Origin of the sequence: Methylobacterium guangdongense, from assembly GCF_038442355.1 — a bacterium.
GTDB classification, from domain to species: Bacteria; Pseudomonadota; Alphaproteobacteria; order Rhizobiales; family Beijerinckiaceae; genus Methylobacterium; species Methylobacterium guangdongense.
In genome coordinates this window covers 1-57,042 of the sequence record NZ_JBBXMX010000012.1, presented here as the reverse complement: position 1 = coordinate 57,042, position 57,042 = coordinate 1, and the positions used below count along the sequence as shown (strand labels likewise).

At 67.8% G+C, this 57,042-nt stretch carries 51 protein-coding genes and 2 pseudogenes (1 of these 53 only partly in view); 25 read left to right on the top strand and 28 right to left on the bottom strand.

The window, feature by feature from the left end:
* Positions 1-200, top strand: the 3' portion of a protein-coding gene (locus AAHG09_RS20980; RefSeq protein WP_342109436.1) for an EAL domain-containing protein. The gene continues 2,674 nt to the left of window position 1, outside the view; the window shows 200 of its 2,874 coding nt (coding positions 2,675-2,874); its start codon lies beyond the left edge, outside the window; its stop codon occupies positions 198-200.
* Between the two features lie 317 nt (positions 201-517).
* On the opposite strand, the gene AAHG09_RS20975 is transcribed toward AAHG09_RS20980, so the two are convergent.
* From AAHG09_RS20975 to AAHG09_RS20945, 7 genes are all read right to left on the bottom strand, one after another.
* On the bottom strand, positions 518-1,900 hold the full coding sequence (locus AAHG09_RS20975) for a class II 3-deoxy-7-phosphoheptulonate synthase (RefSeq protein ID WP_342109435.1): 1,383 nt from the start codon (positions 1,898-1,900) through the stop codon (positions 518-520).
* Between the two features lie 116 nt (positions 1,901-2,016).
* Positions 2,017-2,334, bottom strand: a complete 318-nt coding sequence (locus tag AAHG09_RS20970) for an RNA polymerase sigma factor region1.1 domain-containing protein (protein WP_342109434.1) — start codon at positions 2,332-2,334, stop codon at positions 2,017-2,019.
* A gap of 55 nt (positions 2,335-2,389) precedes the next feature.
* Entirely contained in the window at positions 2,390-3,772 is a 1,383-nt protein-coding gene (gene gor, locus AAHG09_RS20965) for a glutathione-disulfide reductase (protein ID WP_342109433.1), read from the bottom strand.
* Complete coding sequence (locus AAHG09_RS20960; protein WP_342109530.1) at positions 3,769-4,938, bottom strand: O-antigen ligase family protein; 1,170 nt, start codon at positions 4,936-4,938, stop codon at positions 3,769-3,771. Before AAHG09_RS20960 ends, gor begins: the two co-directional genes overlap by 4 nt.
* Before the next feature lie 369 nt (positions 4,939-5,307).
* Positions 5,308-5,877 (bottom strand): DUF2059 domain-containing protein, encoded by a 570-nt coding sequence (locus AAHG09_RS20955; protein WP_342109432.1) that lies wholly within the window; start codon positions 5,875-5,877, stop codon positions 5,308-5,310.
* A gap of 43 nt (positions 5,878-5,920) precedes the next feature.
* Positions 5,921-6,634 (bottom strand): ribose-5-phosphate isomerase RpiA, encoded by a 714-nt coding sequence (gene rpiA / locus AAHG09_RS20950; protein WP_342109431.1) that lies wholly within the window; start codon positions 6,632-6,634, stop codon positions 5,921-5,923.
* Between the two features lie 130 nt (positions 6,635-6,764).
* Positions 6,765-7,229, bottom strand: a complete 465-nt coding sequence (locus tag AAHG09_RS20945; RefSeq protein WP_342109430.1) for a hypothetical protein — start codon at positions 7,227-7,229, stop codon at positions 6,765-6,767.
* 174 nt (positions 7,230-7,403) lie between these two features.
* Here AAHG09_RS20945 and gph point away from each other — a divergent pair, with 174 nt between their 5' ends.
* On the top strand, positions 7,404-8,102 hold the full coding sequence (gene gph / locus AAHG09_RS20940; protein ID WP_342109429.1) for a phosphoglycolate phosphatase: 699 nt from the start codon (positions 7,404-7,406) through the stop codon (positions 8,100-8,102).
* 4 nt (positions 8,103-8,106) lie between these two features.
* Here gph and AAHG09_RS20935 read toward each other — a convergent pair whose 3' ends face one another.
* Positions 8,107-9,261: an aminotransferase class I/II-fold pyridoxal phosphate-dependent enzyme gene (locus AAHG09_RS20935; protein WP_342109428.1), complete on the bottom strand. Its 1,155-nt coding sequence runs from the start codon at positions 9,259-9,261 to the stop codon at positions 8,107-8,109.
* Positions 9,262-9,471: 210 nt separating this feature from the next.
* Between AAHG09_RS20935 and AAHG09_RS20930 the strand changes: the two genes are divergently transcribed.
* From AAHG09_RS20930 to aat, 4 genes are all read left to right on the top strand, one after another.
* Positions 9,472-10,257, top strand: a complete 786-nt coding sequence (locus AAHG09_RS20930) for a DsbA family protein (RefSeq protein WP_342109427.1) — start codon at positions 9,472-9,474, stop codon at positions 10,255-10,257.
* A 148-nt stretch (positions 10,258-10,405) separates the two neighbouring features.
* Complete coding sequence (gene accB / locus AAHG09_RS20925) at positions 10,406-10,876, top strand: acetyl-CoA carboxylase biotin carboxyl carrier protein (RefSeq protein WP_342109426.1); 471 nt, start codon at positions 10,406-10,408, stop codon at positions 10,874-10,876.
* Positions 10,877-10,962: 86 nt separating this feature from the next.
* Positions 10,963-12,315, top strand: a complete 1,353-nt coding sequence (gene accC / locus AAHG09_RS20920) for an acetyl-CoA carboxylase biotin carboxylase subunit (RefSeq protein ID WP_342109425.1) — start codon at positions 10,963-10,965, stop codon at positions 12,313-12,315.
* Positions 12,316-12,385: 70 nt separating this feature from the next.
* Positions 12,386-13,069, top strand: coding sequence for a leucyl/phenylalanyl-tRNA--protein transferase (aat, locus tag AAHG09_RS20915; RefSeq protein ID WP_342109424.1), 684 nt, complete (start codon positions 12,386-12,388; stop codon positions 13,067-13,069).
* Positions 13,070-13,076: 7 nt separating this feature from the next.
* On the opposite strand, the gene AAHG09_RS20910 is transcribed toward aat, so the two are convergent.
* Both AAHG09_RS20910 and AAHG09_RS20905 read right to left on the bottom strand, forming a co-directional pair.
* Entirely contained in the window at positions 13,077-13,736 is a 660-nt protein-coding gene (locus AAHG09_RS20910; RefSeq protein WP_342109423.1) for a DUF2155 domain-containing protein, read from the bottom strand.
* A gap of 126 nt (positions 13,737-13,862) precedes the next feature.
* Positions 13,863-14,279 carry an NADH:ubiquinone oxidoreductase subunit NDUFA12 gene (locus AAHG09_RS20905; protein ID WP_342109422.1) on the bottom strand — a complete coding sequence of 139 codons (417 nt, stop codon included), beginning with the start codon at positions 14,277-14,279 and terminating at the stop codon, positions 13,863-13,865.
* 512 nt (positions 14,280-14,791) lie between these two features.
* On the opposite strand from AAHG09_RS20905, the gene AAHG09_RS20900 reads away from it, so the two are divergent.
* The 6 genes from AAHG09_RS20900 to AAHG09_RS20875 all read left to right on the top strand — a co-directional run bounded on the left by AAHG09_RS20900 (position 14,792) and on the right by AAHG09_RS20875 (position 25,303).
* Positions 14,792-18,523 (top strand): vitamin B12-dependent ribonucleotide reductase, encoded by a 3,732-nt coding sequence (locus AAHG09_RS20900; protein ID WP_342109421.1) that lies wholly within the window; start codon positions 14,792-14,794, stop codon positions 18,521-18,523.
* 646 nt (positions 18,524-19,169) lie between these two features.
* Entirely contained in the window at positions 19,170-20,315 is a 1,146-nt protein-coding gene (locus AAHG09_RS20895) for a patatin-like phospholipase family protein (protein WP_342109420.1), read from the top strand.
* Positions 20,312-21,349 carry a cyclic GMP-AMP synthase DncV-like nucleotidyltransferase gene (locus AAHG09_RS20890; RefSeq protein ID WP_342109419.1) on the top strand — a complete coding sequence of 346 codons (1,038 nt, stop codon included), beginning with the start codon at positions 20,312-20,314 and terminating at the stop codon, positions 21,347-21,349. Before AAHG09_RS20895 ends, AAHG09_RS20890 begins: the two co-directional genes overlap by 4 nt.
* Positions 21,346-23,049 carry a ThiF family adenylyltransferase gene (locus tag AAHG09_RS20885; RefSeq protein WP_342109418.1) on the top strand — a complete coding sequence of 568 codons (1,704 nt, stop codon included), beginning with the start codon at positions 21,346-21,348 and terminating at the stop codon, positions 23,047-23,049. Before AAHG09_RS20890 ends, AAHG09_RS20885 begins: the two co-directional genes overlap by 4 nt.
* Positions 23,034-23,513, top strand: a complete 480-nt coding sequence (locus AAHG09_RS20880) for a Mov34/MPN/PAD-1 family protein (protein WP_342109417.1) — start codon at positions 23,034-23,036, stop codon at positions 23,511-23,513. The genes AAHG09_RS20885 and AAHG09_RS20880 overlap by 16 nt, the downstream gene beginning before the upstream one ends.
* A gap of 542 nt (positions 23,514-24,055) precedes the next feature.
* Entirely contained in the window at positions 24,056-25,303 is a 1,248-nt protein-coding gene (locus tag AAHG09_RS20875) for a winged helix-turn-helix domain-containing protein (protein WP_412760065.1), read from the top strand.
* An 89-nt stretch (positions 25,304-25,392) separates the two neighbouring features.
* Here AAHG09_RS20875 and AAHG09_RS20870 read toward each other — a convergent pair whose 3' ends face one another.
* A complete protein-coding gene (locus AAHG09_RS20870; protein ID WP_342109415.1) occupies positions 25,393-26,880 on the bottom strand; it encodes an aminotransferase class I/II-fold pyridoxal phosphate-dependent enzyme in 1,488 nt (495 codons plus the stop codon).
* Complete coding sequence (gene gntA, locus AAHG09_RS20865; protein WP_342109414.1) at positions 26,877-27,662, bottom strand: guanitoxin biosynthesis heme-dependent pre-guanitoxin N-hydroxylase GntA; 786 nt, start codon at positions 27,660-27,662, stop codon at positions 26,877-26,879. The genes AAHG09_RS20870 and gntA overlap by 4 nt, the downstream gene beginning before the upstream one ends.
* Positions 27,663-28,079: 417 nt before the next feature.
* Here gntA and AAHG09_RS20860 point away from each other — a divergent pair, with 417 nt between their 5' ends.
* From AAHG09_RS20860 to AAHG09_RS20845, 4 genes are all read left to right on the top strand, one after another.
* The gene (locus AAHG09_RS20860; protein ID WP_342109413.1) at positions 28,080-28,985 is read left to right on the top strand and encodes an SDR family oxidoreductase; all 906 of its coding nucleotides are present in this window, start codon (positions 28,080-28,082) and stop codon (positions 28,983-28,985) included.
* A gap of 603 nt (positions 28,986-29,588) precedes the next feature.
* Positions 29,589-30,107: a cobalamin B12-binding domain-containing protein gene (locus AAHG09_RS20855; protein WP_342109412.1), complete on the top strand. Its 519-nt coding sequence runs from the start codon at positions 29,589-29,591 to the stop codon at positions 30,105-30,107.
* 75 nt (positions 30,108-30,182) lie between these two features.
* Positions 30,183-30,428 (top strand): DUF6894 family protein, encoded by a 246-nt coding sequence (locus AAHG09_RS20850; RefSeq protein WP_342109411.1) that lies wholly within the window; start codon positions 30,183-30,185, stop codon positions 30,426-30,428.
* A 2-nt stretch (positions 30,429-30,430) separates the two neighbouring features.
* Positions 30,431-31,195 carry a Crp/Fnr family transcriptional regulator gene (locus AAHG09_RS20845; protein WP_342109410.1) on the top strand — a complete coding sequence of 255 codons (765 nt, stop codon included), beginning with the start codon at positions 30,431-30,433 and terminating at the stop codon, positions 31,193-31,195.
* Between the two features lie 4 nt (positions 31,196-31,199).
* Here the strand turns inward: AAHG09_RS20845 and AAHG09_RS20840 are convergent, their stop codons facing one another.
* The 6 genes from AAHG09_RS20840 to pufL form a co-directional block, all read right to left on the bottom strand.
* Complete coding sequence (locus AAHG09_RS20840; RefSeq protein WP_342109409.1) at positions 31,200-31,685, bottom strand: HPP family protein; 486 nt, start codon at positions 31,683-31,685, stop codon at positions 31,200-31,202.
* Between the two features lie 11 nt (positions 31,686-31,696).
* Entirely contained in the window at positions 31,697-32,353 is a 657-nt protein-coding gene (puhB, locus tag AAHG09_RS20835) for a photosynthetic complex putative assembly protein PuhB (RefSeq protein ID WP_342109408.1), read from the bottom strand.
* Positions 32,350-33,273, bottom strand: coding sequence for a photosynthetic reaction center subunit H (puhA, locus tag AAHG09_RS20830; protein ID WP_342109407.1), 924 nt, complete (start codon positions 33,271-33,273; stop codon positions 32,350-32,352). The genes puhB and puhA overlap by 4 nt, the downstream gene beginning before the upstream one ends.
* Positions 33,270-34,364, bottom strand: coding sequence for a photosynthetic reaction center cytochrome PufC (pufC, locus tag AAHG09_RS20825; RefSeq protein ID WP_342109406.1), 1,095 nt, complete (start codon positions 34,362-34,364; stop codon positions 33,270-33,272). The genes puhA and pufC overlap by 4 nt, the downstream gene beginning before the upstream one ends.
* Positions 34,361-35,362, bottom strand: coding sequence for a photosynthetic reaction center subunit M (gene pufM / locus AAHG09_RS20820; RefSeq protein ID WP_100252568.1), 1,002 nt, complete (start codon positions 35,360-35,362; stop codon positions 34,361-34,363). The genes pufC and pufM overlap by 4 nt, the downstream gene beginning before the upstream one ends.
* Positions 35,363-35,423: 61 nt before the next feature.
* Entirely contained in the window at positions 35,424-36,263 is an 840-nt protein-coding gene (gene pufL, locus AAHG09_RS20815) for a photosynthetic reaction center subunit L (protein ID WP_342109405.1), read from the bottom strand.
* A gap of 145 nt (positions 36,264-36,408) precedes the next feature.
* On the opposite strand from pufL, the gene AAHG09_RS20810 reads away from it, so the two are divergent.
* Positions 36,409-36,768 (top strand): SH3 domain-containing protein, encoded by a 360-nt coding sequence (locus AAHG09_RS20810; RefSeq protein ID WP_342109404.1) that lies wholly within the window; start codon positions 36,409-36,411, stop codon positions 36,766-36,768.
* 139 nt (positions 36,769-36,907) lie between these two features.
* Positions 36,908-37,936 carry an SDR family oxidoreductase gene (locus AAHG09_RS20805; protein ID WP_342109403.1) on the top strand — a complete coding sequence of 343 codons (1,029 nt, stop codon included), beginning with the start codon at positions 36,908-36,910 and terminating at the stop codon, positions 37,934-37,936.
* A 24-nt stretch (positions 37,937-37,960) separates the two neighbouring features.
* Here the strand turns inward: AAHG09_RS20805 and AAHG09_RS20800 are convergent, their stop codons facing one another.
* The 7 genes from AAHG09_RS20800 to AAHG09_RS20770 form a co-directional block, all read right to left on the bottom strand.
* The gene (locus AAHG09_RS20800) at positions 37,961-38,401 is read right to left on the bottom strand and encodes a cytochrome o ubiquinol oxidase subunit IV (protein ID WP_342109402.1); all 441 of its coding nucleotides are present in this window, start codon (positions 38,399-38,401) and stop codon (positions 37,961-37,963) included.
* Positions 38,398-39,024 (bottom strand): cytochrome c oxidase subunit 3, encoded by a 627-nt coding sequence (locus AAHG09_RS20795; RefSeq protein WP_342109401.1) that lies wholly within the window; start codon positions 39,022-39,024, stop codon positions 38,398-38,400. Before AAHG09_RS20795 ends, AAHG09_RS20800 begins: the two co-directional genes overlap by 4 nt.
* Positions 39,021-41,123 (bottom strand): cbb3-type cytochrome c oxidase subunit I, encoded by a 2,103-nt coding sequence (locus AAHG09_RS20790; RefSeq protein WP_342109400.1) that lies wholly within the window; start codon positions 41,121-41,123, stop codon positions 39,021-39,023. Before AAHG09_RS20790 ends, AAHG09_RS20795 begins: the two co-directional genes overlap by 4 nt.
* A complete protein-coding gene (locus AAHG09_RS20785) occupies positions 41,120-42,058 on the bottom strand; it encodes a COX aromatic rich motif-containing protein (RefSeq protein ID WP_342109399.1) in 939 nt (312 codons plus the stop codon). The genes AAHG09_RS20790 and AAHG09_RS20785 overlap by 4 nt, the downstream gene beginning before the upstream one ends.
* Positions 42,051-42,182: a hypothetical protein gene (locus tag AAHG09_RS20780; RefSeq protein WP_342109398.1), complete on the bottom strand. Its 132-nt coding sequence runs from the start codon at positions 42,180-42,182 to the stop codon at positions 42,051-42,053. Before AAHG09_RS20780 ends, AAHG09_RS20785 begins: the two co-directional genes overlap by 8 nt.
* A 278-nt stretch (positions 42,183-42,460) precedes the next feature.
* Positions 42,461-44,227 carry a glycoside hydrolase family 15 protein gene (locus tag AAHG09_RS20775; RefSeq protein ID WP_342109397.1) on the bottom strand — a complete coding sequence of 589 codons (1,767 nt, stop codon included), beginning with the start codon at positions 44,225-44,227 and terminating at the stop codon, positions 42,461-42,463.
* A gap of 77 nt (positions 44,228-44,304) precedes the next feature.
* Entirely contained in the window at positions 44,305-45,981 is a 1,677-nt protein-coding gene (locus tag AAHG09_RS20770) for a GMC family oxidoreductase (RefSeq protein ID WP_342109396.1), read from the bottom strand.
* A 144-nt stretch (positions 45,982-46,125) separates the two neighbouring features.
* Between AAHG09_RS20770 and AAHG09_RS20765 the strand changes: the two genes are divergently transcribed.
* The 4 genes and pseudogenes from AAHG09_RS20765 (at position 46,126) to AAHG09_RS20750 (ending at position 49,953) form a co-directional block, all read left to right on the top strand.
* The gene (locus tag AAHG09_RS20765; RefSeq protein WP_342109395.1) at positions 46,126-46,578 is read left to right on the top strand and encodes a DoxX family protein; all 453 of its coding nucleotides are present in this window, start codon (positions 46,126-46,128) and stop codon (positions 46,576-46,578) included.
* A gap of 559 nt (positions 46,579-47,137) precedes the next feature.
* Positions 47,138-47,977, top strand: a pseudogene (locus tag AAHG09_RS20760) (aldo/keto reductase).
* A gap of 270 nt (positions 47,978-48,247) precedes the next feature.
* Positions 48,248-49,330: pseudogene (locus AAHG09_RS20755) on the top strand (catalase family protein).
* 53 nt (positions 49,331-49,383) lie between these two features.
* Positions 49,384-49,953, top strand: a complete 570-nt coding sequence (locus tag AAHG09_RS20750; protein WP_342109394.1) for a type 1 glutamine amidotransferase domain-containing protein — start codon at positions 49,384-49,386, stop codon at positions 49,951-49,953.
* Between the two features lie 110 nt (positions 49,954-50,063).
* Here AAHG09_RS20750 and AAHG09_RS20745 read toward each other — a convergent pair whose 3' ends face one another.
* The 3 genes from AAHG09_RS20745 to AAHG09_RS20735 form a co-directional block, all read right to left on the bottom strand.
* Entirely contained in the window at positions 50,064-50,477 is a 414-nt protein-coding gene (locus AAHG09_RS20745) for an ester cyclase (RefSeq protein WP_012322179.1), read from the bottom strand.
* A gap of 425 nt (positions 50,478-50,902) precedes the next feature.
* A complete protein-coding gene (locus AAHG09_RS20740) occupies positions 50,903-52,015 on the bottom strand; it encodes an alkene reductase (protein WP_342109393.1) in 1,113 nt (370 codons plus the stop codon).
* Positions 52,016-52,061: 46 nt separating this feature from the next.
* Positions 52,062-52,883, bottom strand: a complete 822-nt coding sequence (locus AAHG09_RS20735) for an alpha/beta fold hydrolase (protein ID WP_342109392.1) — start codon at positions 52,881-52,883, stop codon at positions 52,062-52,064.
* Between the two features lie 972 nt (positions 52,884-53,855).
* Between AAHG09_RS20735 and AAHG09_RS20730 the strand changes: the two genes are divergently transcribed.
* The 3 genes from AAHG09_RS20730 (at position 53,856) to AAHG09_RS20720 (ending at position 56,919) form a co-directional block, all read left to right on the top strand.
* Positions 53,856-54,740, top strand: coding sequence for an SDR family NAD(P)-dependent oxidoreductase (locus AAHG09_RS20730; protein ID WP_342106160.1), 885 nt, complete (start codon positions 53,856-53,858; stop codon positions 54,738-54,740).
* Positions 54,741-54,867: 127 nt separating this feature from the next.
* Positions 54,868-55,674, top strand: coding sequence for an SDR family NAD(P)-dependent oxidoreductase (locus AAHG09_RS20725; protein WP_342109391.1), 807 nt, complete (start codon positions 54,868-54,870; stop codon positions 55,672-55,674).
* A gap of 690 nt (positions 55,675-56,364) precedes the next feature.
* Complete coding sequence (locus tag AAHG09_RS20720) at positions 56,365-56,919, top strand: class I SAM-dependent DNA methyltransferase (protein ID WP_342109390.1); 555 nt, start codon at positions 56,365-56,367, stop codon at positions 56,917-56,919.
* Positions 56,920-57,042: the final 123 nt, after the last annotated feature.

Here is a 57,042-nt window from a genome sequence, read left to right as displayed (position 1 = left end):
TGCGCGCGGTGATCGGCCTCGGCGCCAGCCTCGGCATGACCACAACGGCGGAAGGCGTCGAAACCGAGGCGCAGCTCGCCCAGCTCCGGGCCGAAGGCTGTGACGAGGTGCAGGGCTACCTGTTCAGCCGCCCCGTGCCCGTCTCGGATGTCGCCGCGGTGATCAACCGCTGGAACGGAGCCAGCCGGGCGATCGCGTGAGCGGCACTGCCACACGCATTCTCCGCCCGCAAACAGGCCTGAAGATCTCTACTCGTTACGCTGCGCCGGCGAGCGCGGCAGTCAACCCCTCGCCCCCTTTGCGGGGGGGTCTCCGGCGACCCTGTTGTCGCTGGAGCGAGGCGGCAGCCGAAGGTCAGGGGGCGAATTTGAACGAGTCACTTCCGGAATCGCCCCCTCACCGTCGCTCAGGCTTCGCCTCCGCTCCCCTCACGGACGACGCGGTCCGTGCGGGCCTCACCTCTGACGGGCAAAGTTTCTAGCGCACAGGGAGAGGGAGTGGCCCTGCGCCCCCTGCCCTACTCCGCCGCGTCGAGGCGCGGGCGCTCCACGTGGCTGCGCTCGGCCTTCACCAGCTCGGCCGTGCGGAACGCCACCTCCAGCGCCTGCTCCGCGTTGAGGCGCGGGTCGCAGTAGGTGTGGTAGCGGTCCTGCAGGTCGTCGGCCGTGAGCGCGCGGGCGCCGCCCGTGCACTCGGTCACGTCCTTGCCGGTCATCTCCAGGTGGATGCCGCCCGCGATGGTGCCCTCGGCCCGGTGGACGCCGAAGAAGCCCTCGATCTCCTGCATCACCCGCTCGAACGGTCGCGTCTTGTAGCGGCCGGCCGGGATCGTGTTGCCGTGCATCGGATCGCAGATCCACACGACCTTCCGCCCTTCCCGCTCGACCGCGCGGATCAGCGCCGGCAGATGGTCGCCCACCTTGTCGGCGCCGAACCGGCAGATCAGGCTCAAGCGGCCCGGCTCGTTCTCCGGATTGAGCAGGTCGATCAGCCGGATCAGCCCTTCAGCCTTCATGGACGGGCCGCACTTGAGGCCGATCGGATTCTTGATGCCGCGGGCGTATTCCACGTGCGCATGGTCCGGCTGGCGGGTGCGGTCGCCGATCCACAGCATGTGGCCGGAGGTCGCGTACCAGTCGCCCGTGGTCGAGTCGACGCGGGTCAGCGCCTCCTCGTAGCCGAGCAGCAGGGCCTCGTGGCTGGTGTAGAAGTCGGTGGTCCGCACCTCCGGATGGGTCTCCGGGTTGATGCCGATCGCCCGCATGAAGTCGAGCGCGTCGGTCATCCGGCCCGCCACGTCCTGGTAGCGCGAGGATTGCGGCGAATCCTTCACGAAGCCCAGCATCCAGCGATGCGCGTTCTCGAGGTTCGCGTAACCGCCGGTCGCGAAGGCGCGCAGCAGATTCAGCGTCGCGGCCGATTGCCGGTAGGCTTCGAGCTGACGGCGCGGATCCGGCACCCGCGACTCCTCCGAGAAGCCGATGCCGTTGATGATGTCGCCGCGGTAGCTCGGCAGGCTCACGCCCTCCAGCGTCTCGGTCGGCGAGGAGCGGGGCTTGGCGAACTGCCCGGCGATGCGACCGACCTTCACCACGGGCGAACCGCCCGCGAAGGTCAGCACCATCGCCATCTGCAGGAACACCCGGAAGAAATCGCGGATGTTGTCGGCGGAGTGCTCGTCGAAGCTCTCGGCGCAGTCGCCGCCCTGGAGGAGGAAGGCTTCGCCCGCGGCGACGCGTCCGAGCGCCGCCTTCAGCTTGCGGGCCTCACCGGCAAAAACCAGCGGCGGAAAGCTCGCGATCTGCGACTCGACGGCACCCAGGGCGGTCACGTCCGGATAGGAGGGGACCTGCTCGATCGGCAGATGTCTCCAGCTCTTCGGTGTCCAACGCTCGCCCATGGCCTCTCTCCGCGCACCTCTTCGTGCGACCGCGCATTACGCGCGAAGCGCGGCTTATAGAGAGGTTCCCGCGCGGTTGCGAGTGCCGGATTGTGAGGGGCAGGCGCGCCCGTCGCTCAGGCCTCGCCGTCCTCGACCTCGATCCCGTGCTCGGCCAGGATCCAGAAGATCGCCTCCAGATCCTCCGCCGAGACGTCCCGGGGCGGCAAGGCCTCTTCGAGGTCGTCGTAGGTCAAGCAGCGGCGGCGCTGTGTCTCAGCCTTGGCGAGCAGCTGGTCGATGGCCCGGCGGATGTCGGGCGGCAGCGCATCGTGGCTCGGCGGACGGTGGAAGACCGGGCGGAGCGCGTCCGCCAAAAGGCCGTCGATGATGGCCTGCCGCCGCGCATGCGCGTCGTCGCCCCCTCGTCCGTTGCCTGCGCCCTGCTTGCCCATGCCCCTGATATGGCTCGGTCGGGCTTGGCGTCGAGGTCTGGAGCCTGCGGCGTCCTTATCCGACGCCGACCGGATGCTTCGTCACCTCCGGGACCCGCATGGTCACGAGTTCCTCGGCGGCCGTCGGATGGACCGCGATGGTCCGGTCGAAATCGGCCTTGGTGGCGCCCATGGTCACGGCGATGCCCACCGCCTGGATGACCTCGCCGGCATCGTGGCCGAAGATGTGGACGCCCACCACCCGGTCGGTGGCGCACGCGACGATCACCTTCATCAGGATCCGCTCGTCCCGCCCGGAGAGCGTCGCCTTCATCGGGCGGAAGCGCGCCTTGTAGACGTCGATCTTGCCGCAGACCTCCCGGGCGGCCGCTTCGCTGTGGCCGACGACCCCGATCTCCGGGGTCGAGAACACGGCCGTCGGGATCAGGTGGTGATCGACGCAGGCCGGCTTGCCGCCATAGACCGTGTCGGCGAAGGCATGGCCCTCGCGGATCGCCACGGGGGTCAGGTTCGCGCGGTTGGTCACGTCGCCCACCGCGTAGATCGACGGCACCTTGGTCTGCGAATAGGCGTCCACCGGGATCGCCCCGGCGGCGTCGCATTCGATGCCGACCCGGTCGAGGCCGAGACCCACCACGTTGGGCCGCCGGCCCGTGGCGACGAGCACCTGATCGACGCGGATCTCGCTGCCGTCATCGAGGCGGGCGCAGAGGGCGCCGTCCCGTCGCTCGATGCCCGTCAGGGTGCGGCCGAGCCGCAGGTCCATCCGGTGGGCATAGGCCTCCGCGAGGGCGTCGCGCACCTCGTCGTCGAAGCCGCGCAGCAGCTTGTCACCCCGGTGCAGCAGGGTCGTGGCGCTGCCGAGCGCCGCGAACACGCCGGCGAACTCCACCGCGATGTAGCCGCCGCCGATGACCAGGATCCGTTCGGGCAGGTTCTCCAGCTCGAACACCTCGTTCGAGGTGATCGCGAGTTCGATGCCGGGCACCGCCGGCTCCTTCACCGGATGCGCGCCGACCGCCACGAGAATGCGCTCCGCCCGGACGGTCCGGCCGGACTTGAGCAGGCGCACCGTGTGCGGACCCTCGATCACCGCCCGCTCGGGGACGATCTCGACCCCGGCCCGAATCAGGTTGGCGTCGTAGATGCCTTCAAGCCGGGTCACCTCGGCGTCGCGGCGCTGCTTGAGCTTCGCCCAATCGAAGCGCGGCTTCTCCACCGTCCAGCCGAAGCCGGCAGCGTCCTCGAACTCGTCGGCGAAGCGGCCCGCATAGACCATCAGCTTCTTCGGGACGCAGCCGCGAATCACGCAGGTGCCGCCGACCCGGTATTCCTCGGCCAGCATCACTTTGGCGCCGTAGCCCGCCGCGATTCGCGCCGCGCGCACGCCCCCCGAACCGCCGCCGATGACGAAGAGGTCGACGTCGAAATCGCTCATGCGGGATCGTCCATCCGGGAGGTCGTCTCGGCGCGCGGCCGGGATGCCTCGCGCAACCACGAGATGGCAGCGCCGAGGCCCGCCGTCCACCACGCCGCCCAGCCGTTATGCTCCACGAAGGCGATCGCCGTCGCGCAGGCGACGAGGCCGAGCGCGGTCGCGCGGTCCGGCTGGTCCAGCCGGGCGATGCGGGCGAGCATCAGCATCAGGGTCAGCGCCGCGAGGACCGCACCGGGCAGGCCCAGCTCGGCCCAGACCTGAAGGAAGCTGTTGTGCGGGTGCCCGACGCCGAGGAGCACCCGCATCTCGTCAGGCAGCGCCTGCGCGACGGGCGTCTCGGAAAAGCGCGCGCTGGTGCCGAAGCCGGCGCCGCGCCAGGGATCGGCCGCCACGGCCGCCCCGAAGCTGCGCGCGATGGCGACCCGTGCCCGGGAGGAGGATTGCACGAGGCGCTCATGGGCCGCCTCCGGCATGGTCCGGGCGAGAAGATCGCCCTCGACCGGGGCCAGCGCCACCGCGAGGCCGAGGCCGAGGCCGGCGAGGCCGATGCCGGCGCGTCGGGGCAGCAGGCGGCCGGCTGCGAACATCGCCGCACCGGCGAGCAGGCCCAGTTGCGCGGCGCCGCTGATGGAGCGCAGGACACCGAGCGCCGCGAACACCAGCGCCCCTGCCGCCAAGCCGCGGTCGCGCTGCCGCCAGAGGACCAGCGCGACCGGGCCGGCCACGAGATCGAGGGTCAGCACCGGCCGGTTGTGCACGAAGGCTGCGGCCCGATGCCCCAAGGCCCGCTCCAAAACGAGATCGAGGGCGAGATCCACGGCGATCAGCAGGCCGGCGGCCGCGATCGCGACCGCCCCGAGGCGCGGTGCGAAAGCCGGGATCCGGCCGGGTGCGAGGCACGCCAGCATGTACGCGGCCACGAGTGTCGGCAGGAACTCGCCCCCCACCCGGAGGGACGCGGCCGGGAACGGGCTCCAGGCCAGCGAGAGGAGGCTCCAGGCCAGGAAGGCGAGCGCCGCCCACGCGAGCGGCCTCGTCAACGGTGCAAGGAGCCTCTGGGCCGTACCGGCCCGGTCCTCGACCGTGCGCCCCGCCAGAAAGGCCAGCGCCGCCAGCCCGATGACGAGCGGGCTCGAGCGGTTGGCCAGCACCATCGCCAGCGGCATGACGGCGAGGCAGACCCCACCGGCCGCATAGAGACGGCCGGCGGCCGCCGCGGAGGGGATCACGGTTGCTTTCACGGCTGGCCTTTCACGGCGTGAGCCCGAGCGCCGCGCGGGATCGTAGCCTGCGGTCAGCAAACGCGCGCCCTTGCCCCGGACCGGCGCAGCGAAGCGGAAGCTGATTCGGGATCCAGCACGAGAAGCGCCGCGTCAGCGGCATAGGGTGATCCAAATCGACGCTACGCAAAATTCTGTGCTGGATCCCGGGTCGCATTCCGCTCGCGCTCCGCGCGCCCGGGACAGGGGCGATGCCCAACAGGTCCGCGGCGATGGTTTCGAAGCCGCGGCCGACGCCTGGATGGGGCGGGGCCCTCACTGCATCTGGTGCCCGCGCTTGCCCATCTCGGCGCGGACGCGGACCATGACGTATTCCGACACGTCCTGGGTCCAGTCCTGCATCTCCTGCACCATCTCGTCGAGGAGCTGCGGCTGGGCCTCGACGTAATGCTTGCCGGCGGGCGAGCGGAAGAAGGTGGCGATCTCCTGCAGCTCGGTCTCCGAGAACTTCGACGCGTAGGTGCGCGCCGCGATGTCGATCATGCGCTGCTTCTGCAGCTCCATCTCGGGCTGCAGCGACGCCAGGACCTCGTCGAGGTCCTTGGCGAGTTCCGGCCGGGTGACGGCCTGCTTGCGGATCTGGTCGGCGAAGGCGGGCAGCACCGAATCGAACGAGCGTGCGATGCCGGAGGAGAGCATCACCTCCCGGGCCAGCGCGAGGTGGCTCGGCGTGATGGCCGCCGGCGCCGGGGTGTTCGCCGCGGGGGTGCTGGGCTGGGCCGGCGCGGGCTTGGTCGGCGCAGGCTTGTGAGCCTGGGCGAAGGCGGCGGACGGGAGCGTGAGGCCGAGCGCGAGGCCGAGCGTGGCGATGAGGCGTCGGGACATGCGGGATGATCCTGCGAGGAAGGCGTGCGAGGAGATCGGCGGCTCAGGCGAGGCTGCCGAGAACGGTGATGTCGGCCTGCCCGTCCCGCGCGGCTGCCAGAATCGCGGCATCGGCGATGCCGAGGAACAGGCCGTGCTCCACGACCCCCGGCACGGCCCAGAGTGCGGCGCCGAGCGCGTCCGGATCGGGGATCGCGCCGAGATGGGCATCGAGGATGTGGTGGCCGCCATCCGTGACGAGAGGCGATCCGTCGGGCCGCTGGCGCAGCCGGACCGCCCCGGAGCAGCCGGCCTCCGCGACCGCGCGCTCCACCGCCCGGTGGGTCGCGGCGAGGCCGAAGGGATTGACCTCGATCGGCAGCGGGAAGGCACCGAGCCGGTCGACGCGCTTGGCCGCGTCGGCGATCACCACCATGCGGTGGCTCGCGCAGGCGACGATCTTCTCTCGCAGGAGCGCCGCGCCACCGCCCTTGATCAGGCGCAGCTGATCGTCGACCTCGTCGGCACCGTCGATGGTCAGGTCGAGCTCGGGCTGCTCGTCGAGGGTGGCGAGCCGGATGCCGAGGCCCTCGGCCTGGACCCGCGTCGCCTCCGAGGTCGGCACGCCGAGGATGTCGAGGCCGTCGCGGACCCGCTCGCCCAGGAGCGCCACGAAGGCCGCCGCCGTCGAGCCGGTGCCGAGTCCGAGCCGCATGCCGGGCGTCACGAGGTCGAGGGCGCGCGCCGCCGCGGCCCGGCGCAGATCCGGACCGCTCACCGGAACGACGCCCGGACGGCGGGAAGAATCGAGGGGACGCGCATCATGGTGGGCCGGCCTTTCCGCGACGATCGCGCGGCCCCTAGCACGGCATCGGGCGGACCGGAACGCCCGCGCCGACAGGGCCGCGTCACGGACGTCCGCCCTGTGCGGGGGTCGCGCTGGCCCCGGCCCGGCCGGGGGCCGGTCCGGTCAGCGGCGCGTCGGACGATCCGTCGGCGCCGGGCTTGCCCTGCTGGGTGCAGACGACCTGCTCCTTCTTCACCAGCACGAAGCAGATGCTCATCTCGCCGGTCCGGTAATTCACCCGGAAGACGCCGGCCTCGCGGGTATGGCGGCTCGCGACCAGCCCGTATTCCGAGGGTGTTTGGGGGCCGGCGCCCTCCCCGGCTCCGAAGCAGACCGTCTGGCCGATGCCGCCCGCCGATTCCTGCAGGCCGTACTGGCAGGAGGTGACCTCGCCGGTCACCTTGTCGACCCGGTACATGCGGTTCAGGTCGGTCTGCGGCGCGGGCACGAACTCGTAGGAGGTCGCGGCGGCCGGGAGGGCATGGAATGCCGCGCAGGCGGCCAGGAGGGGCAGGGACGGTTTCATCGCGGGTTCCGGGGCGGTGACGCGCTGCCTTTCGCCGGGCTTTCGGGCGAGTCTGGGGCGCGGAGACGGATGGCGGGCCGACTTTGGCGAGGCGCAGGGGCGCAGGGAAGCCGGCTTGCCCACCAAAGCGCCCGCCGTTAGCGAGGCCCGTACCAGTCAGGAGTGCCCCCGAGAATGTCCGCCGCTTCCACGACCCGCCCGCCCATCGCCGTGTTCGATCTCGACGGCACCCTGGCGGAGACCGCGGGGGACCTGATCGGCACGCTCAACGTGCTGATGCGGCGCGAGGGCCTGGCCGAGCTGCCGCTGTCGCAGGCCCGCGGGCTGATCGGCGCGGGCGCCAAGGCGCTGATCCGCCGGGGCTTCGAGGCCGAGGGGCGCACCCTCTCCCCCGAGGATCACGAGCGGCTGTTCGAGGCGTTCATCGCCCATTACGGCGCGCACCTCGCCGATACGTCGCATCTCTTCCCCGGTGTGGTCGAGGCGCTCGACGTGCTGGAGGCCGAGGGGTTCCGCCTCGCGGTCTGCACCAACAAGTACGAGGGGCAGTCGGTCGAGCTTCTGCGGCTCCTCGGGATCGGCGATCGCTTCGCGGCGATCTGCGGCCGCGATACCTTCCCGTGCTTCAAGCCCGATCCGCGCCATCTCACCGGCACAATCGAACGGGCCGGGGGCGATCCGGCCCGCGCCGTGATGGTGGGCGATTCCCGCACCGACATCGACACAGCCAAGGCGGCCGGCATCCCGGTGGTCGCCGTGACCTTCGGCTACACCGACCTGCCGGTGACCGAACTCGGGCCCGATCGGGTGATCGAGCATTTTTCCGAGCTTCCGGCCGCGATCCGCGCGCTCGTGCCGGCGAAGGCCGCCTGAGCCGTCAGGCCAACCAGCTCCGAAGCCGGCTCACGGCTTCGCGGCACTCCGCTTCGGAGCCCGCGAACGAGAACCGGACATGGTGGCTGCCAAGGTCCGGGTCGAAGTCGAGCCCGGGGGTCGCCGCCACATGCGCCTCGTCGAGCATCCGGCGGCAGAATCCCGCGGCGTCGTTGGTGAGATTCGCCACATCCGCATAGAGGTAGAAGGCGCCGTCGGCCGGATGCACGCGCCCCAGGCCCAAGCCGGGCAGCGCGTCGAGCAGGATGGCGCGGTTGCGGGCGTAGCCATCGCGCACCGCGTCGAGTTCCTCCGTCGCGTCGAACGCCGCGAGCGCCCCGATCTGCGACAGGTAGGGCGCCGAAATGTAGAGATTTTGCGCCAGACGCTCGATCGGACGGACCAGAACCTCCGGGACCACCATCCAGCCGACGCGCCAACCGGTCATGCAGTGATATTTCGAGAACGAGTTGATCACTACTGCGTCGGGATCGAAGCTGAGCGCCGTCACGGTCGGCTGGCCGTAGCTGAGGCCGTGATAGATCTCGTCCGAGATCAGCGGGAGGCCGAGGCTGCGCGTGGCGGCGCAGAGGTCCCGCAGGGCCGCCTCGGTGATGACCGTTCCGGAGGGGTTGGCGGGGCTCATCACCAGCGCGCCGGAGACGGGCGCCCGGGCGTGGGTCTCGCGGAGCAGCGCAGCGGTCGGGGCGAAGCGGTCCTCCGCGCGCAGGACCATCGGCGCCGGCACGAGATCGAGGGCCGCCAGGATGTTGCGGTAGGCCGGATAGCCGGGTTGCGGCACGGCGACCCGCGCGCCGGCATCGAACAGGCTCATGAAGGCCAGCACGAAGCCCGCCGAGGACCCGGTGGTGATCACCACCCGCTCCGGCGCGACCGATACGCCGTACCGCTCCGCGTAGTCCCGGGCGATGCGTTCGCGCAGGGCGGGCAGGCCGAGGGCCTCGGTGTAGGGCACGCGCCCGGTGGACAGAGCTGCCTGTGCGGCGGCGATCACCGGCCGCGGCGCCGGCGCCGAGGGCTGTCCGACCTCCATCCGCACCACGTCGGCGCCGGCCCGCGCCTTGGCGGCGGCGGCGGCCATCACGTCCATGGCGAGGAACGGCTGGACGGCGGCGGCGCGGCGGGAAATCGGGGTCATTGGATCCTTCGGAGAGCCGGGCACGGCCGCGCGGCGGCGGCCGTCCGGTCGGGCCCGGAGGTTAGATCGCCCGACGCGAGGCCTCAACCGCGCCGGCCCGGCCCGAATCGCCGCGCGCGCAACCGATTGACCCGGTGCCGCGAAAACGCCAAACCCAGCGCCTACCGCTCGCGCCCAGCGCGGGCCGGCTTGCCCCGCAAGCGAGGATCCATGCCGTTCATCCGCCCCCTGCCCGCGCTGGCCCTGGCGCTCGGCCTCGTCGCCGTCCCGGCGCTCGCGCAGAACGCCGCAGCGCCCGCCGCCTCACCCTTCACGGACGCGCAGCGCGCCGGGATCGAGGCGATCGTCAAGGATTACCTCATCAAGCATCCCGAGGTGCTGCAGGAGGCGCTGGCCGAGGCCGAGAAGCAGCAGGCCGAGACGCAGCGCCTCGCCCAGGCGGCCGCCCTGAAGGAATCCCGTGACGCCCTCATGAACGGCCCGCACGATGTCGTGGCCGGCAATCCCCAGGGCGACGTCACGATGGTCGAGTTCTTCGACTATAATTGCGGCTACTGCCGCAAGGCGCTCGGCGACGTCCAGGCGCTGATCAAGTCCGATCCGAAGCTGCGGGTGGTGATCAAGGACTTCCCGGTGCTGGGCCCGGAGTCGCTGGAAGCCAGCCAGGTCGCGGTCGCGGTGCGCCAGCAGCTCAAGGGCGACAAGCTGTTCGAGTTTCACCAGAAGCTGCTCGAGACCAAGGGCCGGGTGAACGGCGCCCGGGCGATTCAGGTCGCCAAGGACATGGGCGTCGACACCACGAAGCTGCAGAAGGACATGGCCTCCCCCGAGGTGAAGGCCGCGCTCAGCGAGAACCGCGGCCTCGGCGACCGGCTCGGCCTCTCGGGCACGCCGGCCTTCATCATCGGCGACGAGGTGATCCCCGGCGCCGTCGGTGTCGACCCGATGCGCAAGACCATCGCCGACGTGCGCCAGTGCGGCCACGCGTCCTGCTGAGGGAACGGGCTCTCCGGCGATCCGCCGCAAAGGCGGGTGCGGCCTTGTCGCGCCGCACCGCCTTCGTCTAAGAGCCGCCAGCCGCAGGGCCCGGTCCACCGCCGACTCACTGGGACGGACCGACGCGCCGCGATATGAAGTAGGCCGGATGTCAAAGAACGACGCCATCGATCCCGAGCTCGTGCGCGAGCTCGCCAACCTCGTCACCGAGACCGGCCTCTCCGAGATCGAGGTCGAGAAGGGCGATCTGCGCATCCGCGTCGTGCGACGCCTCGAACCCGTGGGCGTCCAAGTGGCGGCCGCCGCGCCGGTCGCCGCCCTGGCCCCGCCACCGGCTCCGTCTGCCCCATCCGCTTTGGCACCGGCTGAGCCGGCCCGGACGCAGGCCGGAACCGTGCCTTCGCCGATGGTCGGCACCGCCTACCTGCGCCCCTCACCCGACGCCAAGGCCTTCGTGGATGTCGGCTCGAAGGTCGCGGTCGGCGACAAGCTCCTGTTGATCGAAGCGATGAAGACCTTCAACGAGATCGTGGCGCCCCGGGCCGGCACGGTAAGCGCGATCTTCGTCGAGGACGGGCAACCGGTCGAGTTCGGCGAGGCTTTGCTCGTTATCAGCTAGAACGCCCTCCACCGGGTCGACGCCGCTTAACCAGAGGATAGAGCCTCCTGCGCGGTCCGGAACCGTCAGGACGCCTAACGGGTCCGATGTTCGACAAGATCCTGATCGCGAACCGCGGCGAGATCGCCCTGCGCATCCTGCGGGCGGCGAAGGAACTCGGGATCGCCACCGTGGCGGTCCATTCGACCGCCGATGCCGACGCCATGCACGTGCGGCTCGCCGACGAGAGCGTCTGCATCGGCCCGCCGGCGGCGCGCGACAGCTACCTCAACATTCCGTCGATCATCGCGGCCTGCGAGATCACCGGGGCGGACGCGGTCCATCCCGGCTACGGATTCCTGTCGGAGAATGCCCGGTTCGCCGACGTGCTGGCCCACCATCAGATCGGCTTCATCGGCCCCAAGGCGCAGCACATCCGCACCATGGGCGACAAGATCGAGGCGAAGCGCACAGCGCTGAAGCTCGGCATCCCCTGCGTGCCGGGTTCCGAAGGCGGGGTCGAGGATATCGACACCGCCAAGCGGGTCGCCGCCGAGATCGGCTACCCGGTGCTGGTGAAGGCTGCGGCGGGCGGCGGCGGGCGCGGCATGAAGGTGGCGCGCACCGAGGCCGACCTGGAGCAGGCGATCGGCATGGCCAAGTCCGAGGCCAAGGCCGCCTTCGGCGACGACGCGGTCTACCTCGAAAAGTATCTGGAGAAGCCCCGGCACATCGAGGTGCAGGTGTTGGGCGACGGGCGCGGCGGCGCCGTGCACCTCGCCGAGCGCGATTGCTCGCTCCAGCGCCGCCACCAGAAGGTCTGGGAGGAAGGCGGCTCGCCGGCGCTCAACGAGTCGATGCGCGCCGAGATCGGCGGCATCTGCGCTAACGCCATGAAGGAACTCGGCTATCTCGGCGCCGGGACCATCGAGTTCCTGTACGAGGACGGTCGATTCTACTTCATCGAGATGAACACCCGGATCCAGGTCGAGCATCCGGTCACCGAGATGATCACCGGCATCGACCTCGTGATCGAGCAGATCCAGGTCGCCTCGGGCGGTCCGCTCTCGGTCAGCCAGTCCGACATCAAGGTCGAGGGCCACGCCATCGAGTGCCGGATCAATGCCGAGCACCCGGAGACCTTCCGCCCCTCCCCCGGCGAGATCACCCACTACCACACGCCGGGCGGCCTCGGGGTGCGCGTCGATTCCGCGGCCTTCCAGGGCTACCGGATTCCGCCGAACTACGACTCGCTGATCGGCAAGCTGATCGTCCACGGCCGGACCCGCAACGAGTGCCTGATGCGCCTGCGCCGGGCGCTCGACGAGTTCGTCATCGACGGCATCGACACCACGTTGCCCCTGTTCCGGACCCTTGTCCGCAATCCGGACGTGCAGAACGGCCTTTACGACATCCACTGGCTGGAGCATTTCCTCGAAGACGGTGGCATGAAGGCCTGAACCCGAGCTGCGGCGACGCCGGCACGCGGCGCCTCTGGTCTTCGCGCCGCCCGCGCGCGACACTCCGGCCATGCACGACAGCCACCGCGTGGACATCACCCCCGAGATCCTGCTGAAGGCCTACGCGGCGGGTATTTTCCCGATGGCCGAGGACGCGCACGACCCGACCCTCTACTGGGTCGAGCCGAAGGCGCGCGGCGTCCTCCCCCTCGACGCGTTCCGCGTGCCCAAGCGCCTCGCCCGGACGGTGCGGGCCGACCAGTTCGCGGTGCGGTGCGATACCAATTTCGACGGCGTGATCGAGGGCTGCGCGGCCCCCCGCCGCGACAGCGAGCGGACCTGGATCAACGGGCGGATCCGCGATCTCTACGGCGCGCTGTTCGACCTCGGCCATGTCCACACGGTCGAGGTCTATGCGGGCGCGGAGGGCCGGCTGGTCGGCGGCCTGTACGGCGTCTCGCTGGGGGCGGCCTTCTTCGGCGAGAGCATGTTCCACGAGGTGCGCGACGCCTCGAAGGTCGCGCTGGTGCATCTGATGGGCCGCCTGCGCGCCGGGCGCTATCGGCTCGCCGACACGCAGTTCGTGACCGACCATCTCGCGCAGTTCGGCGCGGAGGAGCTGCCCCGGCACGTCTACAAGCGCCGCCTCGCCGAAGCGCTCGATCAGGGCGCCGACTGGAATGTCTGGCCGGGCGACGGCTCGATCACGGGTGCGCAGGTGTTGGAGGCGCTCGGCGCCTCCGCCGACGCGTAGAGCCGCTTTAGCGGAACAGCGCGTCGAACAGGTTCTGCGGCTGCTGCGGCGGAGGCGGCGGGGCCGGCGCCGGCCCCTCGTTCGACGGGAAGAATTTTCGCGATGGCTTCTGGCGGGGCTGGACCGGCACGCCGCGCGGCGCCTCCACATCCACCTGACCGGCGGCGTTGATCTGCTGGGCCGTCTTGGTGGAATCCTTGCCGGCCCGCTTGGTCTTCTCGGGCTTGGCCGCCACCGCGGGAACGTCTTCCTGCTCCTTGGCCTCGGCGATCACGTCGGCGCCGCCCTTACAGTCGACCAGCCACACGTCGTAGATCGGGTGCTCGATCGCGTGCAGCCCGGGGCTCGACGCGAACATCCAGCCGGTGAAGATCCGGCGATACTTGTTGTCGAGGGTGACTTCGTCGACCTCAAGGAAGGCCGTGGTCTTGGCGCTCTCGGTCGGCGGGCGCGTGTAGCAGACCCGCGGTGTGAGCTGCAGAGCGCCGAACTGCACCGTCTCGTCCACCGCGACCTCGAACGACACGATCCGGCCGGTGATCTTGTCGAGGCCGGAGAACACCGCGGTCGGGTTCTTGATCTTGTCGGCGGCGGCCGGGCCGGCCCAGAGGGCGAGCGCGAAGCTCGGGGCGAGCGCCAGGCGTGCGAGGGCGGTGATGCGGCTCAAGGCGCAGATCCCTAGGCGAGGGAGGCCGGCCGCGCCGATGGATGCGCGGCGGACATGTCGTTGGCCCGCCATCAACACCGGAACGGTGGCGGCAAAAGGGCGCCTGCGCTGGGGAGAGGCCCGGTCTTACTCGCCCGGCGTCCAGGACACGTAATCGCCCGTCGCCGCCGGCCGCTGGCCCCAGGAGAGCTGCGAACCCTGCGGACGGTAGGCGTTGGCCGTGCCGGTCTGGTTCTCGATATGTGGCTTCTGCCACGCGCGGGGCTGATAGGTCTCCTCGCTCGGGGCGACGTCGACGTTGTGGCACAGCCAGCCGCGCCAGCCGGGGGGCACCTTCGAGGCGTCGGCATAGCCGTTATAGACCACCCAGCGCCGCTCCGAACCGACCGAGCGGTCGATCATCGCCCCCTCGGCTTTATAGTACTTGTTGCCGTATTCGTCCTCGCCGACGAAGATGCCGGTGCGCGCGGTCTGGAGCGCCAGGGAAACGGTCTGCCCGTTCCACCACGTGAAGACGCGCAGCAGAGTGTCCTTCAGCGCCATCGTCGTTCCCAGAATCGAGCCGCGCCGCCCGGGCGCCGTTGGGCGTCCTTATGGTGACCAGGCGCGCGCGAGTCCAGCGGGTGACACGCTGTGTCGCCCGTCGGCAACGCCCGCCGTCCGGTTCGGGACCGTACAACTTGTCGATCCTGACCGGGCCGATCGGGGGCTGTGAATCGAAAATAATCCCGATCCGATTCCCGGAAGCCGGATGGGCACTTATCGGCGGCCGTCGCGATATCCACAGGATTATGCGAGCCGGCACAAGATCTAGCGTGGAACCGAGTCGGCGCACACCACTTGTTGACGTGAGAGCGTAGGCAGCGGTAATCTCTCGGCATCGGTCGCGCTGCGGAGTGGCGCGTTGGGCAGGGGCGGCCGTTCCACGATTTCATCAGCGTATCCGGGGTTCGCTCAACCTATGGGCGTGGCCGGGTGCGCGTCCCACTATCGGGCATAGACCCCGCGTCGCGCGGGGCCGGGGCATACGTGTCCCGTCGGGAGAGGTGTGTTTCATGCGGTTCGAGCGTCGCTACACCACGGCCGGACAATCGCCTTACGCCAGCATCGCGTTCCGCAAGGCGCTGAGCGAGATCCGCAATCCCGACGGCTCCGTGGTCTTCCGCCTCGACGGCATCGACGTGCCGGAGAGCTGGAGCCAGGTGGCGAGTGACGTGCTCGCGCAGAAGTACTTCCGCAAGGCCGGCGTGCCCGCCCGGTTGCGCAAGATCGAGGAGAACGCCGTCCCGTCCTTCCTCTGGCGCTCGGTGCCGGACGAGGCGGCCCTGGCCGAGCTGCCCGAGGACGAGCGCTTCGTCTCCGAGTCCTCCGCCACGCAGGTCTTCGACCGGCTCGCGGGCTGCTGGACCTACTGGGGCTGGAAGGGCGGCTACTTCACGTCGGAGGAGGATGCCTCGGCGTTCCTGGACGAGCTGCGCTTCATGCTGGCCCGCCAGATGGTGGCGCCGAACTCGCCGCAATGGTTCAACACCGGCCTGCACTGGGCCTACGGCATCGATGGCCCGAGCCAGGGCCACTATTACTGCGACCCGCAGACCGGCGAACTGACCAAGTCGGCCTCGGCCTACGAGCACCCGCAGCCGCATGCCTGCTTCATCCAGTCGGTCCAGGACGACCTCGTGAACGAGGGCGGCATCATGGACCTGTGGGTGCGTGAGGCGCGCCTGTTCAAGTACGGTTCGGGCACCGGCTCCAACTTCTCGATGCTGCGCGGCGAGAACGAGCGGCTCGGCGGCGGCGGCAAGTCATCGGGCCTGATGAGCTTCCTCAAGATCGGCGACCGGGCGGCCGGCGCGATCAAGTCGGGCGGCACCACGCGCCGCGCCGCCAAGATGGTGATCGTCGATATTGACCACCCGGACATCGAATCCTTCATCGATTGGAAGGTGAAGGAGGAGCAGAAGGTCGCCGCCCTGGTGACCGGCTCAAAGGTGGTCTCCAAGCACCTGACGCTGGTGATGAAGGCCTGCACCCAGTGCGAGGCCGAGGGGGATGCCTGCTTCGATCCGGAGCGCAACCCCGCCCTCAAGCGCGAGATCAAGGCCGCCCGCCGGGCCTCGGTGCCGGATGCCTACATCAAGCGCGTCGTGCAGTTCGCCCGGCAGGGCTTCACCAAGATCGACTTCCCCGTCTACGACACCGACTGGGATTCGGAGGCCTACCTCACGGTCGCCGGCCAGAACTCCAACAATTCGGTCTCGCTGACCGACGACTTCCTGCGCGCCGTCGAGGCGGATGCTGATTGGAGGCTCCAGGCCCGCACGACCGGCAAGGTCACCAAGACCCTGAAGGCCCGCGACCTGTGGGAGCGGATCGGCGAGGCGGCTTGGGCCTCGGCGGATCCGGGCCTGCACTTCAACACCACGATGAACGACTGGCACACCTGCCCGGCGGGCGGGCGGATCCGGGCCTCGAACCCGTGCTCCGAGTACATGTTCCTCGACGACACCGCCTGCAACCTCGCCTCGGCGAACCTGCTGACGATGTACGATCGCGAGACCAAGCGCTTCGATGTTGCGGCCTTCGAGCACCTCAACCGCCTCTGGACGGTGGTGCTCGAGATCTCGGTGATGATGGCGCAGTTCCCGTCGAAGGAGATCGCGGAGCTGTCCTACCGGTACCGGACGCTCGGCCTCGGCTACGCCAATATCGGCGGCCTGCTGATGACCATGGGCCTGCCCTACGATTCCGACGCGGGCCGGGCTCTGGCCGGCGCGCTCACCGCGATCATGACCGGCGTGGCCTACGCCACCTCGGCCGAGATGGCCGCGGAGCTCGGCACCTTCCCGGGCTACGACGAGAATGCCGACGCGATGCTGCGGGTCATCCGCAACCACCGTCGGGCCGCCCACGGCGAGGCCGAGGGCTACGAGTTCCTGAACGTCGCGCCGGTCGCCCTCGACCACGCCAACATTCCGCAGGCGGACCTGGGCGACCATGCCCGTGCCGCCTGGGACCGGGCCCTGAAGCTCGGCGAGGAGCACGGCTACCGCAACGCCCAGGCCACCGTGATCGCGCCGACCGGCACGATCGGCCTCGTGATGGATTGCGACACCACCGGCATCGAGCCCGACTTCGCCCTGGTGAAGTTCAAGAAGCTCGCAGGCGGCGGCTACTTCAAGATCATCAACCAGGCCGCCCCGGACGCCCTCCGAGCGCTCGGCTACCGCGAATCCGAGATCGCCGAGATCGAGGCCTACGCGGTCGGCCACGGCTCGATGGGTCAGGCGCCGGGCATCAACCCGACGACGCTCCGTGCCAAGGGGTTCTCGGACGACAAGATCGCCGCGGTGGAGAAGGGCCTCCGTTCAGCCTTCGACATCAAGTTCGTGTTCAACCGCTGGACGCTGGGTGACGACTTCCTCACCCAGACCCTGAAGGTCCCCGCGGAGAAGCTGTCGGACCCGACCTTCGAGCTGCTGCCCTTCCTGGGCTTCTCCAAGAAGGAGATCGAGGCCGCCAACACCCATATCTGCGGGGCGATGACGCTGGAGGGCGCGCCCTTCCTCAAGACCGAGCACTACCCGGTGTTCGACTGCGCCAACCCCTGCGGCCGGATCGGCAAGCGCTACCTCTCGGTCGAGAGCCACATCCGCATGATGGCGGCGGCGCAGCCCTTCATCTCGGGGGCGATCTCCAAGACCATCAACATGCCGAACGACGCCACGGTCGAGGATTGCAAGGCGGCCTATCTGCTGTCCTGGCGCCTCGCCCTCAAGGCGAACGCCCTCTACCGCGACGGGTCGAAGCTGTCGCAGCCGCTCAACTCGGCTCTCATCTCGGATGACGAGGACGAGGCCGACGAGGGGATCGAGGCCCTGATCCAGGCTCCGGCCGCCGCCAAGGCCGCCGCCGTCGCGGAGAAGATCGTCGAGCGGGTGATCGAGCGCGTCGAGCGGATCCGCTCCCGCGAGAAGCTGCCGACCCGCCGGAAGGGTTACACCCAGAAGGCGGTGGTGGGCGGCCACAAGGTCTACCTGCGCACCGGCGAGTACGACGACGGACGCCTCGGCGAGATCTTCATCGACATGCACAAGGAGGGCGCGACCTTCCGGAGCCTGATGAACAACTTCGCCATCGCGATCTCCCTCGGACTCCAGTACGGCGTGCCGCTGGAGGAGTACGTGGAGGCCTTCACCTTCACGCGGTTCGAGCCGGCGGGCTTCGTCCAGGGCAATGACGCGATCAAGAACGCGACCTCGCTCCTCGACTATGTGTTCCGCGAGCTGGCGGTCTCGTATCTCGGCCGCGCCGACCTCGCCCATGTCAGCCCCGCCGAGATCGGCGGCACGGTGATCGGCGGCGGCGAGAGCGGCGACACGACCCGCGAGGGTCCCAAGCCGGCGCCGGCTTCCTCGGTGGTCTCCCGCGGCCTGCTGCGCGGTTCGGCCGACCGGCTCACCCTGATCCAGGGCGGCCCGGCCGGTGGGACGGTCGGCGTCGGCGCGGCGAGCGCCGGACAGACCGCGCCGGCCGGCGGCACGGTCCACGCGATCCGCGGCAGCACGGCGCTGAAGACCGAGCCGGCGGCGGCCGGTCAGGCCGAGACGATCGCCGACACCCTCCCCTTTGCCAAGGCGGAGCGGAGCGTCGCCGACCGGCGCGCCGAGGCGAAGATGAAGGGCTATGTCGGCGAGGCCTGCCCGGAATGCGCGAACTTCACGCTTGTCCGGAACGGCACCTGCCTGAAGTGCGACACCTGCGGCGGCACCACCGGCTGCTCGTAGTCTCCGCGCCCTTGCACTGATGTAGCGAACAGGTGAGTTTGGTTGTGCGAAGGGGATGTTTGGTAGCACGCCATAGGGATGTTTGGTTGCGGCCCCTTTCGGGGCCGCCGACTAAGAGGGATTACCTGCGGCCGTTAACGCGGTTGCTGGTGTGCGTTGGGGATCTGTTCGGACACGGCGACGGCCCTCTGAACTGTGGGCCGCCTTTAAGTTCGGTGTTTTTCGCCGGTTTTGGAGTTCCTAGAGCACCAAAAGTTTGCCTGAGGCGGCGCGCTCTGGGCTAGTCCGAAATGGCCTCTGCTCAAAATGCAAGAGCTGCGGGAGCACAAGACCGAGCCTTAAAATTCAATGGCTCCTGTTGTGTGTAGCGTGAGGCGCAAGATGATCACTTTTGCTTCTCAAAGGCCCGCCGCCGAAAGGCATAACTTGCCAAATTAGCTCGGCCGTCAGCTAGCTCGCTGCGGCTACAGGGCCCCGAACTGCATCAGTCCGCGAGTATCACTGGCGGTCTTAACCGGGAAAACGACTGAGAGACTGATCTAACGAGCACCGACATGGCGGCGGGCGTAGCCCGCCGCCGGATGCTTCAAAGAACAAAACGGGATCAAGCTTAGCTGTAGCACAGAAGGGGTGGAAGGATTCCAAGGTGGATGAAGTAAAGCAGCCCGCCGCTGGTCTACCGAAGACGGCGATGCGACCGTACCGCGTGCTAAGTCTTGACGGTGGCGGGATGCGAGGTGTCTACACTGCCGAGTTCCTGCACCGCTTGACCAGCTACTTTGCGCGTATCAGGGGCGAGGAAGCACTCGATCTCGGCAAGGGCTTCGACCTCATTACGGGTACGAGCACAGGTGCCATCGTCGCCTGCGCCTTAGCCATTGGAAAGCCGTTGGATGAGGTCGTCGAACTCTACAAGGAGAACGGGCGTCACATCTTTCCCCACCGCATCAAAGGCGTTCTGAGCGCGCTTTACCGCGCTCTCCTGCTTGGCGAAACGGTAGTGCGAGCCGGCGACGACGCCTTGCGGGAAGCCCTTGTCGGCGTGCTCGGCGAGCTTCGCGTAATCGATGTCTACGAGCGTCGGGAGATCTCGCTTTCGGTGCCGACCGTGGCGATGAAGACCCATCGTTCCTGGGTTTTCAAGAAGACGCCGAAGAGCGGCCCGCGAGACGATCTCTACCCATTGGTGGACGTCTGCATGGCGTCGAGCGCTGCACCCATCTACCGTTCTCTCGCGGCCATCGACGACCCCATGGCCAAGCACGGGCTCAAGCAGATCTTCGCCGACGGCGGCCTTTGGGCGAACAACCCAATCCTGGTTGGCATGATTGACGCCTTGGCGGTCGCACCGCCAGGACAGCCCATCGAGGTGTTCTCGCTCGGCACCTGCTCCCGCCCCGAGGGCGAGCACCTCACCGAGCGTGAGGTGCACCGCTCGATGCTGAAATGGAAGCTCGGGGCAGACGTGGCCCCCCTCAGCATCACCGCGCAGGAGTTCGCCTTCGACAACATGGCGCGGTTCCTTGCCGGCATTCTAACGCAAGCGGGCAGGCCCGTGCGGACGCTGCGCTTTCCCAAAAAGGATGTGCCGGCAGAGATGATGCCATTCCTTGCCCTCGATGACGCGAGAAAGGCGGCCGTGGATCGCCTGATCCAGCAGGCGAACTCCGATGCCGACGTGACGAAGAGCGCGTGCGACGACCTGAACAACGCCGACGGTCGAATGGTGAGAGCCCTGATGATGGACCTGCCGGCTATGCCAGCGACGGGCGTTGATTGGAGTGCGCTATGACGAGGGACACGAACGAACAGCTTCGCCGTTTTCACGGAGACCGCGTCTGGATGGATGCAATGGGCCGCCGGGACATTTACGGCAAGGCCAAGTCGAACCGCAACCGTTTGCGGAACGGCTTAGCCCGCGATGGAAAACCGACGCCGGTCGGTTCGGCGACGCAGGGATCTTACGCCATGCGGACGATGATCCAGAACGACGATGGAGATTACGACGTCGACGACGGGGTCTACTTCGCCAAAGAGGACCTCGTCAGCCCGAACGGCGGGGTAATTTCTGCGCTCGCCGCACGTCAGATGGTCTGCGACGCCCTTCAAGACAGGCGTTTCAGCGAAAAACCGGAGGTTAGGAACAACTGCGTCCGCATCCAATATGCGAAGCCCAACAGCTACCACGTAGACGTTCCAATCTACCGTCGAAACCGAACGAAGCACCCGTACACGGGTGTAATCACGGACAAATACGAATTGGCAAGCGCCGATTGGAAGGAATCCGATGCGCTGAATGTGACCAAGTGGTTCAAGAAGCGCAACGAGGAAACGAGCGGCGACACGTCTAGGGACGGCGACAAGGGACAGTTCGTTCGCGTCGTCCGTCTCGTGAAGGCCTTCGCGCGCAGCCGTCCCCACTGGAGTGGTAAGATCGCCGGTGGGTTCGCCCTATCGCGGCTCGTATCGGACCACTTCGTCGAGAGCGTGGACCGCGACGATGTCGCACTCCGCAACGTGCTCCGTGCAATCCAAGATCGCCTCGCGTGGAAGGATTGGGTGGCGCACCCGACCCTGAACGAGAACATCTTGCCGGTGGGCAGCGCGAAGGCGAAGTTCCTGCGCAAAAAGCTCGGCGACAAGCTCCCCCTACTCGACGTGCTCGACGCCCCGAACTGCACTCACGAGCTGGCCATGAAGGCCTGGGACAAATTTTTCCTTTCCGACTGGTTCACCAACCAGCCCGATCCCGACGACGAGGACGAGTTGGATTCGAAGACCACCCGCGGGCCCACCATCAAGGTCGGAGGCCAGGGCTACGCATGACCGCCCACGTCCGCCCGCTCCCGGTGGATGCTTTAGCGCTCGCCGACACGTGGTTCACCACGCTCGGCACCTCCTTCCGCGGACGTTTACTTCCGGGCGACCCGCTCGTGCCCGAGGGTGCCGCTGCGTGGGTCGTCTCGACCCTCGGGCGGGAATTGGTGGTGGTCGTTGACGCTGCATTCCCTTATTCGGCGCCCAAAGTTCACCTTCGCGGCGAACGGCGGGCAATGCCACACGTCGAGGGGCGCGGACGATTGTGCCTGCGGAACCCCGCGGTGCCATCCGATCCGCAAGCCGCCGTCGCCGCGGCACTCCGTGAGGCCCGCAGCCTCCTGCGCGCCATAACCGCGGGCTCGGAGGATCGCGATTTTGAAGAGGATTTCAGCCTCTATTGGGAATACGCGGCGGACGGCGGCTACCGCGCGAGCCTGCTTCTTCGTGACGTGGACGCTTCTCGGCCCATCGCATGGACTGCGGCGGATTCCGCTGTCTACGGTTTCGACACCCCGGGCGCCCTGCGGAAGTGGTGGTCGCATCGCTTCGGAACAGACAAGACGAAAGTGCGACAGGGTGCTCTCGTCATCCTTGACGAACTCCCACATCCGGATGGTTACCCTTTCACGGGCTCCGACCTTTGGGAACTCGTCGCCTCCCGGTCGATGGGCGGGACGAAACTCCTTGAAGATCTCCTGGGTCAGATGCCCAAATGGTTGTTGGTGGTCCTGGCTGGCACCGCGCCCTCTGGCCGTCGCCACGCGGTCGGCCTGATGCTCGCGCGTCTCCCGGAAGCTGGCGGCCGCCCGGTGAACCGCCGGCTAATTGAACGGGGTTACGCACGCTGCAGCATGCCCGCCGAGGTGCACTGCACCCGGATGCGGGTCACCCGCCTCGCCACGGACGCACTCGACGCCTCCAAAACGCGCCTGCCGTATGACGAGCACGATCGGCTCGCGGCCGCACGGGTAGCGGTGGTAGGTTGTGGCGCACTCGGCTCGGGCGTGGCGCGGCTCCTCGCGAAGTCTGGAATCGGTCACATTGTGCTCGTGGACCCCGAGACGCTGGGCTGGGAGAACATCCGCCGACATCGGCTCGGGGCGGAGTACGTCGGCATGCCGAAGGCAACGGCGCTCGGCCGGACACTCGCGCGCGAGAACCCAGATATCGGCTCCGTCCGGGCGCTTGATGTCGCGATCGAGGGGTTGCTCGCGCGGGATCCAGGGGCGTTGGCAGGCGTCGACTTGGCGCTCGCCTGCACAGCCGATTGGTCCGCGAATTGCGCACTGGACCAGTTCGTGACACAGGCCGGCGGGATCCCGGTCCTCTATGCGTGGATGGAGGCACACGCACTCGCCGCCCACGCTGTCTTGATCATGCCCGGCCACTCCTACAGGGCTGGCTACGATGAGGCTGGGAACCCCGGGATCACTGCCTCGATCAGCGACAAGCCGATTTCTGCCGAATGCGGAGCGTCCGCTTCACCGTTCGGTGCCGTCGAGCTCGCCCAAGCCGAGATGTTGTCGGCGCGCCTCGCGATCGACTTCCTAAGGGGCCGGTCAGCGGAAACGACTTGGTGGTCTTGGTTGACCGACGCGGCGGCTCTCGCCGACGCCGGCGGGCGCTGGACGGACGATTGGGTCGCCGCGCGAGGGATCCCAGGTCCCTTCGGACAGATGCAGGTCGGGCCGTGGGCGGAACCGTGAAGGGGACGCTTGTCTTCGAAGTGGACGAGATCGAGGTGCAAGTCGAGGCTGGCCCGCTAAAAGTATTCGCCGCTCATCGTCAAACCCGCCTCTTCCATCGGGAGGCCGGTGGCCAACTGTTCGGTCGCTCCGGGGGAAAGCGGTGGAAGGTCACCCATGCGACGGGGCCGAACCGCCGCGACTGGAGGTGCCGCCTTCGCTTCGTGCCGGACCGGGGGCGTGAGCAGCGCGAGATCGCCGCTTTCCACGCGCAGGGGCTCGACTACCTTGGAGACTGGCATACGCACCCTGAGGATACGCCGTCGCCTTCCCCACGGGATCTCGCTAGCATCGAGGATATCGTCAGACGATCGGCGCACGAGATGCCGGGCTTTCTCCTGTGTATTGTGGGCCGGGACGAACCACCTAACGGCCTCTGGCTCTCCCTGCACCGAGGATCCGGTCAGGGCCTCCGTTCGCGTTGAGCAGTCGGAGGAGCCCGCGCCTCGGCGGGCTCACCCCAAACGCGTTTGATACCCCGTTCCGATAGGACAAGAGGCAGAACGGACTTTGCTCATAAATGGGGGCAAACACGGGGCAAGGTCACTGCCCAGCACGACGTCCCGGACCGTGCGATCCCGCATCGCCTGTGCCATGCCTTCGATCGCGGCCCTACCGTGTCCTTCCGCCGGCAACGCCAATAAGGTCGTTTGCACTCTGCCATCGCGACTGCCTCCTGGACGATCTGTGATCAGGCTTAAGACGATGGCCGCTTCGGAAAAGCCGCCGATCGCCATCGAATGGCCGAGATGGGCGCGAAGCTGCCGTCCAAACTTGGCCGTTAGTTGGGCTGCTTTGCGCCCATCTCGGCCACTCAACGGTTTCCTTCAATTCCTTAAAAGCAGACAAACCCCGGGCCGCAGATCGTCAGCGAAATGGCGGTCTGGCAGGTCGAGCGCACGACGCCGGCTCGTTCATCATCGGTCCGAGAATAAGACGATAATCTTAGCCGTCACGAAGACCCGAATTGCCACGAACTGTCCCAGAGCCCTATCGATCGCGACATGCGGATGATCTGGCTCCGCCCTGCCCATCAGCCGCACGGGATCCGGAGGGCATCCTGACAACCGAACTGTCAGATCCCGAGGCACGCCGCATCGCCCTGACCGCGCAGGGTTTCGGTGCGCGGCCGCAATCGTTCGATGTGGACGCCGCACGGATGCGCCGGGCAATCGGCCGGCTCGGCCTTCTGCAGATCGACAGCGTGAACGTCCTGGTCCGTGCCCACTACATGCCGCTGTTTTCGCATCTGGGAGCCTACGATCGCGGCACGCTCGACACTCTGACGACCGCTCGGTCGAAATGCGTCTTCGAATACTGGGGCCACGAGGCGTCCCTGCTGCCGATCGAACTCCAGCCCCTGCTGCGCTGGCGCATGGACCGCGCTCGCGCGGGCCGCGGCGTCTGGAGCCGGCTCGAACCGTTCGCGGGCGCACGGCGCGCGGAGGCCGACGCCCTACTCGCCCGTATTGAACGGGAAGGCCCGTTGGCGGCCTCGGAGATCGCGTCACCGAAGTCTTCCAGGGGCATGTGGGCCTGGAGCGATGCCAAGCACGCGCTCGAATGGCTCTTCTGGGCGGGCTTGGTCGCGTCGACGCATCGGCGGGGTAGCTTTGAGCGCGTGTACGACCTACCCGAACGGGTGCTGCCGCGGTCCGTCCTCGCCCGGCCGACCCCAGATCCCGCGGATGCCCGTCGGGAGCTCGTGGCGCGATCGGCGCAGGCGCTCGGCGTCGGAACCGCGAACGACCTGCGCGACTACTACCGGCTCTCGCCAGCTGACGCGCGTCTCTCCATCGAGCAACTCGTCGAGGAGGGCGTCCTCATTCCCACGAGCGTTCGCGGGTGGCAGTCGCAGGCCCATCTGCACCTGGATGCGCGGTCCGGCCGCCGGCACCGCGGGGCGGTTCTCCTGTCGCCGTTCGACCCGCTCTTCTGGCACCGCCCGCGGACCAAGCGGCTGTTCGGGTTCCGGTACCGCCTCGAGATTTACACGCCCGCCCATAATTGCGAGCACGGATACTACGTTTTGCCGTTCCTCATGGACGGCGCGCTCGTCGCCCGCGTCGACCTGAAGGCGGATCGCAGGGCCGGCGCCCTGATCGTCCTGCGCACGCACTTTGAGCCCGGGGCGCCGGCGGAGACGAGGGAACGGTTGTCCGAGGAACTGAACTCGATGGCGATGTGGCTCGGGCTGTCCGATGTCTTGATCTGAGCGGCCGCCGACCCCGAAGTGTTTCGACTTGGTTGGCGCAAATCGGGGGCCGCGAAGGCACACGCCCTTTCCCTTCTCCCGCTGGCAGGTCAGTTTTCGCGCACGACGCGGACCAAGCCGTCGCCATGCTCGTCCGGGTCGAGGATGAACGCTCCGGCCCCCAGGTTCGCCCGGAGAAAGGCGACATGCGCGGCGGTGATCATCTGCCCCGGGAGCAGGCGGGGAATGGCCGGTGGCACGACCGCGACCGACTGCCCGGCGATCCTTCCGACGGCCTGCTCGTAGGGCACGCGATCGAACTTCGCCGCTGCGGCCTGCGGGGGTGGAAGTGCGGGCGCCGTCGGAATTGCTGGCGCGAGCGAGGCGTAGTCCGGTGCGTCGTCCGGGATCGCGTGGAAGCAGGCATCTCCCCTCTTGGCCGCAGCGGCCAAGTCGCGGACGCCCTGGACGAGACGCTCGGCGTCCGCATCGGTCGTGCCGAGCGAGAAGCTGAAACCAATATGGCGCAGGTCGCCCAGCACCGCACTCACCTTACGTTCGGCCTGGAGCCACTCGTCGGCCTCGTAGCCGGACATCCCGAGCCCGCGCACATCGAGGATCAGGAAAGTCGGATCGAGGTCGTGCGCGCCGGGACCGCCGATCATCTCCCGCCCGTAAATCGCGATCCCGTCAACGGACGCGAGACGATCCCGGACCGAGTCGGCGAGGTCGACCACACGCTGCCAGAGTCGCTGGCCCTCGGCGACGTGGACACGGCGCGTCGCGTCCAGCGACGCCAGGATCGGCACCGAGGGGCTCGTGCACTGGAGCATCTCGAACGCCCAGACGAACCGTTCGCGGTCGATCAGGTCGCCGGAAACCAGCATGAACGAGCCCTGCGCGAGCGCGCCCATCGTCTTGTGCACGCTCACCACCATCACGTCCGCGCCGAGCGCCATCGGGTTGTCCGGCAGGCGGTCGCAGAACGGGTAGGCCGCGCCCCAGGCGGCGTCGACGATCAGGGGAACGCCGCGGGCGTGGCAGACCTCCGCAAGGGCACGGATGTCGCTCGTGACACCGAAGAAGGTCGGGCTGATCACGAGCGCGGCCTTCGCATTCGGATGGAGATCCAGAAGCCGGGCGAGCGCCGCGGGATCGGTGCCGTGCTCGACGTCCCGCTCCCGGTCGATCACCGGCGGGATCGCGACGAGGTTCACGCCCGCGTACACCGCGGTGCTGAAGGCCGCCTTGTGCTCGTTGGCGGCGATCAGCACCGTGTCGCCGGGGCCCGCGACCGCTGCGACGGCGGTTTGGATACTCTGCGTCGAGCCACCGGTCGAGAACCGGCAGAGTTCCGCGCCCCAGGCCTCGGCCGCAAGGCGATAGGCCTGTTGCATCACCCCGAAGGACTCCGTGCGGTCGTCGAGCCCCTTGGGCGTCAGCACGTCGGCCTGGAAGGCCCGTTTGCCGAGGAGGGCGACAATGTCGGGCGAGGCCGCCCGTCCTTCGTCGTGACCGGGACCGCCGAAGCCCGCGATGCTGCCGCGCTCGACGGCCGCGAGGGCGTCGAGGATCGGCGCCTTGGACTGGTCCATCATCTCGTCTTCTCCCCCGCCTGCGCCGAACGCCATGGACCGCCGACCGGAAACAGCTGGTCGAACGGCTGGTCGTGTTGTCGTCGTCCAGCCTTGTCCTGCGATGTGTCCGGCCGCCCTCGGAACGGGCAGCGCCACTCTTCGCCGACCGCCCGTCCGCTGTACTGACGGGCCTCGGACGTCTCGCCATGGCGCGCGAGCATCGGGTTGAGGCTGCCCGCCAGATCGAGATCGCGGTCGAGGATCGAGGTCCGCAGCTTCTCGTAGCGCCCTTCGGCGCGCAGGCGCTCGAACTGCGCGTGTAAATTGAAGACGAGCGCCGGCGATGCGAACCGCCGCGCGGGACGGCTGGCCCGGGGGTGAAGGCCGACGACGAAGAAGGCCTCGCCGCCGAAGCTCAGCGAGAAATGCGGGTTCTCGGGATCGCTGGCGACCCGATCGTCGTGGGGGAGACCGAGGGACGCGTCCTTGTCCGAAAGCGACTGGACGCGGCGCCAGAGCCGATCCTCGAACCCCGCCTCGTCGAGGTCGCCCGGCCCCTCGAAGACGACGGCGAAGCTCTGGAACAGATCGGGCTGCGCCTTGTAGCTCGCGATGAAGGCGAGCAGGGCGGGGTAGATCCGCATGTCGTCCCAGCCCGACCGGATGTCGCGGGCGACGACAATCCTCAACCGCCCCCGCGAGAGGGCGGATTTCGCACCTACGCAGGGAAACGGGGCGTCACGGATGAAGGCGCGGAACGCCTCCGCGCTGGGGTGCACGCGATCATCCGGTGGCAGTCGCATGGCGCAGGAAGCCTAAGATGGGCGCAGAGTTGCGCTGAACGGCAGCATAGGGCGGCTGCGGTTTGGGCAACTGCGCTCGCCTGGCCTCGTTTCCGGGCCGGGAAGTCGAGAGCCTGCGGCATTTGAGACTAGATCTCGTGTTGCCTAATAGATGTACTGCGGCGCATTTGACCGATGTGTCGTAGTTTCACGAAGGATGCGAACGGGTTGGCGTCGTTTGAAGCGCGGTCTGTTTTCGGGTGATGACAACTGCGTGATCCGGTCTGGCCGGCTTACATGCCTCGATCGGCTGGATTTGACGGTACGACTTCGGATGCGCGGGCAGGAACATCCTCGTTCGGCCCTGAATTACGACCCACTCCATTGCGACCGCGGCGATGGTCGTCCCGGTCGCGCGTTCAGATCCCAGGACATCCGATGATCGACTCCGCCGACAAGCGCCTCGCGATGCAGGACCCCCGCACGCAGTACCCGCAGCCCCCGTTCCCACGGCAGCCGCAAGTGGCGCCGGGGCTGGCCGAGGCGATGGACCCGAAGCCCGACCACGGCGAGACCAGCTACAGGGGGCATGGGCGTCTCGCAGGCCGGAAAGCTCTCGTGACGGGTGCCGACTCCGGCATCGGGCGGGCGGCGGCGATCGCGTTCGCCCGCGAGGGTGCCGACGTGGCGCTCAGCTTCGTCGAGGACGAGATGCCCGACGCCCGGGAGGTCGCCAAGCTGATCGAGGCGGAAGGGCGCAAGGCCGTCCTGCTGCCGGGCGACATCACCGACAAGGCGTTCTGCGACATGCTCGTGAAGAAGGCCGTCGCCGATCTGGGCGGCCTCGACATCCTGGTCAACAACGCCGGCAAGCAGACGAACCAGAAGGACATCGGCGATATCACGGACGAGCAGTTCGACCGGACGCTGAAGACCAACCTGTACGCGATGTTCTGGATCACCAAGGCCGCCCTGCCGCACATGCCGGCGGGCGCGTCGATCATCAACACGGCCTCGGTCGTGGCCTACAATCCACCGCAGATCCTCGTGGACTACGCGACGACGAAGGCCGGCATCGTGGCCTTCTCGAAGGCCTTGGCGAAGCAGCAGATTGCAAAGGGCATCCGCGTGAACGCGGTGGCGCCGGGGCCATTCTGGACGGCCCTGCAGCCGTCTGGCGGCCAGCCGCAAGAGGCGGTCGAAAAGTTCGGTTCCGACGTCCCGCTGGGCCGCCCCGGGCAGCCGGTCGAGCTCGCGCCGGTCTACGTGTTCCTGGCAAGCCAGGAGGCGAGCTACGTGACCGGAGAGGTCTACGGGGCGACCGGCGGAAACGGCACCGTCTGATGCGAACGACGTAATTCCGATCGACCGCCTTCGCGGACGAACGAAGGCGGTCGGCTGATGAATTGGAGGGAGGCGGCTCACCAAGCTTGGCTTGACAGCCGCAACTCTATCTACCTGTCGTTGAGGGGTAACAACATTTTGCACCCTAACGCGAAGTGATGCCGCCAGCTTATCGGCCGGCATGTTCAACCTTAATACCCGCAAAAGGTGGGTTGACTTTTATCAATGTGGCTCATTCTGGCATGTGCCATCGATTGATCGATGAGTATGCCGTTTGCAGACGATCCTGTTCGACCGCAGGGATCGTCATCGATATATCTTGACGCGAGACGATGCCGGAATTCCTGCCGCCTCTCGCTGGAGCCTGAGAGGCGAGCGCACAGTCTCGCCGTCGGCGCGTCCACCAACATCCTATCGGGCCTCGTCGAGCGAGAGATCCTTCCGAAACTTCGCGGTTTCCATCGCCCGCAAGTTCAGGCCGCTGCGCGGGATATTCACGCACTGACGAGGCTTCTGCTCGACAATCCTGGTGGGTTTCAAACGGAAGTCACCCGGCACGCGGTCGGCGGCACCCCATGGCACGTCCTGGCCGGGGAAATGCTGGTGCCGGTGGCGCAAAATCTCGGTGTGATGTGGGAGCAGGATCTCTGCGACTTCCTCCAAGTCACGGAGGCGATGGGACGGCTCCAATCCCTCCTGCGGGAGGCGATCCCGCCGCAGGTCGGGCATGGGGTTGGGCAGCCTAGGGGCAGCATTCTTCTGGCTGCAGCGCCGGGAGAGACCCACACCTTCGGCCTCTGCACCGTGGCCGGGCATCTCCGCGATGCGGGCTGGGCGACCGCGATCGTCGGCGGAACGCCCACCGATTCCCTGGCCACGCTTCTCGCGGACCTCGCCAACGGCTGGTACGATGCCCTCGGTCTCTCCCTCGCCTGCGATGTCCATTCCCCCGCCTTGAGCCAGGCGATGCCGGCGATCCGTCGTGCCTCGCGCAATCCCGCCTTGCGCATCGTTGTCGGAGGCGCCCTCGTCGCCCGGGGTGGCGCAGAGCCCGCGATGTGGGGCGCCGATGCCTGCCTCACCGATCCTGCGCAGTTGCTTCCCGCGCCAGCGGCCGTGTGACCGGAAGCGGACGACCTGCAACCATTCCTGTTGCGCTCAGTTTGGACCGAATCCTCCCGCCCCGAGATTTTCGCTTTGGCACGCTATTTCTTCGAGATTGAAAAGGGCGGCCTGCATAAGGACGAGACCGGCACGGAATGCCGCGATCTCGACGAGGTCCGGGCCATTGCCGTGCGGACGCTCACGGGCATCGCGGGGGAGGAGTCCGTCGCTCACGAACGGCATACCATCGCGATCGTGGTCCGCGATGCGACCGGGGCCTCCGTGCTGGATGCGACTTTGACTTTGACGACCGCCTGGTCGAACCGGGCCGAGGCGTGACGGTGGCCGACTCTCACCTCCCGACCCTGACGCCGCTCTTGCGCAAGCTCGACAGTGTCATCCGCCTCAACGACGAGGAGCGGCGGGCCGTGCTCGCCCTGCCGCACATGATCCGGCAGGTCGGCCCCCATGAGGATATCGCCACGGTCGGGGAGCGACCCGCCCATTGCTGCCTCGTCCTCAAGGGCTGGGCTCACCGTTACGCCTATACCGCCACGGGCGACCGCCAGATCCTGTCCTTCTACATCGCCGGGGACATCCCGGACCTGCAGCATCTCTACCTGCCGGTGATGGACCATTCCCTAGCGAGCCTCACCGCGTGCACCCTGGCCTTCATCCCCCATGAGGCGATGAGGGCCCTCGTCATCGGCCGGCCCGGGGTGATGGCGGCGCTCTGGCGCGATACGCTGGTCGATGCCTCGGTCTACCGCGAGCGAATCATGACGCTCGGCCGCCGGCAGTCCCTGGGCCGCACGGCCCATCTCTTCTGCGAAATGTACATGCGCCAGCGCGCCGTGGGGCTGGCCGGCGACCTGTCCTGTCCCCTGCCGCCGACACAGGCGGAACTGGCCGATGCCGTCGGCGTCACGGCGGTGCATTTCAACCGGTCGCTGCGGACCCTGCGGGCACAGCGTCGGATCGTCCTCCAGGGCGGACAGCTCACCATCGGCGACTGGCCGGGCCTCGTGGCCACGGCCGAGTTCGATCCCGTCTACCTGCATTTCAATGAGGACCGGCAGCGCTCCGACGAGCGGGCCTCGGCCTGAGGGTCTAGCCGCGAAGCTTCAGGGAGAGCCGGCGCGCACCTTCCCCAAGGGCGGTCACGAGCAGCACGGCGGCCGTCAGACGCGCCGCCCCAACCCAGGTGGCGGCCTCGGAGCCGAGGGTGACGATCAGCGCCGTCGCACCGCCGGCCGGGTTGATCGCGCCGAGGAGGGCCTGCGACAGCAGGGTTCCGGCAACGGCGGCCATCGTCGCCGCCACCCGCCCGACCGTCAGGGAATGAAGCCCGCTGAAGCTCGGGTCGTGCGCGGCGCCGAGCACGGCGAGCGCCGCGAAGCCGCAGGCGGCCCCGCAGAGCTGGCCGACGGCCGTGTTCCAGGCCCGCGCGCTCGGCAGATCCGGCAGGTGGACCTGCAGCAGGATCGCGGCGCCGAGGCTCGGCACCAGCAGGGGCTCTCCCACGGCGATGGAGAGGGCGCCGACGAGTCCGAGCACCAGCGCGGCCATGAGGGCCTGGAGGAGGTCCTTCGCCATGGCTGCGTCCGTCAGGCCGCTGTCGCGCGGGGCGACGCCAGGGGCCGGACGTCCTGTTCGCTCAGGGCTGGGGCGGGACCGTCGAGACGGCGCGCAAGCTGGGTCCCGAGGACAGCGGCGTCCGGCAAGCCGCGCAGCATCGGCACCGGGGCGGACAGGCTGAGGCCCCGGACATGCGGCCACAGCTTGCTGAGGCCGACCCCGCCCCCGTCCCGCACGGTCAGCGCCACGTCCCCGGTCCCGTCGGGATGGACCCGCACGGCGACGCTGCGGAGCGCGCGCAGGGGGATGTCGACGGTACCCTGGAGGGCGATGCCGTGGCGGATGACGATCCGCAGGGTCGTCACGGTGTAGGTCGTGCTCCGGGCGAGGGCCCAGGCGAGGAAGGCAAGGATCCCCATGAGGGCCACGCCCTGGGCGAGCAGCACGGCGGTGTCGAACACCTCCTGGGGGCGCAGGCCCCTCAGCGAGACGATCAGCGCGAGCTTCCAGCCGAGGAGGAGCGCGAAGTAGGCGGCGAGCCAGCGGCCCTTCAGGAGGTGGCGGCGCAGGGCCGAGGCCAGCGGTCTCCCCTGCCACAGGATCCGCTCGCCCGGCTCCAGGCGGACGCCCACGGGGCGCGGGGGAGCGCCGGCCGGGGCAGCGGAGTGGGGTATGCGCATCGTCATGCCGTTTTCCTCCGGCCGAGATCGTCGCGGGGCGGGCCGCCGAATCTGCCCCGGCGCACGCCCTCGGCGAACATCTTGCCCCCGGCGAAGTACGCGCTGATCCGATCCTCCTCCCGGGCGGTGATCCGGTCGGGATCCTTGAGCTCGGGGATGGCGGCGAACTGCTCGGCGTAGATCGAGCGCGTCTTCACCCGGCGGAACTTCGGGCTGACATTGGCGAAGAAGACCGGCATCAACCGGCGGCGCCCGTCGTTCAGCTCCACTTCGAGGTAGCGCAGCAGCTTGGCGCCCCGATCCACCCACAGGTCGCGGACGTGGCCGGCGACCTTGTCGTCGCGGCCGACCACCGGCATCCCCACCGGATCGGAATCGCCTCCCTGGACGTGCCATTCGTCGCCGACTTCGCGCAGCGGTACCAGTTGCAGCTTCTCCCCTTCCATCAGGAGGGGCTCCTCTTCGCGAAGCACGTAGGAGGCGGGACCGACGGGGTCGCGCATCGGGTTCGCACCGGTCGGCACGAAGGCAGAGCCGGGGAACGGGTGAAGGTGCCGGGCGGGCACCTCCGGGGGCGAGGTGAAGTTCGGCAGGGTGACTGTCCCGCCCTTCTGGAGCGTGAAGGTCTTGGGCGCCGGCGGCGGCGGGAAGCCGACGAGGGGATGGGCGCGGGGGGGCTGCGTCGGGTCCTCCATCGGATAGCCCTCGCGCTTGTCCTCCGCCCGGAGGTACCAGCACAGGGTCCCGAAGAAGAGCGCGAAGGCCCAGAACAGCACCACGACGCCGTCGATGTGCTGCGTCACCGCCCCGAGGTGGAAGCCCCAGGCGCCCACGGCTTCGGTGGCGTTGGTGCTGCCGAGGAGTCCGGTGGCCGGGGGGATCCCGTGGCCGGCGGATCCGGCGATCTGGCTGACGCCCTCGTTCACGGCTGGCCTCCCTGGTCGGTGGCGGAGGCGGCGTGTTCGCGGCCGGGGCCCTTCAGGCCGGGGAAGACCGTGAGCAACTCCTGCGCGTGGTCGGCGGGCTTGGGCAGCCCGTAATGGCAGGTGGCGCAGAGGACGAAGCCGTTGCCCTCCTGCGGGCCGCGCATCCGGTCGGGCAGCACGATCGTGTGCGGGTCGTCCGCTGTCTCTCGGGTCTGCGGCATCCGCACCGCCAGGGGCAGCAGCACGTTGCGGTTGATGTCCCGGACCATCTGGATACCGGAATAACCGGTCCAGCGGGCGGGCAGGCTCTGGCCCCAATCGTAGAAGGCGCGGGAGTTGTGGCAGTAGGTGCAGTTCACGCCCATGCCGGCGGACATCTGCATCATCACCTCATAGAGGCGCTTGACCACGACCTGGTCGGCTACCTGCCCGTTGGGCAGCGCCGTATAGGACTGGGCGAGGCCCGGCGTGTCCTGCAGCAGGTAGAGTTCGTAGCCGGCATTCGGGAAGAACTGGCGCACGCTGTCGCCGGACTCGTTCCAGTTCTCTGGCTTGTCCATGTGGGCGCCCTGCGGGTGGGGCGGGCGCGAGAACCAGATCTCCGCCGGCACCGGCTGACCCCGGTGGCAGGACCAGCAGGTCACGCCAGCGCCGCCGACATGCTCGGTCCAGTCCGCGTTGAGGTGGCGGACCATCTTGAGCATGTCTCGGGCGGCCGCTTTGGTCGGCTTGGCGTCCGAGGCGAAGTCGCCTCCCGCGTGGCAGAAGTCGCAGCCCTGCTGCGGGGCGACCCAGTTGGTGATCGCCTGCTGCAGGCGCATGAATTCGCCGGCATTCAGGTCGGTGAGCACGGTGACGTTCTTGTAGGCCTCCGTCGCGGGACGGGTGTCCTCGATCAGCGGCGGATTGGCCGGCGGCGGGCCGTTCCGGGTCTGAAACAGGGGGCTCCCCGTCGGGGCGTACTGCACGAGGGAGGGGCCGTTCGGCCCAGTCTGGGTGCCTTGAGTCGGCAGGTTCCAGGTCGGCACGAACAGGGTGAACAGGCCGGCGCAGACGAGGCCGACCGCCAGGATGGGAGGTCCGATCCTCATCGTCCGAGCACCTTGTCCTGCATGGTCTTGAGCGCCTGCGCCGGCGGCGCGGCGGGGAGGTCCGGTGCGGGCCGGTATTGCGGGGCGAGCCCGTTCTTGACGCCCCAGAGGTACCAGTTGTCGACGAGGGTGCCGGTGGCGAGGATGCCGATGCCGCCCGTCAGGGTGACGAGGGTGGCAAACCAGTAGAGCCAGCGGTGGATCGACTCGTAGTTCGAGTTGAAGCCCATGGTCCAGCGCCAGAACAGGGCCGCGCGCTCGGCCGCCGTGCCCCGGTCGGTGATCTGATGGGTCTCGCGCTCGCCGCCGAGCGGCGTCACCGCCAGGATCGTCCCGGCATGCATGGCGAACAGCATCGTCGATCCGTAGAGGAACGAGATCGAGAGCATGTGGAACGGGTTGTAGAAGATGTTGCCGTAGCGGACCGAGAACGTCGCGGTCCAGTTCAGGTGCGGGATCACCCCGAACGGCACCGCCTCGGACCACGAGCCCATGGCGATGGGGCGGATGAAGCCGAGCACGAGGTAGAGCCAGATCGCGCTGGCGAAGCACCACGGGATGTGGGTGCCCATGCCGAGCGCCCGGGCGCGGCGGTACATCTTCACCCACCACAGCAGGATCGCGGCGGTGAGGAAGAACCCGGCCATCAGCCACCACCCGCCCTCGCGGAGCGGGGGGAACGGGTTGAGGCCGTACTTCGCCGGCGGCGGATCCAGCGACAGGAACGGCAGCAGGCGGATGAACCGCACGGGGTTCCAGTCCACCGAGGCCAGCATGTTCAGGCCGATAATCTCGATCGCGATGAAGCCGCAGAGCAGGGAGGCCACGCCGGTAGGCCCGAGATGGGTGGGCAGCACCTGCATCTCGCCGATGCGCCCGAGCCACTGCGAGTGGAACGGCTTGCCGATCCGGCCGGGGGAGCCGATCTGTAGCGGCGGCCCGGCCTCGTCGGGGCCGCGCAGCTCGATATGCGTCCACAGGGTGTGGAACTGCGGCATCCGCGTGATCTCCGTCGGGCAGTCTTCGGCAAAAGCCGTGGGGGCGGCGAGGACAGGTCGGCTAGATCTTGCCGCCCGTGCTCCAGATCGGGAGGTTCAGGTACCAGTCCCACCAGTAGGGCCAGCCCTGGGTCCAGAACGGCCCGGAGATGATGATGCAGACCGCGCTCCACAGCCCCGCATTGAGGGCGAGGAAGTAGCCGAGCCGGTGAATGCCGATCTCGCCGATCGAATACATGATCGTGTCGCGGAAGTAGGCGCTTTCGTACTCGTCGTACTTCACCGGCTTGCCCTTGCCCGGGTTGGCCGCCGCCAGGATCTCGCCGGCATGGAGGCCCAGCGCGAAGGTCGTGGTGAAGAAGCACGTCACCGCGATCATGTGTGCGGGATTGTAGTGGAAGTGGAGGTGCTGGTAGCCGACGTTCGACACCCAATCGAGGTGGCTCATGATGCCGTAGGGGAAGCCGTAGCCCCAGGCCCCGAGCAGGATCGGCCGCACCACGTTGAGCGAGGCGTAGGCGAGGATCGCGAAGGAGAACGCCACCGGCACGTGGTAGCCCATGCCGAGTTTGCGGCAGATCTCCACTTGCCGCAGCGCCCAGGAGACGAAGGCGCCGAGCGCGCAAACCGTGATGATCTGCCAGAGACCGCCCTGCTTGAGCGGCGCGAAGGCCAGCCCATGGGCGATGGGCGGCGGATCGATGCTGATCTGGAACAGCGCCCAGGTCGGGCCGATGGCGGCGCCGTAGACGATGAGCAGCGTCCCGAGCAGGGCGAAGAACGCCGCTGTGACGCCGAAGAAGCCGACGTAGAACGGCCCCACCCAAAAATCGAACAGGCTCCCGCCCACCAGCGTCCCGCCGGCGATCCGGTACTTCCGCTCGAACGAGAGCATCGCCATGCCTGCGGCCCCTGGCACCCCATATGTCAACTTGGAATGACACTGCTGCTGTCAGTTCGGTATGACATTTATCAAGTCCCCCCTGCGGCCGACGCGGTAGCGTACGGGCGGCCGACGGGGTCGGCGCCAGCGGGAAACGGTGTCGATGGGACGGATCTGGCTGATGGCCCTGATGGCCGGCGTGCTCGGTGGGGCGATGGCTCCCGCCTCGGCCGCACCGGAGGCGGCCCGGTGGGACACGTATTTCTACGCCGCCCCCCGCAGCAGCGCCCGCGTCCTCGATGAGGTGGAGCGCGAGACGCCCCTCGACGTCCTGTCCTGCGAAGCCGGCTGGTGCCGGGTCGTCTACGGCGAGATGGAGGGCTTCGTGCGCGAGGAGATCGTGCACGGGCCGTCGAACGACGTCCTGCCGGACGGCCGCCGTCCGCAAGGGGCCTGCTTCACGGCGGTGCAGCCGGGCGGTGGGGCGTGGCAGGACGAGCGGTTCTGTCCCCCCGAACGGTAACAGGCGTGCGCCAGCGCTCTGTTTCGGGGACGCGGACCCTGTCCTGTCCGACATCAACGCATCACTGCGCGCGCCATGGCGGCATCAGCCCATACGAGCGATGGACCGGAAAGCTCGAACCAACTTCGAAAGGTGAGCGATGACACACGAGAAGCGCCAGCACAGGCATCCCACCGTCGTCGTCACGGGGGGCAGTGCCGGCGTCGGCCGGGCCATCGCCCATGAGTTCGCCCGTCATGGCTGGAACGTCGCGGTGCTGGCCCGCGGCGAGGCCGGTCTGAACGGGACCGTCCGGGACATCGAGCGGGCCGGGGGGCGCGCCCTGGCGGACAAGGTCGATGTCGCGGATGCCGACGCGGTGATGCGGGCGGCGGACCGGACCGTCGAGGAATTCGGCGGCATCGACGTCTGGGTCAACGTCGCGATGGTGACGATCTACGCTCCGGTCCAGGAGACCACGCCAGACGAATTCAAGCGGGCGACCGAGGTGACCTATCTCGGGCAGGTCTACGGGACGCTTGCCGCCCTCAAGCATATGCAGCCCCACAACGCCGGATCGATCGTCTGCATCGGGTCGGCCCTCGCCTATAGGTCGATCCCGCTGCAGGCGAGCTACTGCGCCGGCAAGGCCGCCATCCGCGGCTTCCTCGACAGCCTGCGCAGCGAGTTGCTCCACGACGGGAGCCGCGTGCGGTTGACCATGGTCCAGTTGCCGGCGGTGAACACGCCGCAATTCGATTGGGCCCGCACCCGCATGCCCCGCCGGCTGGAGCCGGTCCCGCCGATCTACCAGCCAGAGGCGATCGCCCGCCACGTCTACCGCGCGGCCCAGACCATGCCCCGCGAGCTCTGGATCGGTGTCCCGACCTGGAAGGCGATCATCGGCAACATGGTCATTCCCGGCTGGATCGATGGCTACCTCGCCCGCCATGGCTATCGCGGCGAGATGACGAGCCAAGCCGCCCTCGAAGGGCGTCCGGACAATCTCGACCGTCCGGTGGATACGGATCCGGGGGCGCATGGGCGCTTCGACGGCCGCGCCCGCGAGTCCGTACCGGCGGCGGACCCTCGCTGGCTGAAGCTCGGGCTCGCTGCCGCGCTCGGCGCGGCGGTCGTCGGCGCCGTGGCCGTGGCCCGCGCGACCGAGCCGCCCCGCCGGCTGCGGTGACGGCCCGGGCGGCACCCGGTCCGGCTACATCATCCGCATGCGGAGGTTGAACAGCACGACCAGGGTGCCGCCCACCATCAGGCAGACGATGAGGCTCGAGAACAGGAGCAGTTGGAGGTCGTCGCGGTGTGAGCGCCGCAGGTCGATGTGCAGGAAGCAGCGGAAGTGGACGATGGCCTGGAGGAGCGCCAGGGCGAAGACGATGCCGAGCGCCGTCGTGCCCGCGGCCCAGCCCCACGTCACCACCACGAAGGCGAGGCCGGTGAGCCCCAGGGCCAGGGCATAGCCGATCCCGTAGGTGGCGAGGTCGCGCCGTTTCTCGGCGGCCCCGTCGGATAGGCCCCCCGCGCGGTCCGGACGCGGCGCGCCCGAGCCGCCCGAGACGGCGCGCGCTGCGGAGAGCAGCGCCGCGGCCCCGAACGCCTTCAGCAGCACCGCCCCTTTGGAAGGGTGTTGCCCGCTCATCCGAGTGTTCCCTGCAAGTAGACGATCGAGAAGATCGCGATCCAAATGATGTCGAGGAAGTGCCAGAACAGGCCGAGCCTCAGAAGGTCGAGCTTTACCCGCGCATCGGTCCCGTGGACCCCGATCTGGATGAGCATCACGACGATCCAGATGCAGCCGGCGGCGACGTGCAGCCCGTGGGTCGGCACCAGGGCGAAGAAGGCCGAGAGGAAGCCGCTGCGGTCCGGCGTGGCGCCATCCCCGAACATCGTCGCGAAGTCGTGGAGTTCAAAGCCAAGGAAGGCGAGACCGAGGAGGAGCGTCACGCCGAGCCACAGCACGAGGGTCGTGCGGGTCCGGTCGTACTTCAGGGCGATCCCGGACAGCCCGTAAGTGAGGCTGCTGGTCAGCAGGATGACCGTCTCGGTGAAGGCTGGGCCGAGCTTGAACTCCGCCGCCGGCCCGGGGGCGCCGGCGGTGGCGGCGAGCTGCGTGCCGTAGATCGCGAACAGCAGCGCGAACAGCACCGCATCGCTCATCAGGAAGATCCAGAACCCGTAGATGCCGAGTTCGGCATCCTCCGGCGGGCTCTGGTCCGGGCTGTCGAGGTGCAGCCCGATATGGGCCTGGGTCGATCCGCTCACGCCGCCACCTCCGCTGGGTAAGGCTCGGCTAGGCCGAGGTTGGCGGAACTCTCCTCTAATTGGCGCGGAACCGGACGGGTCCTTGCCGCGAGGGCGAGCCAGCTCTCCTCCCTGGCCTTCACCTCGGCGGCGGGGATCATCCGGTGGGTGTCACGGACGAAGCTGCGGGCGATCACCGCGAGCCAGGCCAGCGCGAAGCCGGACAGGCTCATCCAGCCGATGTGCCAGACGAGGCCGAAGGCGCAGACCGCGCCGCCGCCGCCGACGATCGGCCCGACCCAGCTGTTCTTCGGCACCACGATGTCGGTGTAGGTCGCGGCGGGCTTGTAAGCCCGTCCGTCTGCCTTGAACCAGTAGAAGGCATCGAGGCGGTGCACCGTGGGAATGGTCGCGAAGTTGTACTCGGGCGGCGGGGCGGGGATCGACCATTCGAGGCCGCGCCCGTCCCACGGATCGCCCACCGGTACGCGGTTCTGTTCACGGTCGCGCACGCTGACGACGAGCTGGACGAACAGCGTCACCAAACCCGCGAGCAGGATGAACGCGCCGATCACCGCCACGGTCAGCCAGGGTTGGAAATCCGGATCGAGGATGGATTGCGTCCGGCGGGCCATGCCGCCGAGCCCGAGCACGTAGAGCGGCATGAAGGCGAGGTAGAACCCCACCACCCAGCAGCCGAACGAGACCTTGCCCCAGCCCTCGGACAGACGGAACCCGAACGCCTTGGGAAACCAGTACTGGTATCCGGCGATCATCCCGTAGAGGAGGCCAGGGATCAGCACGTTATGGAAGTGGGCAACCAGGAACACCGAGTTGTGGACCACGAAATCGATCGGCGGGATGGCGAGCATGACGCCGGTGATACCGCCAAGGACGAAGGTCATGATGAAGGCGACGGAGAACAGCATCGGCGGCGTGAACCGGAGTTCGCCGCGAAACATCGTCCAGATCCAATCGTAGACCTTGACCCCGGTTGGGACGGCGATCGTCATCGTCGCGACGCCGAAGAAGGCGTTGACGTTGGCGCTCTGGCCCATCGTGAAGAAGTGGTGCAGCCACACCGTGAATGACAGCACGGCGATGGCCATCGTCGCGATGATGAGGGACTTGTAGCCGTAGAGTTCCTTTGACGAGAAGGCCGAGATCACCTCGGAGAAGACGCCGAAGGCCGGTAGGATGAGAATGTAGACCTCCGGATGGCCGAACAGCCAGAAGAGGTTCACATAGTTCATCATGTTGCCGCCGAGGTCGTTCGTGAAGAAATGGAACCCCAGGTAGCGGTCGAGGGCCAGCAGCGCTGTGGCCAGCGTCAGCGGCGGCATCGCGAAGATCATCAGGATCGAGGTACACAGGGCCGTCCAGCAGAACAGCGGCATCCGGGTGAGATGCATCCCCGGGCAACGCTTCTTGTAGATCGTCGCGGCGAAGTTCAGCCCCGACAGGGTCGTGCCCAGCGAGGACAGGGTGATCGCCCAGATCCAGTAATCAGGGCCGACGCCGGGCTGGAACGCCCTCTCCGTGTAGGGCGGATAACCGGACCAGCCGCCGGTCGAGAATTCCCCGATCGCCAGGGAGATCATCACGAGGCCCGCGCCCCCCGCCGTCAGCATCAGGCTGATCGAGTTGAGGAGGGGGAAGGCGACGTCCCGGGCGCCGATCTGGAGCGGCACGACGTAGTTGATGAGCCCGGTCAGGAACGGCATCGCCATGAAGAAGATCATGATGGTGCCGTGCGTGCTGAACAGCTGCGCGAAGTGTTCGGGCGCGACGATCCCCGGGGCGTTCACCGCGAGCGACTGCTGGGTGCGCATGAGCACCGCCTCGATCAGCGCCCGGCTGAGCATCACGCCGGCGATGACGATGTACATGATGCCGATCTTCTTGTGATCGAGGCTCGTCAGCCAGTCGAGGAACAGCGGGCGCCACCAGCGCATCCAGGTGAGGAGCGCCACGAGCACCACGGCGCCGATCACCACCATCGCCCCGGCGGCGGCGCCGATGATCTCGCTGAGGTTGGGGTTCTCCCAGGCGCGGACGAAGGGCAGCGCGTGCGCGTCGAGCCGGCCGAGGAGCGCGTAGCGGAGGGCGGCATCGGTCATCGGCGGTCCTGTGCCTCGGGGGCGCACATATTCGGGTCGTTCATCGCGACGATGGCCCGGAACAGGTCCGGGCTCACCGTCCCGAACTGGCTGGGCGAGGCCTGGACGGAGCGGGCGGAGAGGGTCTTGAAGGCCGCCATGTCGAGGGCCGACCCGGTCGCCCTCGCCCGGTCGACGAAGGCGCGGTAGCCGGCGTCGTCCTCGGCGCGGACGGGGAACTTCTGGTTCTGGAAGCCCATCCCGTTGAACTGGGCGTTCTCCCCGCGGAACACGCCCGGCCGGCTCGCCGCGAGGTTCAGCTGCGTCGTCATGCCGGCCATCGCGTAGATCTGGCCGGCAAGCTGCGGGACGAAGAAGGACTGCATCACCGTGGTGCTGGTCAGGCTGAGATGCACCGGCCGCCCGACGGGGATGACGAGTTCGTTGACGCTGGCGATCCCCTCGTCGGGGTAGAGGAACAGCCACTTCCAATCGAGGGCGACCACCTGCACCTCCACCGGAGGCAGGGTCGAGACGAGGGGCTTGTAGGGATCGAGCCGGTGGGTGTCCCGCCACAGGAACACCGCGAGGATCACCACAATGATGACCGGTGGGATCCAGATCAGTCCTTCGAGGGGCCAGTTGAAGCCCCATTGGGGCCTATAGGCGCTCTTGGTGTTGGACAGGCGGTAGTGCCACGCGAAGATCGGGGTCAGCACCAGCACCGGTCCGACGACGAAGAGCAGGATGAGGCAGACGGTCAGGAACAGGCTGCGGGTCTGTTCGGCCACGGGACCGGCGGCGCCGAGCATGCCGTGATCGAGGACGGCGCAGCCACCGAGCGGCGCCAGAGCGAATGCGATCAGCAGCATGGCTGGGCGCATGCGGGAGCGGATCGCCCGGCTGCGGCGGGCGACGTCATGACCGGTCGCGGGCGGTAACATCAGGTCAGGCATTGCCGCGGTGTCCGTCTCGGACCGCGGCTCGCTTCTGGCCTTCGGTGCCATCGGACAGGCCGACCGTCCCCACCCCCCGTTCGGCGACATGCGTCCAGCAGGCGTTGGCGACGGAGGCGGTCATGACGATGTCCAGGGGAGAAGGGCCAAACCGGCAGAATGGCTGCTGACGCAGGGAAGGACCGCGCCGCGCCGTGGGCAGCATCAAGTCTTCCGAAAGCATTACGCGATGACCGATCCGATCCCGCTTGATCTACATCTAGTCTGACGGTCTCGTGAGCGCCCGATGTCGCTCGCTGTGCGAAAGCGGGCAGCCTGATCCCGTGACGTCTGCCATCCCTCAAACCGAGCCAGCGCGGCGACAGCCGCCGTAACGGGGACATCCGGTCGCGCGAAGGGACCTCACCCACCGCCGCGGTCGATGACCGGGCCGCACAGGCCGAGCGCCGTGTTGACGATACCGAGATGGGTTAGTGCCTGCGGGAAATTCCCGGCCAGACAGCGGCCGGCTCCGTCGTATTCTTCCGAGAGGAGACCGACGTCGTTGGCGACCCCGAGCACGCGTTCGAGGTAGGATTCGGCGAGTTCCTGGCGTCCCTGAAGACGCAGGCAATCGGCCATCCAAAGCGAGCAGGGCAGGAAAGCACCCTCGTCGTTGCCGTCCCCCGTCGCCCGCTGTCGCCGGATGAGGCCATCCTGGTCGAGATCGGAGCGGATCCGTTCGATCGTCGCCGCCATGCGAAGCTCGTCCGCCGGCAGGAAGCCGACGAGGGGAAGGAGCAGGAGGCTCGCGTCGAGGGCGCGACTGCCATAGCTCTGCGTGAAGGTCCCGAGCCCGGCGTTCCAGCCGTCGTGGCAGATCTGCGCGTGGGCCTTATCGCGGTACGCCGCGAGCGCAACGCGCAGGGCGTCCGGCAGGTCGCCGGTCCGCAGCGCCCGGTCGAAGCCGACCCAGCACATCACCTTGGAATAGGTGTATCGCTTGGGCTCCCCCCGCGATTCCCAGATCCCCGCGTCGCGCCCCTCCCAGATCCGCCCAAGATGCTCGGCCAGACGCCGCTCCACCTCGCGCTGGTGGTCCGTAGCCGGGATGCCGGCCCGCCGGGCCAGCAGCAGGGTGTCGAGAACCTCGCCGTAGACGTCGAGCTGCAACTGGGTTGAGGCGGCGTTGCCGATCCGCACGGGGCGGGCCTCCCGGTACCCCTGCAGGGCATCCACGGTCCATTCGGATAGGTGCCGGGATCCGTCGCTGCGGTACATGATGCGCAGGCGTTCGGGTTCGCCCGCGACGGCCCGGAGCAGCCAGTCGCGCCACGCCGTGGCCTCCGCCTGGAAGCCGGCATTGAGAAAGGCTCCGAGGGTGAAGGTCGAGTCGCGCAGCCAGGAGTAGCGGTAGTCCCAGTTCATGCCTCCGGCGGGCACCTCGGGCAGGCTGGTTGTCGGTGCCGCGATCAGGCCGCCGGAGCGGCTATGGGTGAGGGCCTTCAGGGTCAGCAACGAACGCTTGACCGCGGCGGGCCACCGGGTCCGTCCGGCATCGAACGCCGCGATCCACCGTTCCCAGTAGGCCTGCGTGGCCGCGAGCGCCGCCCCGGCGTCGACATCCGGAACCCGCGTCGCCCAGGCGTCGGTGCGGGTCAAGATGAAGCTGCGACGCTCGCCCTCGCGCAGGGAAAACGCCGCCTGCGCCGCGCCGTCGGCGAGTGTCACGGGCACGCTCGCCCGCAGGGTCAGGCGATGCCGGCCCGCGCGGGCCACCGCGCCGCCCTCGCAGGCCTCCCACCAGGGACTGAGGGTCCCATAGTCGAAGCGAGGCCGCAGATCGCAGGCCATCGCGAGCGTGCCCGACAGGCCCTCAACGATCCGCACCAGCGCCGATACCGTCTCCCGGATCGGCATGAAGTCGGTGATCCGCACCGTGCCGTCGGATGTCGTCAGCTCGGTCTCGAGGATCAGGGTATCGCCGCGGTAACGCCGGGTGGACCCAATCACCGCGTCCCGCGGCGCGATCGACCACCGGCCGTTCGCCTCGGTGCCCAGGAGCGCACTGAAGCAGGCGTCATCGTCGAAATCCGGCCAGCACAGCCAGTCGATCGCGCCGTCGCGGGCGACGAGGGCGGCGGTCTCCCCGTCGCCAATCAGGGCATAGCTCTCGATGGGTTTGCTCAACGGGCGTCTCCCCGGACCCACCGGCGCCGGATCGCCAGTGGGCTCGTCTGATGGGCTGATGCGCGGGGGTCGGCCCGTCAGGCCAGACGCGCCCGAATATGGTCGGCGACCCGCAGGGCGTTGGCGATGATCGTGAGCGTCGGGTTCACCGCGCCGATCGACGGGAAGAAGCTTGCATCGGTTACGTAGAGGTTGTCGATCTCGTGGGCCTTACAGTTCAGGTCGAGCACGGAACTACGCGGATCGGTCCCGAACCGCAGCGTCCCCGCCTGATGGGCGGTCCCGCTGAGAGGGATGTTCTTGCCGAGGTAGAGCGAGCGCTCGAACAGGTAGGTATAGGCCCCCGCCGGCTTCAGCAGATCGGACAGCTTGGCGCGCAGGCGATCATGCGCCTCCCGGTTGTTTTCCTCAATATCGAGGACCACTCGGCCGTCGCGTTCCAGCATGATCCGGTTGTCCGGGTGGGGCAGGTCCTCGCTTTGGAGCCAGAAATCCATGGAATGCCGCGCGGCCATCTCGAACGGAGCGTTCGGCAGGAATCCCGTCCACTTCGGGAATTCCTCTCCCCGGATCTGATCGGGATGCGTCTTGGCACACATCTGGATCAGACCCATCGGATACTGCCAATCCTTAGACGCGAAGTAGAAGTCCGAAACCGCCATCGTTTTTTGGAAGACAGTGTCGTTCACGTCTTTCGAGAGCGCCATCAGCACGGACATGTTGTGGCGCATGTAGTTGCGACCGACCTGATCCGACCCATTGGCGAGGCCGTTCGGATGGGCGGCGTTGGCGGAGCGCAGGAACAGCAGCGCCGAGGACAGGGCTCCGCAGGCGACGACCACGATATCGGCGGTGTAGCGCTCCTCCCGCCCCTCGCGGGTCACCCGGACGCCGGTGACGGTCCGGCCGGCCGGGTCGGTCTCCAACCGCGAGACGTAGGCGTTGACGAGGAGCGTGACGTTGCTGTGCGCGGCAAGCGTCGGATCGACGGTCATCACCTGAGCGTCGGCCTTGCCGTTCAGCAGGCAGGGAAAGCCATCGAAGGCGTCGCAGCGGATGCAGATGCTGGTCGGCGTCGGCTTGCCGTTGCGCTCGTCGAGCTTGATCCCGAGGGGAAGATGGAAGGGTCGGAGCCCCTCTTTGGCCCAATCCTCCGACAACCGCTGGATGCGTGGTTCGTGCGTGACGGCCGAGTGATCATAGGGGCCGCTCGACCACGGCTCGGTCGGATCTTCCCCGCGCGTGCCATGGACCGCGAAGAGCTTTTCCGCCTGAGCGTAGTACGGCTCGAACGCGTCATAGGAGACTGGCCATGCCGGCGAGATGCCGTCCACGTGGCGGACTTCGCCGAAATCCCGTTCGCGCAGGCGAAACAGCGCGGCACCATAAACCTTCGAGTTGCCGCCGACATAGTAATGCAGGGCCGGACTGAACGATTGGCCGTCGCCGCCGAACCATGTTTCTTGGGCTTGGTAGGCACCGTCCACGAAGACTGTCTTCGCACTCCAGTTATCTTGCGAGCGTGGCAGGTAATCGCCGCGCTCCAAGAGGAGGATACGCTTTCCGGTCCCGGCGAGCCGTGCCGTCAGTGAGCCGCCGCCAGGCCCCGAGCCGATAACGATGATGTCGAAATGGTCCTGCGGCATCGGCCAGCCTTGTACTGAAGCGCATGTATAAGGATGCCGTCGATCGATAGACGGCAGCATTGTGGTATATTTTGAAGGAGATGCCTGGATGATCTGGCGAGCCCACACGGATAGGGCTCACTAATATCACGATCTATTGTGGAAGACCGCTCTTTCGTGAGAACGTTGAAGGTGCGAGTTCCTCGGGGCGGTCTTGTGCCTGAGACCGCTTACCTATCCCGACAAGGCTTTCATATGATTTGGATCAATCTGGTGGCCATTCCCCTGGCCGCCAAAATCTGCCTCGTCGGCATGTTTCCCTTAAGTGCCTACGATAAGGTTGCCCATTGGAAGGAGGCGATCAAGCAGGCGAAATCCGGCCCGCTTCCGTTTCCCAACCTCCTTCTTCTTCTGGGCATTGCCGTCGAAGCGATAACACCGCTGCTGATCGTAGCCGGCTTATGGGACAGAGCCGCAGCTCTCGTGCTCGCCGGTTTCTGTGCGGTGACAGCGGTGATGTACCATCAGTTCTGGACCTTTCCGCGCTTCTGGTCGCGGAAGGGCGAAGGCCGGGCGCACCTTTGGGACTTTCTCAAGAATTTCGGTCTGGTCGGCGGATTGCTGCTGGTGGTGATCGGTGGAAGCTACGCCCCTGCTTCGCAGGTGGCGACGCATCCGCTTTCGAACGGGCCGTGGGCTGCTGCCGCAACGCCCGGGACGCACTGAGGATATGCGGGATACACCGAGATGCGTTGAGGCTCGGACACGGCTGTCCGCTTGTGCGGCGGGCTCGCTCCGAAGCGGTCATTCCGCTTTCGGCCATACCACGTCACGCCGGACTGTCGGCGCGCGCAGGACCGGACATTCGGCTTCGCGCCCATTCCAGCCACTGGATGGCCCTCGTGTGCGTCTCCGAAGCAGACATCGATCAAGCCGGCGGCCACAACATTCTCATGTTTTGACACATCAGCGAGCTTTGGAAGGCACGCCTAAGCGCAAGATCGCAACATCCAGTTCTTTAGGCGGGGTACAGCAACGACGGAATGCGCGATCAAACGGTGCGGTATGACGGTGCGCACCGCCCAACAACATGCACAAGCCTACATGGACCGGCTGCTGACGCACGCCCTGAAGGGCGAGCTCAACCCGGCCTGCCTCGCCAACCACCGTTTCTCCCTTGAGGACGGACCGCGCGACTACGACATGTTCAATCACAAGACGGACAGCTGCGTGCGCGCGGTGTTCGCGCCTAAGGCGCACGTGCCGTCCACGGATAGGGAAATGCATGGAGCAGCGCCCGTTTGGTCCCGTGCCGCGCGAGGTTGCGGTGATCGGCCAGGGAACCTGGTACATCGACGACGCGCACCGGCTCTCCGCGGTCGCAGCGCTCCGCCGCGGCCTCGACCTCGGCATGACCCACATCGATACCGCCGAGATGTACGGCGACGCCGAGACCGTGGTCGGCGAGGCGATCGCCGGGCGGCGCGATAACATTTTCCTCGTTTCCAAGGTCCTTCCCAGCAACGCCTCGCTTGCCGGGACGGTGGCGGCCTGCGAGCGCTCGCTCGCGCGCCTACGCACCGACAGGCTGGATTGTTACCTGCTGCACTGGCCTGGCTCGCATCCGCTTGAGGACACCTTCACCGGCTTCGAGCGGCTGCGCGAACAGGGCAAGATCCTATCCTGGGGGATGAGCAATTTCGATGTGCCCAACCTTGAAGCTGCTTGGAAGGCCGGGGGCGAGGGCCGCATCGCCTGCAATTAGGTCCTCTATCATCTCGAGGAGCGCGCAATCGAGCACGCCGTCCAGCCCTGGTGCGAGGATCACGGAATCGCCGTCGTCGCCTACAGCCCATTCGGCCATGGCAGCTTCCCCGGCCCACGAACACCGGGGGGCCACGTCCTGGAGGAGGTCGCGGCGAACCACGGCGCGACCGCCCGTCAGGTCGCGCTTCGGTTCCTAGCGCGGAGGCCGTCCACCTTCACGATCCCCAAGGCGTCCAGTCCCGAGCATGCCGCCGACAACGCCAGCGCTGGCCAGCTGCGGCTGACGGAAGCCGAGATCATCCGGATCGACGCGGCGTTTCCGCGGGGTCCCCGACCACGCCGCCTCCCTATGTTGTAGGCCCGTGATACCGACTTGGTCAGGGCAGATGGTCGTCCCCCCGTCTCGCATTCCCGCCCGGCAACGGACGATTCCGGCAATAAGCGGGGGTTCGCGGATCGGCGGATCGTCCTAACGACCTACGCTGCCTGCTGAGGGGTGAAAGCGCCTCGAACATGCGTCGTGGCGACCGTTCGGCGGAGGGGCTGCTCTCGGGCTGCCAAGGAACTCGCTCGCATCCCGGGAGATGCCTTGGAACGACGATGATCGATCCGCCGAAGAGCGACGAGCATGACCTACCTTCGATACGCCCCCGGCATCGAGACGCCTGCTGCGGACGAGCAAAAGACGATTGACGGCATCATCGCCGGCATGACGCAGCAATCCGAGACGGTGGAGAGGCGCGAGCACCATGCGGTGCGGGCCAGCCACGCAAAGAGTTCGGCCTGCGTCACCGGCGAGTTGACGATCTCCGCCGGCCTGCCGCCCGAACTGGCGCAGGGGTTGTTTGCCACGCCCGGCACCCATCTCGTCGCGGTTCGCTTCGCTCAGGGACCGGGCGAGACGCTGGGCGACCGGGTCTCAACCCACCGCGGCATGTCGATTAAGGTGTTCGACGTCCCCGGCGAGAAGCTGCCCGGCCAAGCGGTCGACACCCAGGATTTCGTCCACGCGACCGGGACCACCTTTCCGTCCGGCACGGCGGCGGGCTTCCTGCGCGACGGCACGGTCATTGGCAAGTCGACCGGCCTGCCGGAGGGCGTGAAAAGCGCGGTGTCCTCCACCATGCGCAACCTCAACAAGGCGCTGCATGCCTTCGGCACCGAGAGCGCGCTCGCCGACTTCTTCGGTCATCCCTATAGCCACCCGCTGGCCGACAGCTACTTCAGCCAGGCGCCCGTGCGCTTCGGCGACCACGTGGCCAAGCTCGGGGCCGTGCCGACGGCCGAGGCCCAGCGTGCGCTATCCGAGTGGAGGCTCGACCCGAACCAGGACGAGGACGGCTTCCGGCACGCCACCGTCGCGTTCTTCCGGGAAAACGACGTGATGTTCGAGATCAAGGCGCAGCTCTGGGCCGATGCCGAGCGGCAACCCATTGAGGATGCTTCGGTCGACTGGCCGGTCTCGGTGAGCCCCTACCGGACGGTGGCGACGCTCCGCCTGCCGCGCCAGGACGCCTACTCGCCGGAGCGGGTGCGCTACTTCGACGAGGTGATGACCTTCCGCCCTGCGCACAGTCTCGCGGCGCACCGGCCGCTCGGTTCGGTTATGCGGGCGCGCCTCTAGGTCTACCAGGCGCTGAGCGATTTCCGCCACCGCGAGAACGGCGTCGCGGCCGAGGATACCGCCGGCATCGACCGCATCCCTGCGTGAGGAACGGCGCGAAGGCGCCCCCGTTAGATCCCGACACCCAGAAGGACGATGACATGAGCTTGCAGGGCAAGAAGATCGCAATCCTGATCGCACCGCGCGGTACCGAGGATCCGGAGTTCGCCAAGCCGCATGAGGCGGTGAAGCAGGCCGGGGCGACCGTGACGGTCATCGGTCTGGAGGCCGGCGAAGCCGAGACAGTCAACAACGACCTCGATCCCGCCAGTCGCTACAACGTGGACAGGACCATCGAGGGGGCGTCGGCCGCGGACTACGACGGCCTCGTCGTGCCCGGCGGCTGCGTTGGCGCCGACAAGCTCCGGGCGAGCAAGGATGTCGTGGCGTTCGTCCGGGACTTCTTCGCCGCGGGCAAGCCGGTCGGGGTCATCTGCCACGGGCCGTGGACCCTGATCGAGGCCGACGTCGTGAAGGGCCGGACGCTGACCTCATACCCCACGGTTCGCCGCGACATCGAGAACGCCGGCGGCACCTGGGTCGACGAGGAGGTCGTCTGCGACAAGGGGCTCGTCACGAGCCGCACGCCCAAGGACCTGCCGGCCTTCTGCGCCAAGATCGTCGAGGAGTTCGCGGAGGGGCGCCATCCCGACCAAGCCCGGAGCGCCTGAGGAGTCGGGAAGCCGACGATTGACTCTTGAGACCCGGGGCGGCCCATGGGTCGCTCCGGGTCATGTCCTGAGGACGTCCCGCGGCCGGGACCCCGTCGCGGATGCCTCCATCAACCCTCGATGGCGCCGATCTGCTTCAGGATGCCGAGCTCGTCGGACGAGCCCCACCGCTCGACCATCTTGCCGTCCACGAAACGACCGATCTGCATGCCGCGGACCTTGATGGCCTTCCCGGTCGGCTTGTGGCCGTTGAAATCACCCTGGTGCGTGCCGGTGAGCGTATACGCGAAGGCGACGCTGTCCCCGTCGGCGACGAGCTTCTTCACCTCGACCTGCATGTCGGGGAACGCCGTGCGGAGTTCGGTGAAGAAGGCCTTGTATCCCTCGGGACCCATGTGCTGGCCCGGAGCCGGGTCGTGATCATGGCAGTCCGGGGCGACGACCTCGGGGAAGGCGTCGAACTGGCCACCGTTGACGAGTTCTCCGAACTTCTCGGTCGCCTGGATGCTGCTCTCGCGGGACATGGTGCTCCTTGGGTTCGGATCGGTAGGATCGGGGCGTCTCAGTCGAAGGCTAGGAAACCCGCGCCATGCCCGGTCGTTGCACGCCGCCCGCGCGAGGCCGCGCTTGGACGCGGTGCCGGAGCGACGCGGCGCGCCGGCCCGCATGTCGGCACGGGTTGTAGGCGACCGAGGACGCATCCTCGGCGCCACGTCGCATACTCACCGACTTGGCGGCCTCGGAGGCTCGGAGCGCGATTTCGAGCAACTTGCCCCTGGTGGTGGTGACCCACGGCCGATGCCGGCCGGGGTACACACCGGCCGCTCGGTTCGATCCTGCCGGCAAGGCCGAGGTTGGCCGAGCGCTCACCCGCGCGCAGCAAGACATTCACACAATACCGGCCGTCGCCTCGGTCACAATCGGCGACGTGCCGATCTCCGTGATCGGTTCAGCGCCGTACCGGTACCGGCCCGTCCATGCCCGGCCAGTCGGAGTAACCGGTCGCACCGCCGCCGTACCAGTATTGCTTGGGTGCCTCGGCCAGCGGTGCCCCGCTCGCCAGCCGCCCGACGAGGTCCGGGTTGGCAAGGTAGGGCCGGCCGAAGCTGAACAGATCGGCGCGGCCCTCGGCCAGTTCCTTCTCGGCGAGATCCAGGGTGTTCTGGTTGTTGCCGATATAGGCGCCCGCGAACCGGCGCCGCAGGTCGAGGAAATCGACGCCGTCCGGCACATCACGGGTCTGCTGCGTGACGCCCTCGATCGTGTGAATGTAGAGCAAGCCGAACTCGTTGAGCGCATCGACATAGGCGCCGAAGGTGGCATGCGTCTCGGAATCGAGCGGTGTCTCGCCGGGCTGCGTCGTGGCGGGCGACAACCGGATGCCGACGCGGCTTCCGCCGTCCCAGGCCTCGGTCACCGCACGGACCACCTCAAGCGGGAACCGCAAACGATTCTCGATCGAGCCACCGTAGCGATCGGTTCGCTTGTTGGTCGAATCTCGCACGAACTGCTCCAGCAGGTAGTTGTTGGCCGAGTGGACCTCGACCCCGTCGAAGCCGGCGCGCTTGGCGTTCGCGGCCGCGCGCCGATAATCATCGACGATGCCGGGGATCTCATCGGTCTCCAACGCCCGCGGGGTGACGTGGGGCTTCATCCCCTCCATCGTGAAGGCAGTTCCCGCCGGCTTCACCGCCGAAGCGGAGACCGGGAGTCCGCCCCCTGGCTGCAGGTCGGGATGGGATATCCGGCCGGTGTGCCACAGCTGGAGGAAGATGCAGCCGTCGTTGGCGTGGACCGTCGAGACGATGCGCGTCCAAGCCTCGATCTGCTCGTCCGACCAGATGCCCGGCGTGTAGGCATAGCCCACGGCCTGCTGCGAGATATTAGTGGCCTCTGAGACGATGAGGCCGGCGCTGGCACGCTGGCCGTAATAATCGGCGGCGAAGTCCGGCGGTACGCCCGCGGTCGAAGACCGGCTGCGGGTCAGCGGCGCCATCACGATGCGGTTCTTGAGGTGCAGATCGCCGATTGTCACGGGTTGGAGGATCGGGCTCGTCGTCATGGTACCTCGGATTGTGTGTGCGGGGTAATGGTGAGCGGAGCGCGGGTCAGCCCTTCAGGAAGGTGATCAGATCCGCGTTCAGCCGTTCGGCATGGGTGAACGGCACGGCATGCGGCGCGCCGTCATAGACGACGAACTCGGCGCCGGGGATCGCGGCGGCTGTGGCCTTGCCCGACACGTCGATCGGCACGGTCCGGTCGGCATCGCCGTGGATCACGAGGGTCGGCACGCGAAACGCGGCCATGTCGGCGCGGAAGTCGGTCTCGGCGAAGGCCGTCACGCAGGCGGTCGTCGCCTTCGGCGACCCGCGCATCGCGAGGGTGCCGGTCCATTCGATCAGGTCGGACGAGACCGGCGATGAGAGCATCCCAACCCCGAAGAACGTCTTTGCGAAAGTCGCCATGAAGTTCGGGCGGTCCTTCTTCAGCCCGGCGATCATGCCGTCGAACACCGCTGGGTCGACGCCGTCTGGGTTGTCGGCCGTCTTGAGCATATAGGGCGTCACCGACGAGACGAGCGCGGCCCGAGTGACCCGGGCGCCGCCATGCCGGCTCATGTACCGGGCGATCTCGCCGCCGCCCATTGAGAACCCGACCAGCGCCACGTCCTGCACATCGAGGGCGTCGAGCACGGATTTCAGGTCGTCGGCGAGGGTGTCGTAATCGTAGCCGTCCCAGGTCTGGTCAGAGCGGCCGAAACCGCGGCGGTCGTAGGCGATGGTGCGAAAACCAGCCTCGGTGAGCGTCCGCTGCTGGAACTCCCACATGTCGGCATCGAGCGGCCAGCCGTGGATGAGCACGACCGGCCGACCGCGTCCCCAGTCCTTGAAAAAAAGCTGCGCGCTATCGTGGACCGCGATGAAGGGCATGATGGTCTCTCCGGTCGGACGATCGTCTCTCACACGACCGATTCCGGGCCGCCTAGGTTCCCCGGGGTGAAACCTGCGCGGATGGCGCACACCGCATTAAGTGCGCTGCGGAAAGCGCCGGTGGACCGCCGAGGAAACGCGCCGGATCATCTAGCGGCAACGGCTCGTCCGCACTTGACGAGTTCGTTCAGCCCGCAGCGCCAGACGAACCGGTGTCTCCGAACCACCAAGCCAGCGATCACAATCGCTAAACGCCTGCCTTGAGCGAGCGTTTATTTGCTTTCAAGCGCCGGATCTGAAGCGGTGAGCGACTGAGTTGGGTCAAAAGCAGACCCTCGCCTGGTAGATTGAGCTTCGACCCTGTTGTGCCCACCCCTCCACGTCTGCGAGGGTCCGAGGGACAACAAGGCACGCGGGCTCTGGGGGGAGCGCGACCCCGACCGCCTCGCGTGGTCCTGTCGCCTGATTGAAACGGTCGTGCCCGGCGATACGCGACGGGCCGAGCTGCAGGCCATGCTGGAATAGCGCTCACACGGGCCTTCGGCGTGTAGAAGGTCATCGCTCGCGACCTCTCCGAGGTCGAGGATCGTTGCAGGCGTGCGATGGGCGAGGCGCGGACCGGATCATCAAGCGTGCGAACCTAGGCCGAGGACGGCAGCTTTCCTTTGGCTAAGACTGGTTCAGGAAGCGGTCGCCTCCCACGCGTCCCGCCAATCCCCAGCTTACGGGAAACGGGAGCGAGCCAACCATGCAGAGAAAAGTCCTCGTCGCCGGCGCCCAGGGCGTCATCGGCCGCGCCGCGACGCTTCCGTGGATTTCTTCGCGAACCCCTGCCGTCGGAGTGCTCGCCTAGGCCAAGGCCGACGAGACCACGGCGGCTTCACATCGCGCAGTCGTTACATGCCGCAGTTCCATCCGGTGCGTTCGGGTCTACGACAGCCCTTCGACGGGGCGAGGATTCCGAGGCTCGCGATGGCAGATTCTAGTTCGAACTCCCTGTTCCGATTGGACGGTAAGGTCGCGGTGGTGACGGGTGCGGCCCGCGGCATCGGCCGGGCCTCCGCGGCCGCCCTCGCCCAGGCCGGCGCGGACGTTGTCGGCATCGACATCGCCGGGCCGGTCAGCTCGATCATGGAGGCGGCGAAAGCGACACCCGACGAGTTGGCGGATACGGGACGCATGGTCGAGGCCGCGGGGCGTCGCTGGCTCGGGCTGACGGCCGATCAGCGCGACATCGGCGCACTGCGGAACGCTGCCGACAGGATCGTTCAGGCCTTAGGCGGCATCGACATCCTGTTCGCTAACGCCGGCATCCAGGCGTTCAAGCCCCTACTGAAGATGGAGGATGCGGACTGGCATGATCAGATCGACGTCAACCTGACCGGCACCGCCAACGCGATCCGGGCCTTCGCTCCCCACATTGTCGCCCGCGGCGGCGGCCGCATCATCGTCACGTCGTCGACCCAGGGCCAGCACGGCACCCTGAACGGCTCGGCCTACTCGGCCTCGAAGTGGGGCATCATCGGGCTGATGAAGTCGGCCGCCCTCGAACTCGGCAAGCACCGCATCACAGTCAACGCCGTCATCCCCGGCCTGATCGACACGCCGCTGACGCGCCACGAGGAGCGGTACACGCAGGCCCTGCAGGTCGGCAACAAGGCGCCGTCCGGGAACGAGGCCGAGGACGAGGAGGCCGCCAAGGCGGCGCTCGCCGGCAAGTCGCCGCTCGGCGTGCCCTGGATCGATCCCGACGACGTCGCCCCGGCGGTCGTGTTCCTGGCTTCCGATGCCGCCCGCATGGTCAGCGGCACGAGCTACGCCGTGACCGCCGGAGACAGCGCCAACGTGACGGCCTGAGGCGAGAGCGTGCGGATACAGCCAGACAGAGAGTGAACCGGGCCGACAGCATTTGCCGCAGGATGGGTGGCCGCCGGAGCTCGGCGGTCCGCGTTCTCCATCCATCATTGCAAGGGAGTGCAGGCACATGGATCTCGGGATCTCAGGTCGCGTCGCCGTCGTCACGGGCGCGAAATCGGGCATGGGCCGCTCGACCGCCGAGCACCTGCTGCGCGAGGGCGTCCACGTCGTCCTGACCGACAAGGAAGGTCCCGAACTGCAGGCTACGGCCTCGGAGCTGGCGGCGCTCGGCCAGGTTCGCGCGGTCGAGGCGGACCTCAGCACGGCGAAGGGCATCGAGGTGCTCGCTGCCTTCGCCAACATGGCCTTCGACGACAAGCCCACCATCCTCGTCTGCGCCGCCGGCATCACGGGTGCGTCCGGCGACTTTCTCGAACTCACGGACGAGGACTGGATCGAGGCGATTCAGACCGACCTCATGGCCGGCGTGCGCGCGACCAGGGCCTTCATCCCGCATATGCGCACGGCAGGCTGGGGCCGGGTCGTACTGTTCTCATCGGAGGACGCCGTGCAACCCTACATCGAGGAGCTTCCCTACGCCGCCGCGAAGGCCGGCGTACTGAACCTCGCGAAGGGACTGTCGAAGGCCTACGGACCGGAGGGCGTGCTCGTGAACGCGGTCGGCCCGGCCTTCATCGCGACGCCGATGACCGACGCTCAGATGGAGAAGAAGGCCAAGGAGAAGGGCATCTCGTTTGACGAGGCGATCAAGCTGACGCTGGACGAGGAGCGCCCCGGCATCGTCGCCAAGCGCCGTGGCCGGGCCGAGGAGGTCGCAGCCGCGGTTACGTTCCTGTGCTCGGAACACGCCAGCTTCATCACCGGCGAGTTCCTTAGGGTCGACGGCGGCTCCGTGATGACAATGGGGGGTTGAGACGCGGTCGCGGGCCAATGGCCGTTCGGTGCGTGAACTGGCACCGAACGGTCGCTTTCCGAAGGCCTGCTTCCTCACGGCAATGGCTGGGTTGTGTCGGCAGGAGGCCGTCCGCTTTTGCGGCGGGCTGCTCCGAACCGGACCGGCCGTTTGCGGCCAGCTCCAGTCTCGCAAGCATGCGTCTCTGAATGCCTGGGATGGGTGGTTTCCAGCCGGGCCGCTTTCGAGCGACAGACACTTCAGAGCGGACGTTGCGGTTACACCCGCCTCCACCCCTCATGTACCTAGGAGCTGGCTGCTCGACGTTCAGACCAAGCATAGCCGTGCGGCCTATGGGGGCATCTCTGATGAGGGGGTAGCCGAGGGTCCGGTCTCAATCGCAACAGCATCGGAGCGGGCGACTGCGCTAGCGCCAAAGCGTTTTCTCGGAAGAACGCCGGCGCCTGTGCTCGGAACTGTCCCGACTGCGTGCTGTTCCCCAGTCTCACAGTTACTGGCACCCTGAGGTGTATTGTGCGCGTACGCGAGCCCGTCTCACGCCGTCACATGCTCCAGTCCGGAGCCGTTGCCGCCACGAGTACCTTAATCGGGATCAGAGGAGCCACAGGCTTGGAGACGACTTCCGACAGGCCCTCCGACGCTCCGACTGGCCGTCGAACGAAAACTCTGGATCAAGATTACTTCAGGGGCATGTACGCGACCGAGGCAGATCCGTGGCACTTCGCCACGAGCCCGTACGAGCGCGACAAGTATGCCGCGACGCTTGCCGCCCTGCCGCGCGCTCACTACGCATCGGCACTGGACGTGGGATGCTCCATCGGCGTGTTCACTCATCAGCTCTGCCGGCGCTGCGACACGCTGATCGGGCTCGACGTGGTGCCATCCGTTCTGGACGCCGCGCGGGCGCGATGCGCCGATTGCCCGACCGCGCGCTTCATGTTGGCCGCTGTTCCTGACGCTTGGCCAGACGGGCGGTTCGACCTCATCGTGATCTCGGAGGTAGCGTACTATCTCGACCGCGCCGATCTCGCGCGCTTGGTCGCGCGTGTCCGAGGCGCTCTGTTACCCGAGGCTGACATCGTTCTGGTCCACTGGCTCGGCGTGACCCACTACCCGCTCTCCGGCGACGAAGCAGCCGAAGGCTTCATCGCTGGCGCTCGGACCTTCGCGACGGTCGTGAAGCAGTCGAGGACGGCCGAGTATCGGCTCGACGTGCTACGCGGCAGCAAATCCGACGCCGGCTAGATGTTTGATCCCAGGGTTTGATGGTGCACTCTTCACGCTGGAGTGGAGGGACGCGCTATGGGCCAGGTTCTTCACGGCAGCGCCACAACGACGGAGGCGATCCGTCGAGCGATCCAGCATAGT

Excerpts from the sequence above, each read along its gene's own strand:
- AAHG09_RS20975 (WP_342109435.1), bottom strand. The coding sequence starts at position 1,900 with ATGGGCGAGCGTTGGACACCGAAGAGCTGGAGACATCTGCCGATCGAG.
- AAHG09_RS20970 (WP_342109434.1), bottom strand. The coding sequence starts at position 2,334 with ATGGGCAAGCAGGGCGCAGGCAACGGACGAGGGGGCGACGACGCGCAT.
- gor (WP_342109433.1), bottom strand. The coding sequence starts at position 3,772 with ATGAGCGATTTCGACGTCGACCTCTTCGTCATCGGCGGCGGTTCGGGG.
- AAHG09_RS20960 (WP_342109530.1), bottom strand. The coding sequence starts at position 4,938 with ATGCCGCTGGCGATGGTGCTGGCCAACCGCTCGAGCCCGCTCGTCATC.
- AAHG09_RS20955 (WP_342109432.1), bottom strand. The coding sequence starts at position 5,877 with ATGTCCCGACGCCTCATCGCCACGCTCGGCCTCGCGCTCGGCCTCACG.
- AAHG09_RS20945 (WP_342109430.1), bottom strand. The coding sequence starts at position 7,229 with ATGAAACCGTCCCTGCCCCTCCTGGCCGCCTGCGCGGCATTCCATGCC.
- gph (WP_342109429.1), top strand. The coding sequence starts at position 7,404 with ATGTCCGCCGCTTCCACGACCCGCCCGCCCATCGCCGTGTTCGATCTC.
- AAHG09_RS20935 (WP_342109428.1), bottom strand. The coding sequence starts at position 9,261 with ATGACCCCGATTTCCCGCCGCGCCGCCGCCGTCCAGCCGTTCCTCGCC.
- AAHG09_RS20930 (WP_342109427.1), top strand. The coding sequence starts at position 9,472 with ATGCCGTTCATCCGCCCCCTGCCCGCGCTGGCCCTGGCGCTCGGCCTC.
- accB (WP_342109426.1), top strand. The coding sequence starts at position 10,406 with ATGTCAAAGAACGACGCCATCGATCCCGAGCTCGTGCGCGAGCTCGCC.
- accC (WP_342109425.1), top strand. The coding sequence starts at position 10,963 with ATGTTCGACAAGATCCTGATCGCGAACCGCGGCGAGATCGCCCTGCGC.
- aat (WP_342109424.1), top strand. The coding sequence starts at position 12,386 with ATGCACGACAGCCACCGCGTGGACATCACCCCCGAGATCCTGCTGAAG.
- AAHG09_RS20905 (WP_342109422.1), bottom strand. The coding sequence starts at position 14,279 with ATGGCGCTGAAGGACACTCTGCTGCGCGTCTTCACGTGGTGGAACGGG.
- AAHG09_RS20900 (WP_342109421.1), top strand. The coding sequence starts at position 14,792 with ATGCGGTTCGAGCGTCGCTACACCACGGCCGGACAATCGCCTTACGCC.
- AAHG09_RS20890 (WP_342109419.1), top strand. The coding sequence starts at position 20,312 with ATGACGAGGGACACGAACGAACAGCTTCGCCGTTTTCACGGAGACCGC.
- AAHG09_RS20885 (WP_342109418.1), top strand. The coding sequence starts at position 21,346 with ATGACCGCCCACGTCCGCCCGCTCCCGGTGGATGCTTTAGCGCTCGCC.
- AAHG09_RS20870 (WP_342109415.1), bottom strand. The coding sequence starts at position 26,880 with ATGATGGACCAGTCCAAGGCGCCGATCCTCGACGCCCTCGCGGCCGTC.
- gntA (WP_342109414.1), bottom strand. The coding sequence starts at position 27,662 with ATGCGACTGCCACCGGATGATCGCGTGCACCCCAGCGCGGAGGCGTTC.
- AAHG09_RS20860 (WP_342109413.1), top strand. The coding sequence starts at position 28,080 with ATGATCGACTCCGCCGACAAGCGCCTCGCGATGCAGGACCCCCGCACG.
- AAHG09_RS20840 (WP_342109409.1), bottom strand. The coding sequence starts at position 31,685 with ATGGCGAAGGACCTCCTCCAGGCCCTCATGGCCGCGCTGGTGCTCGGA.
- puhB (WP_342109408.1), bottom strand. The coding sequence starts at position 32,353 with ATGACGATGCGCATACCCCACTCCGCTGCCCCGGCCGGCGCTCCCCCG.
- pufC (WP_342109406.1), bottom strand. The coding sequence starts at position 34,364 with ATGAGGATCGGACCTCCCATCCTGGCGGTCGGCCTCGTCTGCGCCGGC.
- pufM (WP_100252568.1), bottom strand. The coding sequence starts at position 35,362 with ATGCCGCAGTTCCACACCCTGTGGACGCATATCGAGCTGCGCGGCCCC.
- pufL (WP_342109405.1), bottom strand. The coding sequence starts at position 36,263 with ATGGCGATGCTCTCGTTCGAGCGGAAGTACCGGATCGCCGGCGGGACG.
- AAHG09_RS20810 (WP_342109404.1), top strand. The coding sequence starts at position 36,409 with ATGGGACGGATCTGGCTGATGGCCCTGATGGCCGGCGTGCTCGGTGGG.
- AAHG09_RS20805 (WP_342109403.1), top strand. The coding sequence starts at position 36,908 with ATGACACACGAGAAGCGCCAGCACAGGCATCCCACCGTCGTCGTCACG.
- AAHG09_RS20800 (WP_342109402.1), bottom strand. The coding sequence starts at position 38,401 with ATGAGCGGGCAACACCCTTCCAAAGGGGCGGTGCTGCTGAAGGCGTTC.
- AAHG09_RS20790 (WP_342109400.1), bottom strand. The coding sequence starts at position 41,123 with ATGACCGATGCCGCCCTCCGCTACGCGCTCCTCGGCCGGCTCGACGCG.
- AAHG09_RS20785 (WP_342109399.1), bottom strand. The coding sequence starts at position 42,058 with ATGCCTGACCTGATGTTACCGCCCGCGACCGGTCATGACGTCGCCCGC.
- AAHG09_RS20780 (WP_342109398.1), bottom strand. The coding sequence starts at position 42,182 with ATGACCGCCTCCGTCGCCAACGCCTGCTGGACGCATGTCGCCGAACGG.
- AAHG09_RS20750 (WP_342109394.1), top strand. The coding sequence starts at position 49,384 with ATGAGCTTGCAGGGCAAGAAGATCGCAATCCTGATCGCACCGCGCGGT.
- AAHG09_RS20745 (WP_012322179.1), bottom strand. The coding sequence starts at position 50,477 with ATGTCCCGCGAGAGCAGCATCCAGGCGACCGAGAAGTTCGGAGAACTC.
- AAHG09_RS20740 (WP_342109393.1), bottom strand. The coding sequence starts at position 52,015 with ATGACGACGAGCCCGATCCTCCAACCCGTGACAATCGGCGATCTGCAC.
- AAHG09_RS20735 (WP_342109392.1), bottom strand. The coding sequence starts at position 52,883 with ATGCCCTTCATCGCGGTCCACGATAGCGCGCAGCTTTTTTTCAAGGAC.
- AAHG09_RS20730 (WP_342106160.1), top strand. The coding sequence starts at position 53,856 with ATGGCAGATTCTAGTTCGAACTCCCTGTTCCGATTGGACGGTAAGGTC.
- AAHG09_RS20725 (WP_342109391.1), top strand. The coding sequence starts at position 54,868 with ATGGATCTCGGGATCTCAGGTCGCGTCGCCGTCGTCACGGGCGCGAAA.
- AAHG09_RS20720 (WP_342109390.1), top strand. The coding sequence starts at position 56,365 with ATGTACGCGACCGAGGCAGATCCGTGGCACTTCGCCACGAGCCCGTAC.